This is a genomic window from Pseudomonas sp. D(2018) (assembly GCF_005502555.1).
In the GTDB taxonomy this organism is placed as follows: domain Bacteria; phylum Pseudomonadota; class Gammaproteobacteria; order Pseudomonadales; family Pseudomonadaceae; genus Metapseudomonas; species Metapseudomonas resinovorans.
The window spans coordinates 1-57,671 of sequence record NZ_SCOK01000010.1 but is presented as its reverse complement, the minus strand read 5'-3'; the positions used below and the strand labels follow the sequence as shown (position 1 = coordinate 57,671).

Below are 57,671 nucleotides of genomic sequence, written 5' to 3'. Positions count from 1 at the left end.
GCGCAGTGCTGGAAAACTGATCTCCCGACTACACGGGAAAAGAAGAGGGCGCCCGCGGGCGCCCTTTTTCTTGCTTCAGAGCGGCGCCGGCCGCTGTGCGCTGTGGGCCAGCAGTGCGCGGAACTCCGTAAGCGGTACGGGCTTGCTATACAGGTAGCCTTGGTAAAGGTGGCAGCCCTGCTGCTCGAGGAAGGCCAGTTGTTCGCTGCGCTCCACGCCCTCGGCAATTATCTCCAGGCCCAGGCTGCGGGCCATGGCGACGATGGCGCGAATGATCTCCGCGTCGTTCGGGTCCTGGGTGGCATCGCGGACGAAGGATTGGTCGATCTTCAGCGCATCCACCGGCAAGCGCTTGAGATAGGTCAGGGACGAATAGCCTGTACCGAAGTCATCCATGGCGAAACTCGTGCCCAGCTTCTTCAGGCGGCGCATCTTGCCGATGGTGTCCTCGATGTTCTGGATGACGATGCCCTCGGTGACCTCCAGTTTCAGCAACTGGGCGGGTAGCTGACTACGTTGCAGGCTGCGCTCGACCCGCTCGACGAAATCGCTTTGGCGAAACTGCCGGGGGCTGATGTTCACGCACAGGCTGAAGTCGCGGGGATCGACCAGCCGTTCGGCCACCAGCTGTTCGCAGGCGTTGCAGGCTTCGTCCAGCACCCAGGCGCCAACTTCCAGGATCAGGCCGCTTTCCTCCAGTACTTGGATGAATTGGCCGGGGGATTGCGGGCCTAGGGTCGGGTGTTGCCAGCGGAGCAGGGCTTCTGCCCCCACCACCCGATTGTTGCGCGCATCCACCTGGGGCTGGAAATGCAGCTCGAACTCGCCGCGGGCTAATGCCAGGCGCAGGTCGTTCTCCAGGCGCAGGCGCTCACTGGCCGCTGCCTGCATGGTGCTGCGGAAGATCTGGATGGCGTTGCGCCCGGAATCCTTGGCGCGGTAGAGGGCGATGTCGGCGCGCTTCAGCAGGTCCGCGGGGCTGGCGCCGTGATCCGGAATCAGGGCGATGCCAATGCTGGGGGTGACCTGCAGATGGTGCCCGTCGAGCAGCATGGGTTCAGCTAGCAATTTGCGGAGTTTGTCGGCGATCTCCCGTACTTGGCGAGTCACTTCCGAGCGCTTGCCTTCGAGACCGGTCAGCAGCACCACGAATTCGTCACCGCCAAGGCGCGCCACGGTGTCTTCCAGTCTCACGCTGGCTTCCAGGCGGGCGGTTACCATCTTCAAAACCGCATCGCCGAGGGGGTGACCGAGCGAGTCGTTGATGTGTTTGAAGTGGTCGAGGTCGAGGAAGAGCAGGGCGCCGCGCATGTCGTGGCGCTGCAGAAGGGCGATCTGCTGGGTCAGGCGATCGGTCAGCAATGCGCGGTTGGGCAGGTTTGTCAGCGGGTCGTGATAAGCCAGGTGCTGGATTTGCGCTTGGGCGTCCTTGAGCGCGCTGATGTCCCGCGCGGTAAGGAGCAGGCAGGGCGTGCCGTCAAGCTCGATCTGCTCCACCGAGACTTCCACTACCTTCTGGCTGCCGTCGCGGTGTTGGCCGAGCATCTCCAGATGGTGCACGCGGCCATTGCGCTTGAGCAGGTCGAGCATATGATCGCGTTCGGTGGGTCGCGCCCAGATATTCATCTCGCCGGCCGTGCGCCCCAGCACTTCGTCGGCGCGGTAGCCGGTCAGCCGACTGAAGCCTTCATTGACCTCGATGTAACGGCCGGTGTCGCGTTCGGTGATGGTGATCGCGTCGGGGCTGGAGTGGAACGCCTTGGCGAACTTTTCCTGACTGGCCTTGAGCGCCGCCTCGGCTTGCTGGCGCGCGGTGATGTCGCGGAAGGTGGTGGTGATGCAGAGCTGGCGTTCGACGCGAATGAAGCGGCTCGACACCACGCAGGTCAGCAGGCGGCCGTCGCGGGTCAGAAAGCGGGCTTCGACGTTGTCCAGGCCCTGGTCGCGCAGCAGTTCACTGAACAGTCTCGAGCGCTGTTCGGGATCGGCCCAGAACTGGATCGCTGGAGCACTGAGGCCGACGATCTGCTCGGGTTGCCAGCCGAACACATCGCTGAAGCTCGGGTTGATCTCGATGAACACGCCGTCGCGGATGCGCGAGACGCAGATAGGGTCGGGGCTGGCCTGGAACAGGGTGACGAACTTCTCCTCCGACGCCGCCAGACGCTGTTCGCGGCGAACCCGCTCGCTGATATCCATGAGGATGCCGGTCATGCGCAGGGGGCGGCCCAGGTCGTCGCGATAAAGCTTGGCGGTGCTTTCCAGGTAGTGCACTTCACCGTTGCTGAAGCGTGTGCGGTAGGTCACCTGGTACTCGTTGCTGCGACCCTCCAGCAGCTCCTGGTAAGCGCGCCGCATGCTTTGCTGGTCTTCATCCGGTACGCAGATGAAGAAGTCGCGAAACTCGCCTTCGAAGGGTTCCTTGGCCAGACCGTGCAAGGCCGAGGCGCGGGCAGATCCGTAGAGCGTGCCATGGGCGATGTGCCAGTCCCAGGTGCCGAGGTCGGCCGATTCCAGGGCCAGGTTCAAGCGCTCCTGGCTGTCCTTCAGGGCCTGTTCCTGGGCGCGTTGGCGGGTGACGTCGCGAACCGTCAGCACCAGGCAGGTGCGGCCGTCCAGCTCGATCTCCTCGCCGTAGAGCAGGCAGATGGCGCGGCTGCCATCGCGGCGCTTCAGGTTTACCTCGAGTTCGTCGAGGCGACCGTGGCGTTGCAGGGTGTCGAGCATCTCCTGGCGTTGCGCCGGGTCTTCCCAGATGCCCAGTTCCAGAGAGCTGTGACCGATGGTTTCGCCCTGGCTCCAACCGAATTGGCGTTCGAAGCCGGTATTGATCTCCAGGAAGCGGCCGCTGGTGCGATCGGTGATCACCACGGCTTCGGGCGTACTGCGGAAGGCCTTGGCGAACTTTTCCTCGCTGATGCGCAGGGCGTTTTCGGCACGTTTGCGCTCGGTGGTGTCGAGGAAGGTGCTGATCAGGTAGGGCTGGCCCTCCAGTTCGATGTACTGGCTGGAGAGCACACCGTCGAGGATGCCGCCGTGGCGGGCGCGCAGCCTGACTTCCTGGGAAATCGGCGCGTTGCTGGCGCGGGCATTGCGGTGCAGCCACTCGCGTTGGCTCAAGTCCTCCCAGAAACCCAGTTCCAGGGTGGTGCGACCGATGGTTTCGGCTGCCGGCCAGCCCAGCACAGCCTCGAAATGCTGGTTGGCTTCGACAATCAGGCTGTCGGTCAGTCGGACCAGTAGCACGACGTCCGGACTCAGGTGAAACAGGCTGGAGTAGCGCTGCTTGGAGTTGATCAGGTCCTGGGCGCGTTTCTGCTGCTGGGTGACGTCGCGGATCACGCCGATCATCCGCCGCTTGCCGTCAGTCAGGGGTTGCAGGCTGCCGCTGATCTCGAGCCAGTGCAGGCTGCCATCGGGCCAGCGGATACGGTGGCGCATGGCGCGTTCGGCCTGTCGGCCTTCGAGCACTTCCTGGAACAGGCGCAGCACCTCGCCGCGATCGTCTTCGGGGATCAACTGGACGTAATCCACCGGTTCGCTGAGCGGCCGATGCGGATCAAGGCCGAACAAGGCCTGGGCACCACGGGACCAACTGACCCGGCCGGAATCGATATCCCAGGACCAGGCGCCCAGTCGGGCGCCGTTCAGCGCGGCCAACAGGCTGGAGGCGTCTTGCCAGGATTGCTCGAAGGCCGCGGGGTCGAGGGCAGGGATATGGGGGAACGGGGGACTCGGGTCACTGGCTTTGCGCATGCGCGCCCCTTACCGACGATAGGGCAGATGTTCGGGGCGGTGAACGGCGAGTGGTTCCTCGTGCCTTCCCGACCCTGTTCTTATGGTGTGCGGCTCAACTTAGCCTTTGCCCTTACAGGTACGCAAGGTTGTCGCGCTGTGCGTCGAGCAGTGCCATGAAAGCTTTGGCGGCGTTGGAGAGGGTGCGCTCGGTGTGCAGGATGTAGCCCAGCTGGCGTGACAGCTGGATGTCCTGCAGGGGCAGGCGCACCACGGAGTCGTCAAGCATGGTACGCGGCAGCACGCTCCAGGCGATGCCGATGGAGACCATCATCTTGATGGTCTCCATGTAGTTGGTACTCATCGCGATGTTCGGCATCAGACCCTCCGCTTCGAACATGCGGCGGACGATGTGGTGGGTGAAGGTGTTGCCGCCGGGGAACACCGCCGGGTGCCGCGCCACATCGGGAAGGAATATGGTCTTGTCACGGGCCAGGGGGTGTTCCGGCGCGGCAACGAAGTCCAGCGGGTCGTTCCACACCGGCACCGCCTGGACCGGCAGCGCGGTTTCCGGTGCCAGGGTGATCACCGCCAGCTCCACGCGACCGTGGAGGATTTCCTCATAGGCCACTTCCGAGTCGAGGAACTGGATGTCCAGGGCAACCTGCGGATAAGCGCGGGTAAAGGCGCGCAGCAGCGGTGGCAGGCGATGCAGGCCGATGTGATGGCTGGTGGCCAGAGTCAGGCGGCCGCTGATGTCGCCGGAGAGGTTGCTCAGGGCGCGGCGGGTATCGTCCAGCACGTTGAGGATCTGGTAAGCGCGGGGGAGCAGGGCACGGCCGGCTTCGGTCAGGCTGACTTCGCGGCCGAGGCGGTCGAACAGGCGCACGCTGAGTTGCTGCTCCAGCGAGGCAATGCGCTTGCTCACCGCGGGTTGCGTCAGGTGCAGCCGCTCTCCTGCTTCGGAGAAGCTGCCGGTTTCGGCGATGGCGATGAAAGCATTGAGGCTGGCCAAATCCATATCTGGGCTCCGTGGGTTGCTGGCGCCGATAGTATCCGCATTCCTCGATGGAATGCTTTAAATAAAAAATATGAATTTGAGTTATTCGATGCAAGCCCCTACGATCGTCCCCACAAGCAAAAGGGGCTTACGACCCCTGCGCACAGAAGCAAGCTGATGAGGACCTGACGATGGCCGGCAAGACGCTCTACGACAAGCTCTGGGATGCTCACGAGGTGAAGCGCCGCGACGATGGTTCGTCGCTGATCTACATCGACCGTCACATCCTTCACGAAGTGACCTCGCCGCAGGCCTTCGAAGGGCTGCGTCTGGCGGGTCGCAAGCCGTGGCGCATCGATGCCAACATCGCCACCCCGGACCATAACGTGCCGACTACTCGCGCCGAGCGCCAGGGCGGCCTCGAAGCCATCGCCGACGAGGTTTCGCGCATCCAGGTCAAGACCCTGGACGAGAACTGTGATGACTTCGGCATCCTCGAGTTCAAGATGAACGATATACGCCAGGGTATCGTCCATGTGGTCGGTCCGGAGCAGGGCGCCACCCTCCCGGGCATGACCGTGGTCTGCGGCGACTCCCATACCTCCACCCACGGCGCTTTCGGCGCACTGGCCCACGGCATCGGCACCTCCGAGGTCGAGCACGTGCTGGCGACCCAGTGCCTGGTGGCGAAGAAAATGAAGAACATGCAAGTGCGCGTGGAGGGCAAACTGCCTTCTGGCGTCACCGCCAAGGACATCGTGCTCGCCGTGATCGGCAAGATCGGCACTGCCGGCGGCAACGGTCATGCCCTGGAGTTCGCCGGCAGCGCCATTCGCGATCTCTCCGTCGAAGGCCGCATGACCATTTGCAACATGTCCATCGAAGCGGGTGCCCGCGTCGGTCTGGTGGCTGTGGACGAAAAGACTATCGCCTACGTCGAAGGCCGCCCCTTCGCTCCCAAGGGCGCCGACTGGGACAAGGCCGTAGTCGCCTGGCGTGATCTGGTGTCCGATGCCGACGCGCATTTCGACACCGTTGTCGAACTGCGCGCCGAAGACATCAAGCCGCAGGTGAGCTGGGGCACGTCGCCCGAGATGGTGTTGCCGGTCGATCAGCGTGTGCCGGACCCGGCCGCAGAAGCTGATCCGGTCAAGCGTGGCTCCATCGAGCGCGCCCTGAAGTACATGGGGCTTGCCGCCAACCAGGCCATTACCGATATCCAGCTGGACCGCGTGTTCATTGGTTCCTGCACCAACTCGCGCATCGAAGACCTGCGTGCCGCCGCCGAAGTGGCCAAGGGGCGCAAGGTCGCCGCCACCGTCAAGCAGGCGCTGGTGGTGCCGGGCTCGGGCCTGGTCAAGCAGCAGGCTGAACAGGAAGGCCTGGACAGGATCTTCATTGAAGCGGGCTTCGAATGGCGTGAGCCGGGCTGCTCCATGTGCCTGGCCATGAACCCGGATCGCCTGGAGAGCGGCGAGCACTGCGCGTCCACCTCCAACCGCAACTTCGAAGGCCGTCAGGGCGCTGGTGGTCGTACCCACCTGGTCAGCCCGGCCATGGCCGCCGCCGCTGCGGTGACCGGTCGTTTCGTCGATGTTCGCGAGCTGCTCAAGTAAGGAAGGAGAGTCGAGATGAAAGCCTTTACCCAACACACCGGTCTCGTCGCTCCGCTGGATCGCGCCAACGTCGATACCGACCAGATCATTCCCAAGCAATTCCTCAAGTCGATCAAGCGTTCGGGCTTTGGCCCCAATCTGTTCGACGAGTGGCGCTACCTGGATGTCGGCCAGCCGAACCAGGACAACTCCGCGCGGCCGGTGAACAAGGATTTCGTGCTGAACTTCCCGCGCTACCAGGGCGCCAGCGTGCTCCTGGCCCGCGAGAACTTCGGCTGTGGCTCCTCCCGTGAGCACGCGCCCTGGGCGCTGGACGAGTACGGCTTCCGCGCCATCATCGCGCCGAGCTACGCCGACATCTTCTTCAACAACAGCTTCAAGAACGGCTTACTGCCGATCATCCTGAAAGATGAGGAAGTCGACGAACTCTTCCAGCAGTGCGAGTCCACCGAGGGCTATCAGCTGACGGTCGACCTGGCCGCGCAGACCGTGACCCGTCCGGACGGCAAGCAGTACAGCTTCGAAGTGGACGCGTTCCGCAAGCATTGCCTGCTCAATGGCCTGGACGATATCGGCCTGACCCTGCAGGACGCTGAAGCGATCAAGGTCTTCGAAGGCAAGCACCGCCAGGGCAATCCGTGGTTGTTCCGCGACGCCTGAACCGTACACTGGAGGATGACGTGAGCGACAAAGCCCATGAGCAGGTGGTCCAGCGCCAGTTCGGCGAACAGGCCAGCGCCTATCTGAGCAGTGCCGTGCATGCCCAGGGCACGGAATTTGCCCAACTGCAGGCCGAGGTAGCGGGGCGCGGCGATGCCCGCGTCCTCGATCTCGGCTGTGGCGCCGGACACGTGGCCTTCCAGGTTGCGCCGCTGGTGGGTGAAGTGGTGGCTTACGACCTGTCCGAGCAGATGCTCGATGTTGTCGCGAGCGCCGCCGCCCAGCGTGGGCACGGCAATGTAGTGACTCAACAGGGCGCGGCCGAGTCGCTGCCCTTTGCCGATGGCAGCTTCGACTTCGTCTTCAGTCGCTATTCGGCGCACCACTGGAGTGACCTTGGCCTGGCCCTGCGCGAAGTGCGTCGAGTCCTGAAGCCGGGTGGCGTGGCGGCCTTCATCGATGTCGCGTCACCAGGGAAAGCGCTGTTGGATACCCACCTGCAAGCGGTGGAAGTGCTGCGTGATACCAGCCATGTGCGCAATTACTCGCCTGCCGAGTGGCTGTGCCAGGTGGCCGAGGCGGGGTTGCGGCCCCGCAGTCATGCGCGCCAGCGGTTGCATCTGGAGTTCGCCTCGTGGATCGAGCGTATGCGGACGCCGGTGGTGTTCCGCGACGCGATCCTGGCGCTGCAGCAGGCCGTCGGAAACGAGGTTCGCGATTATTTCGAGATTGCCGCTGACGGCTCCTTCAGTACGGATGTCCTGGTGCTCTGGGCCGAACGCTAGAACGAATTGCATGGCGCGGAGAGCGCCCAACGAGAGGAAAGCATGAGCAAGCAGATTCTGATTCTCCCCGGTGACGGCATTGGCCCGGAGATCATGGCCGAGGCCGTCAAGGTGCTGGAGCTGGCCAATGACAAGTTCCAGCTCGGTTTCGAACTGACTGAGGATGTCATCGGTGGTGCCGCCATCGACAAGCACGGGGTGCCACTGGCCGACGAGACCCTGGAGCGTGCGCGCAAGGCCGATGCCGTGCTGCTGGGCGCCGTGGGCGGCCCGAAGTGGGACAAGATCGAGCGTGACATCCGTCCGGAGCGTGGTCTGCTGAAGATCCGTTCGCAGCTGGGGCTGTTCGCCAACTTGCGTCCGGCCATCCTCTATCCGCAACTGGCCGAGGCCTCCAGCCTCAAGCCGGAAGTGGTCGCGGGTCTGGATATCCTCATTGTTCGTGAGCTGACCGGCGGCATCTATTTCGGCCAGCCACGCGAGCAGCGCGTGCTGGAAAATGGCGAGCGTCAGGCCTACGACACCCTGCCGTACAGCGAAAGCGAGATTCGCCGCATCGCCCGTGTCGGCTTTGATATGGCGCGCGTGCGCAACAAGAAGCTGTGCTCGGTGGACAAGGCCAACGTCCTGGCGTCCAGCCAGCTGTGGCGCGAAGTCGTGGAAGAAGTGGCCAAGGATTATCCGGACGTCGAACTCAGTCACATGTACGTCGACAATGCCGCCATGCAGCTGGTACGGGCCCCCAAGCAATTCGACGTGATGGTTACCGACAACATGTTCGGCGACATCCTGTCGGATGAGGCTTCCATGCTCACCGGTTCCATCGGCATGCTGCCTTCTGCCTCGTTGGATTCGAACAACAAAGGCATGTACGAACCCTGCCATGGCTCGGCGCCGGACATCGCCGGCCAGGGCATCGCCAACCCGCTGGCGACCATACTCTCCGTATCGATGATGCTCCGCTACAGCTTCAACCAGACAGCTGCCGCCGACGCCATCGAGAAGGCCGTCAGCCTGGTGCTGGATCAGGGGCTGCGGACCGGCGATATCTTCTCCGCCGGTGCGACCAAGGTCGGTACTCGTGAGATGGGCGATGCAGTGGTAGCAGCACTGCGGAATCTGTAATCTGTCCGGCCCGCTGGCAGTCCAGCGGACCACTTTTTCAAGAAAGGTGTAGTTGTCATGAAGCGTGTAGGTCTGATCGGTTGGCGCGGCATGGTGGGTTCCGTGCTCATGCAGCGAATGCTGGAAGAGCGGGATTTCGACCTGATCGAGCCGGTGTTCTTCACCACTTCCAACGTCGGTGGCCAGGGTCCCGCGGTCGGCAAGGATATTGCCCCGCTGAAGGACGCCTATAGCATCGACGAGCTGAAGAGCCTCGATGTGATCCTGACCTGCCAAGGTGGCGACTACACCAATGAGGTGTTCCCCAAGCTGCGCGAAGCCGGTTGGCAAGGCTACTGGATCGATGCCGCGTCCAGCCTGCGCATGCAGGATGACGCGGTGATCGTTCTCGATCCGGTGAATCGCAAGGTTATCGACCAGCAGCTGGATGCCGGCACCAAGAACTACATCGGTGGCAACTGCACCGTCAGCCTGATGCTGATGGCGCTTGGCGGCCTGTTCGAAGCCGGTCTGGTCGAGTGGATGAGTGCCATGACCTACCAGGCGGCCTCCGGTGCCGGCGCGCAGAACATGCGCGAACTAATCAAGCAGATGGGCGCGATCAACGGTGCCGTTGCCGATGACCTGGCCAATCCGTCCAGCGCCATCCTCGATATCGACCGCAAGGTGGCTGAGGCCATGCGCGGCGAAGATTTCCCCGCCGAGAACTTCGGTGTCCCCCTGGCTGGTAGCCTGATCCCCTGGATCGACAAGGAACTGCCTAATGGCCAGAGCCGCGAAGAATGGAAAGGCCAGGCCGAGACCAACAAGATTCTCGGTCGCTTCAAGAGCCCGATCCCGGTCGATGGCATCTGCGTGCGCATCGGCGCCATGCGTTGCCACAGCCAGGCGCTGACCATCAAGCTGAACAAAGATGTGCCGATCGCGGACATCGAAGGCATGATCAGCCAGCACAACCCTTGGGTGAAGCTGGTGCCGAACCAGCGTGAAGTCAGCATGCGCGAGCTGACCCCGACTGCCGTGACCGGCACCCTCAGCGTTCCGGTCGGCCGTCTGCGCAAGCTCAATATGGGTTCGCAGTACCTCGGTGCCTTCACCGTCGGTGACCAGCTGCTCTGGGGTGCCGCCGAGCCGCTGCGCCGGATGCTGCGTATCCTGCTGGAGCGTTGATGGTCTCTTGGGGTGCCGATGAGGCTCGTCGGTAACCCCAGCCCCTCGATTGCTTGCATGCGGGGTGGCAGTTACAGTGCCGCTCCCCGCATCGCCATAAGTAGTTCCCCATGAGCCAGTCCCTCGACATCGCCATCATCGGCGCCACCGGCACCGTTGGTGAAACCCTCGTCCAGCTCCTTGAGGAGCGGGAATTCCCAGTCGGCAACCTTCATCTGCTTGCCAGTGGCGAATCCGCCGGTGCTTCTGTGCCATTCAAGGGACGCAATCTGCGAGTGCGCGACGTCGCCGATTTTGATTTTTCCCAGGTCCGTCTGGCGTTCTTTGCTGCTGGCGAGGTGGTGACCCGCAGTTTTGTTCCACGTGCGCGCGCCGTTGGCTGCTCGCTGATCGATCTGTCCGGCGCCCTTGACCCCCTGGAAGCCCCAAGCCTGGTACCGGAAGCCAATCCGGAACTGCTCGCCGGGCTGTCTGCGCCTTACCAGCTGACCAGTCCCAGCGCCTCAGCGGTTGCCCTTGCGTGCGTGCTGGCGCCGCTCAAGGACTTGCTAAAGCCGCAGCGTCTCAGCGTGATGGCAAGTCTTGCCGTTTCCAGTCGCGGTCGCGAAGGTGTCACCGAACTGGCTCGCCAGACTGCGGAGTTGCTGAATGCGCGTCCGCTGGAGCCGCGCTTCTTCGATCGCCAGATCGCCTTCAATATCCTGGCCCAAGCCGGTGCGCCGGATGCCCAGGGGCACATCGCCCTGGAGCGGCGCCTGGTGAGTGAGATCAAGCAGTTGCTCGGCGAGCCTGGCCTGCGTGTCGCCGCTACATGCGCATTGGCCCCGGTCTTCTTCGGTGACAGCCTGGCTGTCTCAGTGGTGGCCGAACAGCAACTGGATCTGACTGCTGTGCGTGAACGTCTGGGTCAGGCGCCGGGTGTCGAATTGGTGGAAGAAGAGGGCGACTATCCGACCGCTGTCGGCGACGCAGTAGGGCAGGATTCGGTATACGTAGGACGGGTTCGCGGCGGGGTGGATGACCCTTGCGAACTCAATTTGTGGATTGCTTCTGATAATGCAAGAAAAGGCGCTGCGCTCAATGCTGTGCAGTCGGCCGAGTTGTTGATAAAACACTATCTGTCAAAGATACTTACCTGAAAATTTGTAGAAATATTCTAGCTTGACAATACTGGCTTGGCCTTATCGTTGATGGGGAGCCGCCGTTCCGGCGTGCGCAGGCAGCGACTTAAGACCCTCCTCTCGCTCGGCGGGAAAAAAGATAAAACAAGGGAATCACTCTATGGTTCGGGTTCGCAAACTTGTGCTGGCAATCGCGGCTGCATCCGCGCTGACTTCGGGCGTCGCCAACGCTCTCGGGCTCGGGGAAGTCACCCTGCGTTCTTCCTTGAACCAGCCCCTGGATGCGGAGATCGAGCTGCTTGAGGTGCGTGACCTGGCCTCGGCCGAAGTCAAGCCGAATCTGGCGGCAGCCGAGGAGTTCTCCAAGGCAGGCGTCGATCGCCAGTATTTCCTGCAGGACCTCAAGTTCACACCGGTGATCAAGCCTAACGGCCGCAGCGTTATCCGGGTGACTTCCAGCAAGCCGGTCCGCGAACCCTATCTGAATTTCCTGGTCGAGGTGCTCTGGCCCAATGGCCGTCTGCTGCGTGAATACACGCTGCTCCTCGATCCGCCGCTTTATTCGCCCCAGGCCGCCGCCGCTGCTGCGCCGAAGATTCCCGTAGCCGCGCCGGCTCCGGCGCCGCGCCCTGTGGTCGCCCCGACACCTGCGCCGGTCCGTACCGCTCCGGCGGCTGCCGCTGCGCCGCGCCCAAGTGCACCGACCCCGACTCCGGCCCCGGCGCCCAAGGCACCAACTGACCAGTACCGCACCACGTCTAGTGACACGCTCTGGGAAATTGCCGAGCGCAGCCGCGCCAGTGGCTCGGTGCATCAGGCCATGCTGGCCATCCAGGACCTGAACCCGGATGCCTTCGTCGATGGCAACATCAATCGGCTGAAGAGTGGCCAGGTGCTGCGTTTGCCCGATGAGCAGCAGATCGCCAGTCGCACCCAGGCCGAGGCCATCGCCCAGGTCCAGGCGCAGAACACCGCCTGGCGTGAGGGCCGTAGCCTGGCAGGGGAGGGCAAGCGCCAGCTTGACGCCACCAAGCGCAGTAACGCCGGTGCCGCGCCCGAGAAGGTCGATACCCAGGACAATCTGCGACTGGTGTCGGCCGCCAGCGGCAAGGCTTCCAGCGGCAGCGACAAGGGCGCCAACGGTGAAAGCAAGGCGCTCAGCGACAAGCTGGCCGTGACTCAGGAAAGCCTGGACTCGACCCGTCGCGAGAACGAAGAACTCAAAGGGCGCATGACCGATCTGCAGAGCCAGATGGATAAGCTGCAGCGCCTGATCCAGCTCAAAGACGACCAGCTTGCCAAGCTGCAGGCTGATATGGCCGGCCAAGGCAAGCAGGCGCCAGCCGCTCCGGTAGCCGCTGCTCCCGTTCAGCCGGCCAAACCCGCAACTGCGCCTGCCCAGCCGGCTCCGGCTGCAGCTGCGCCTGCCCAACCGGCTGCACCTGCACCTGTCCCGGCTGCCGCAGCACCTGCTACTCCCGCGGCCCCTGGCGCTGCTGCGCCTGCTCCGGCCGCTGCTCAACCTGCCGCCCCGGTCCAGGCCCAGCCGGCTGCTCCCGCCCAGCCCGCGGCGCCGGTCGCCACGCAGCCCGCCAAGCCGGCAGAGCCAGCCAAACCCGCCGCTCCGGCCAAGCCGGTACAGACCGCTCCGGCCGCGCCGGTGGTCGAGCCGCCGCAGTCCAGCATCATTGATGACGTGCTGGCAAACCCAATGCTTCTCCTGCTGGCTGGCGGTAGCGCCCTCGTAGCCCTGCTGGTGCTGCTGATGGTGCTGTCGCGCCGCAACGCGCTGAAAGAGGCCGAGTTGCAGAACGGTCTCGCCGCACAGGACGATGAAAACAGCTTTGGCAGCGATCTCGATCTGAAGGATGACAGCTTCGCTGCCTTCGACAGCCCTGAGCTGGACTCCGCTGTTGCTGATGTGCCGGAAGCGGCTCCGGCCAAGGCGCAAGAGCGTGTCACCGCGCAGACCGGCGATGTGATCAGCGAAGCCGACATCTATATCGCCTACGGCCGCTTCAACCAGGCTGCTGAACTGCTGCAGAACGCCATCAACGACGAACCTCACCGCAGCGATCTCCGTCTGAAACTGATGGAGGTCTATGCCGAGCTGGGTGATCGTGAAGGCTTCGCGCGCCAGGAAGGTGAACTCCGCGAAATTGGCGGGGCGGCCGGCGAGATCGAGCAACTGAAAGGCAAGTACCCGGCTATGGCAGTCGCCGCGGTTGCCGCGACCGCAGCCGCGGGTCTGGCTGCTGCCGATGATCTCGACAGCTTCAGCCTTGATGACCTGACCCTGGATGACGACTCAGCGACTGCTCCGGCAAACGTTGGTGGCGATCTGGATGACGCATTCGACCTGAGCCTGGATGATCTGGGCTCCGATCTGGATTTCGACCTGGCGGACGAGAAGCCGGCCAGCATTCAGCCGGCCGCCGCTCCGACCAATGAGTTGAGTCTGGACGATCTGGAGTTCGACGCTCCTGCTACGCCGGCCAAGGTCGAGAGCGACCTGGATTTCGATCTGGATATCGGCGGCAGTGACGAGCTTCTGACCGGCGAGGAGAGCCTGGAGCTCAGCGACGACCTGGCTGATTTCAGCCTCGATCTGGAGCCCGCAGCTGAGCCGAAGAGCGCCGATGAGGATGAGTTCCTGCTTAGCCTGGACGGCGACCTCGATTCGCCCCTGGCAGCTGAAGAGCCTGTGTCGGCGGTGGAAGAAGCGAGCGCTGGCCTGCTTGACCTGCCGGCTGACTTCGACCTCTCCCTGCCTGAGGAACCGACTGCCGAACCGCTGGCGGATAACGACAGCTTCGCTGCCCAGCTGGACGAAGTGACTGCCGAGCTGGATCAGCTCTCCGACAGCCTGCAGCAGGCGCCAGAGCCCGAGCCGGTTGCTGTGCTGGAAGACGACGTATCGAACCTGGGTCTGGAAGAGGAAGACGATTTCGACTTCCTCTCCGGTACCGACGAAACTGCGACCAAACTGGATCTGGCTCGCGCCTATATCGACATGGGTGACACCGAAGGTGCTCGCGACATCCTCGACGAGGTAATGTCCGAGGGGAATGACACCCAGCAACAGGAAGCGCGCGAACTGATCGCACGTCTCAGCTGATAGATGACTCAAGCAGTACCCGCAGCGGCAGCCTCTTCGGCTGCCGCTGGCATTTACAGAATCGCCCTCGGTGTTGAGTACAAAGGCTCCCGCTACCGTGGCTTCCAGCGCCAGCGCGCTGGCGTGCCTTCGATCCAGGAGTCCCTCGAAACGGCACTGAGCCGGGTCGCAGGCGGAGCGCCCGTGACGCTGTCATGTGCCGGCCGAACCGATGCCATGGTGCATGCCAGCGGCCAGGTAGTGCACTTCGATACGCCGGTGGTGCGTTCGATGCATGCCTGGGTCATGGGCGCGAACATGAATTTGCCTGGCGATATCAGCGTCACCTGGGCCAAGGAAATGCCCAGGGCTTTCGATGCCCGCTTCAGTGCGATGGCTCGGCGTTATCGCTATGTGATCTACAACGACCCGATTCGTCCGGCTCACATGGCCGAGGAAGTGACCTGGAACCATCGGCCGCTGGATTTCGAGCGGATGCGCGAGGCGGCTCGTTGCCTGGTCGGGACTCATGATTTCAGTGCCTTCCGTGCCAGGCAGTGTCAGGCGAAGTCGCCCATCAAGACCGTGCATCACCTGGAACTGATCGAGCATGGCCGCCTGATCGTGCTCGATATCCGTGCCAGCGCATTCCTTCACCACATGGTGCGCAACATCTCCGGAGTGCTGATGACCATTGGTGCCGGGGAACGGCCTGTCGAGTGGGCCAGGCAGGTGCTGGAAGGCCGCATTCGCCGCGAGGGGGGTGTAACCGCGCATCCCTATGGGCTCTATCTGGTGCAGGTCGAATACCCGGAAGAGTTCGAGCTGCCTCAGCGTTACCTGGGCCCGCACTTTCTTTCCGGTCTGCCGGAAACGGTGTGCTGACGCTGCGTCTGGCCTTTGCTAACATCCTCGGTCTTTAGTCTTCAGGTGCCTGCATCTTGTCAGCCGTTCGCATCAAAATCTGCGGTATTACTCGAATCGATGACGCCCTGGCTGCCGTCGCTGCCGGGGCCGATGCCATAGGTTTTGTGTTCTACGCGAAGAGCCCGCGAGCGGTGACTCCGGCCCAGGCCAGAGCCATCGTCGCTGCGCTGCCGCCTTTCGTGACCACTGTCGGGCTCTTCGTCGACATGCCGCGGGCGGAGCTGACGCAGGTACTGGCCGAGGTCCCGCTGGATCTGCTGCAGTTCCATGGCGATGAAAGTCCCGAGGCCTGTGCCGGTTACGGCCGACCCTACATCAAGGCTCTACGAGTCAAGCCGGGTGACGACATCACCGCGGCTATCTCCTGCTATCCCGAGGCGTCCGGCATCCTTCTCGACACGTTTGTGCAAGGGACTCCCGGTGGCACCGGCGAAGCCTTCGACTGGAGCCTGGTGCCCCAGGATGCGGCAAAGCCTTTGATCCTGGCGGGTGGCTTGACCCCTGAGAACGTCGGTGAGGCGGTTCGTCAGGTGCGCCCCTATGCCGTTGATGTGAGTGGTGGCGTTGAGGCCGGCAAGGGCATCAAGGACGCTGCGAAGATTCAAGCCTTCATCCAGCAGGCACGAGCCTGAAATGCACATTGTGGATACTTTCGCGTACTCGTCCGCTGGCGCGTCTCCTGCATATGTGACGGACGGCGTTTCGCTGCCGTCCATAAGCGAGTTGCCCAGGCAGGAGAAGCCTGTCGGGTCGCGTGGCAAGGCTGCGTCGATCGGGCCTGTTTTTTACGAGAGCGGTGGCAAGGCCATCGCCAGGGTGATACCCGGGCACATCATGCGCGCCGGGGTCGCAACCATGAATTCGCTCAAGGGCATGCGCGGGGCTATGAACCGCTAGCGCGTGTTCGGGCCTGAAAGCTGTGGAGAACTAGAGCATGAGCAACTGGCTGGTAGACAAACTGATCCCTTCGATCATGCGTTCCGAGGTGAAGAAGAGCTCGGTCCCGGAAGGCCTCTGGCACAAGTGCCCGTCGTGCGACGCGGTGCTTTACAAGCCCGAACTGGAAAAGACGCTGGACGTCTGCCCGAAATGCAACCACCACATGCGTATTGGTGCGCGCGCGCGCCTGGATATCTTCCTTGATCCGGAAGGCCGTGAAGAAATCGGCGCCGATCTGGAGCCGGTGGACCGCCTCAAGTTCCGTGACAGCAAGAAGTACAAGGACCGCCTGGTAGCCGCACAGAAGGACACCGGTGAGAAGGATGCGCTCATCTCCATGCGCGGCACCCTGCACAAGATGCCGATCGTGGCCTGCGCCTTCGAGTTCTCTTTCATGGGCGGCTCCATGGGTGCCATCGTCGGCGAGCGCTTCGTACGCGCCGCAAACGTTGCCTTGGAGCAGCGCTGCCCGCTGGTCTGCTTCTCCGCCTCCGGCGGCGCCCGTATGCAGGAAGCCCTGATCTCCCTGATGCAAATGGCCAAAACCTCTGCGGCCCTGGCCCGTCTGCGCGAAGAGGGCATTCCCTTCATTTCCGTGCTGACCGACCCGGTCTACGGCGGTGTTTCCGCCAGCCTGGCAATGCTCGGCGATGTGATCGTCGGTGAGCCGCGTGCCCTGATCGGCTTCGCCGGTCCGCGTGTGATCGAGCAAACCGTGCGCGAGAAACTGCCGGAAGGCTTCCAGCGCAGCGAGTTCCTGCTGGAGCACGGCGCCATTGACATGATCATTCCCCGCGCGGAACTGCGAGAGCGCCTTGGTCGGCTGCTGGCGCAGATGCAGCGCCTACCTTCCCCGGCTATCGCATGACCCAGAGAACCCTTGCCGACTGGCTTTCGTACCTTGAGCAGCTTCACCCCACGGCAATTGACATGGGGTTGGAGCGCAGCCGTGAAGTTGCCAATCGGCTCGGTCTGAGCCAGTTGGCGCCCAAGGTGATTACGGTCACTGGCACCAACGGCAAGGGTTCCACCTGTGCATTCCTGGCCGCGCTGCTGCGCGCCCAGGGGCTGAGGGTCGGCGTATACAGTTCGCCGCACCTGCTGCGCTACAACGAGCGAGTGCTGCTGAACGGTCAGGAGGCTTCTGACCAGGCGCTCTGCGATGCCTTTGCCGCTGTCGACGCGGCGCGTGGCGATATTTCCCTCACCTATTTCGAGATGGGTACCCTGGCAGCTTTCTGGCTGTTCCAGCGTGCGGGTCTGGACGCCCTAGTGCTGGAGGTTGGCCTGGGCGGCCGCCTGGATGCCGTCAATCTGGTGGATGCTGACCTGGCGCTGGTAACCAGCATTGGCCTGGACCACGCCGATTGGCTCGGTGACACCCGGGAGAGCGTGGCCTTCGAGAAGGCGGGTATCTTCCGTGCCGGCAAACCAGCCCTCTGCGGCGACCTGAACCCACCGCAGCCGCTGCTGGAGCAGGCAAATGCGCTGCCAGCGCCGCTGTTCCTGCGGGGGCGTGACTTCGATCTGGCAATTGGCGATGGGGGCTGGCATTGGCGGGGCGCGTGCGCGTCTGGTCAGGTGCTGGAACTGCACGACCTTCCTTTGCTCGATCTGCCCATGGAGAACGCTGCCCTGGCGCTCCAGGCCTATGCACTGCTGGGTATGCCTTGGCAGCCGGAAGTCCTGGAAGCTGCGCTGTTGGGTACCAAGGTCTCTGGGCGCTTGGATCGCCGCTATGTCGACTGGGGCGGCAAGCGGGTTTCCCTGTTGCTCGATGTCGGCCACAACCCTCATGCGGCCGAGTACCTCTCTGCACGTTTGGCTGCGCGCCCCGTCGCCGGTCGTCGACTGGCGGTGTTCGGGCTCCTTGCTGACAAGGATCTCCCTGGCGTCATCGGCCCTCTGGCGGCGCGCTTGAGCCATTGGGCGGTGGCGCCGTTGCCGACACCGCGCAGTCGTCCAGCATCCGAACTGCAGGCGGCATTGACGAACCTTCACGCAAGCGTCAGTGTCCACGAAAATATCGCCGCAGCACTTGAATCGCAGTGTGAGCAGGCGACACCGGACGACGAGATTCTGGTGTTTGGATCGTTTTACAGCGTGGCTGAGGCTCTGAGCTGGCTGGAAAGCCTCGCAACGGGGGACTAGGGGAAATGGCTGTATTGGACAAGGGACTCAAGCAACGTATCGTCGGCGCATTGGTGCTGGTGGCGCTGGCGGTGATCTTCCTGCCCATGTTGTTCAGTCGCGAGGATGAGCTGCGTCAGGTCGTGGTCGAGGCGCCGCCCATGCCCAAGGCGCCGGACATGCCGCCGGTGGAGTTGGAACAGGTTCAGGTGCCTGAGCCCCAGGCTCTGCCCCAGGAGCCGGTCCCGCCGCTGGAGCCAACTGGTGATGCGCTCGCCTCGGATGTGTCAGCGGCTCAGGACGTTGCCCCGGTAGCGCCCGCCCCACCTGCTGTCCCTGCCGCGCCCGCGCAGCCACAAGTGCAGGCAAAGACGCCAGCACCAAGCCCGGCGCCGGCTGTGGCCCAGGTCAAGACCGAAGAGAAGCGTCTCGACGTCAATGGCCTGCCGGTAAGTTGGTCGATCCAACTCGCCAGCTTGTCGAGTCGAAGCAGTGCCGAGAATTTGCAGAAGAACCTGCGTACTCAGGGTTACAACGCCTATATCCGCAGCGTCGAAGGCATGAATCGGGTCTTCGTCGGGCCGGTGATCGAGCGTGCCGAGGCCAATCGCCTGCGTGACCAGCTCGCCCGTCAGCAGAAATTGAATGGATTCATCGTCCGTTTCCAGCCTGAAAAAGGCTGATAGAGCAGGATAATTAAGCCCTTTCTGATCCGCGGGTTACCGGAGCTGAAGGGCTCTGCTAAAATGCAGCGCCTTTTCAGTTTGTGGGCTGCACTGTGGCATTTACCTGGGTCGATTGGACGATCATCGCCATCATCGCCGTTTCCAGTCTGGTCAGTTTGAGTCGGGGCTTCGTCAAGGAGGCTCTCTCACTGCTCACATGGATTGTCGCAGGCGTAGTCGCCTGGACGTTCGGCGGCGCCCTGTCGCTGCACCTCACAGAATTCATCGAAATGCCATCGGCGCGCATCATCGCCGCATGCGCCATTCTCTTCGTCGCCACCTTGCTGGTGGGCGCCTTGATCAATTTCCTGATCGGCGAGTTGGTCAGGGTTACCGGTATGGACGGCACCGATCGCGTTCTGGGCATGGCCTTCGGCGCCGCTCGTGGCGCGTTGCTGGTGGTGCTACTGGTCGGCCTGCTCAGCCTGGCACCGGTGCAGCAGGATCCCTGGTGGCAGCAATCCACGCTGTTGCCGCATTTTCTAATGGTTGCCGATTGGTCGAAGAACCTCATTCTGGGCTTCACCAGTCAGTGGCTCGCGAGCGGAATCAGCTCACCCAGCTGATTCGTCGCACCCGGAAGCATGCCCGCCCGCGCCCAAACGGCCTGGACGGGCTATTGATTAGCCTGAACTACTAGCAGGGGTTGCGTCACATGTGTGGCATCGTCGGTATCGTCGGTAAGTCGAACGTCAATCAGGCGCTGTATGACGCGCTTACCGTGCTTCAGCATCGCGGCCAGGACGCTGCCGGTATTGTGACCAGCCATGACGGCCGGCTCTTCTTGCGCAAGGACAACGGCCTCGTCCGTGACGTCTTCCAGCAGCGCCATATGCAGCGCCTGGTTGGCAGCATGGGGATCGGCCACGTGCGCTATCCCACCGCTGGCTCTTCCAGCTCCGCCGAGGCACAGCCGTTCTACGTCAACTCGCCTTACGGCATTACCCTGGCGCATAACGGCAACCTGACCAACGTCGAGCAACTGGCCAAGGAAATCTACGAGTCCGATCTGCGTCACGTGAACACCAATTCCGACTCGGAAGTGCTGCTCAACGTGTTCGCCCACGAACTGGCCCACCGCGGCAAGCTGCAGCCCACCGAGGAAGACGTTTTCGCCGCGGTTTCCGGCGTGCACGCGCGCTGCAAGGGTGGTTACGCCGTGGTGGCCATGATCACCGGCTACGGCATCGTCGGCTTCCGTGATCCCCATGCCATCCGCCCGATCGTGTTCGGCCAGCGTCATACCGACGAAGGTGTCGAGTACATGATCGCCTCCGAGAGCGTTGCCCTGGACGTATTGGGTTTCACCCTGATTCGTGACCTGGCGCCGGGCGAAGCGGTGTACATCACCGAAGAAGGCAAGCTGTTCACCCGTCAGTGCGCTGCCGACCCGCAATACGCTCCCTGCATTTTCGAGCACGTTTACCTGGCGCGCCCGGACTCGATCATGGACGGTATCTCCGTCTACAAGGCACGACTGCGCATGGGGGAGAAGCTGGCCGAGAAGATCCAGCGCGAGCGCCCCGACCACGACATCGATGTGGTGATCCCGATCCCGGACACCAGCCGCACCGCGGCCCTGGAACTCGCCAACCACCTGGGCGTGAAGTTCCGTGAAGGCTTCGTGAAGAACCGCTACATCGGCCGTACCTTCATCATGCCGGGCCAGGCTGCGCGCAAGAAATCCGTGCGCCAGAAACTCAATGCCATCGAACTGGAATTTCGCGGCAAGAACGTGATGCTGGTGGACGACTCCATCGTGCGCGGCACCACCTGCAAGCAGATTATCCAGATGGCCCGCGAAGCCGGCGCCAAGAATGTCTATTTCTGCTCGGCGGCCCCGGCGGTGCGCTACCCGAACGTCTACGGCATCGACATGCCCAGCGCGCACGAGTTGATCGCCCACAATCGGTCCACCGAGGAAGTGGCTGAGCTGATCGGCGCCGATTGGCTGGTCTACCAGGACCTGCCGGACCTGATCGACGCTGTTGGTGGTGGCAAGGTGAAGATCGACCACTTCGACTGCGCGGTGTTCGACGGCAAGTACATCACGGGTGATGTCGACGAGCATTACCTGAACAAGATCGAGCAGGCGCGCAACGACGCGTCCAAGGCGAAGGCCCACGCGGTCAGCGCCATCATCGACCTGTACAACAACTGAGCCACGGATAGCGGCGAACTCGAGGTTGAGTGACATGACGCAAGAATGGGAAGCCGGAAGGCTGGACAGTGACCTGGAAGGCGCAGCCTTCGAAACCCTGGCCGTGCGTGCTGGCCAGCGCCGCACGCCGGAAGGTGAGCACGGCGAGGCCATGTTCCTGACTTCCAGCTACGTGTTCCGCACCGCCGCGGACGCCGCCGCGCGCTTCGCCGGCGAAGTGCCGGGCAACGTCTATTCGCGCTACACCAACCCGACCGTGCGGACCTTCGAGGAGCGCATCGCCGCCCTCGAAGGCGCCGAGCAGGCCGTGGCTACCGCCTCCGGCATGTCGGCGATCCTCGCCATCGCGATGAGCCTGTGCAGCAGTGGTGACCACGTGCTGGTTTCCCGTAGCGTGTTTGGCTCGACCATCAGCCTGTTCGAGAAATACCTGAAGCGTTTCGGCATCGAGGTCGACTATCCGGCGCTGTCCGACCTGGCTGGCTGGGAAGCTGCGATCAAGCCGAACACCAAACTGCTGTTCGTCGAGTCCCCGTCCAACCCCCTGGCCGAACTGGTGGACATCTCCGCGCTCGCCGAGATTGCCCACGCCAAGGGTGCGTTGCTGGTGGTCGACAACTGCTTCTGCACTCCGGCGCTGCAACAGCCGCTGAAGCTGGGCGCCGACATCGTCATGCATTCGGCCACCAAGTACATCGACGGCCAGGGCCGCACCATGGGGGGCGTGGTTGCCGGTCGTGCGGAGCACATGAAGGAAGTTGTGGGGTTCCTGCGCACTGCCGGTCCGACCCTCAGCCCGTTCAACGCCTGGGTGATGATCAAAGGCCTGGAGACCCTGCGCGTGCGCATGCAGGCCCATTGCGCCAGCGCCCTCGACATTGCCAAGTGGCTGGAACAACAGCCTGGTGTCGAGCATGTCTACTACGCGGGCCTGGAAAGCCATCCGCAGCATGAGCTGGCCAAACGCCAGCAAAAAGGCTTCGGTGCCGTGGTCAGCTTCGAGGTCAAGGGTGGAAAAGAGGCCGCCTGGCGCTTCATCGACGCCACCCGGATGATCTCCATCACCACCAACCTGGGTGACACCAAAACCACCATCGCCCATCCGGCCACGACCTCCCACGGCCGCCTGTCGCCGCAGGAGCGTGCCAACGCCGGCATCAGCGACAGCCTGGTGCGCCTCGCCATTGGCCTGGAAGATGTAACCGACCTCAAGACTGATCTGGAGCGCGGACTCGCCGCGCTGTGATCGACTGGCCCCTGTAGGCGACCGTCGCGAGCAACGGCAAGGTCGCCTTGGGTAAGGGGCATTGCGAAGGATCGGGCTTGGCTACTGTCGGACCTTGCAAGATGAACGACCTCGACTGAGCGCCAGTCGGGGAGGGCAGGGCGGCTGCACCGGAAGGAGGGCCGCCCTTTTCGTTGGGGCAAGAATCCCTGGCGGTGGGAGTGCCATCCCTGCCGAAATGACAGCGCAGGGGGCGAGCTTAGAGGGGGAAGGCCGTGTGACGGCCCTCCTGAAACTCAAGGCTTGCGCACGTCGATAGCAGGCACCTGTTGGCCGTCGAACAGATCCACCGGCTTGCGCGGCAGGATGGCCGGGCGGCCTTCCTTGTCGTGGTCGCCGACGATGCGGATGTCGTTGTATTTCTTCCCGGACAGCGCGGCGATGCCCGCGCGGTCGCGCACTACCGTGGGCCGCAGGAAAACCATCAGGTTGCGCTTCACATGGGTGTCGCGGGTGGAGCGGAACAGCCGGCCGAGAATGGGTATGTCGCCCAGCAGCGGGACCTTGGAGTCGGTTTGGGTGATGTCATCCTGGATCAGGCCGCCGAGCACGATCACCTGGCCGTCCTCGGCCAGGATGGTGCTCTTGATCGAGCGCTTGTTGGTAATCAGGTCCACCGCCTGGGCAGTCAGCGTCGCTGTTGGGGCGATGGAAGAGATCTCCTGCTCGATCTCCAGGCGCAGGGTGGCACCTTCGTTGATGTGCGGGGTCACCTTCAGGGTTACGCCGATATCCTGGCGTTCGATGGTGGTGAAGGGGTTGTTGGCGCCCGAGGCATCGGTGGTGAACGTGCCGGTCTGGAAGGGTACGTTCTGGCCCACCAGGATTTCGGCCTTCTGGTTGTCCAGGGTCAGCAGGCTGGGGGTGGACAGCAGATTGCTCTTGCTGTTGGCCGATAGCGCGGTGATCAGCGCGGCGAAATTGTCGGTGCCAATGCCGATGATGGCGCCGTCCGGGAGGACTTCTGGGATCTCCTCGTCCTGGATGGCGTTAAGCACGGTGCCCACCGAGAGCCCGGTATTGCCAAAATTCACGCCGCCCAGGCCGCCGGTGCTGCCGCGTGCATCCACGGCCCATTGCACGCCGAGGGCTTCAGTGATGTCGCCTGAGATTTCCACGATGGCCGCTTCTACCATCACCTGGGCGCGAGGTACGTCGAGTTGGCGGACGATATCTTCCATGGCGGTGACCACATCCGGCTCGGCCAGCATCACTAGGGCGTTCAGGCTCTCGTCGGCGCGGATCAGTATGCTTTGCGTCTTGCCGCCGGCTGCCGACGTCCCCTCGCCACCACCTTCGCCGTTCTTCAAACCTTCGGAAATCTCGCCAAGGGTCTCCGCCAGGCTCTTGGCATCGTTGTGACGCAGGCGAATTACCCGGGTGTTGGCCGAACGTGAAGTCGGGGTGTCGAGGGATTGCGCCAGGGCCGCCAGCTTCGCACGGGCGGACGGTGGGCCGAGGAGGATCAGGCGATTGGTGCGGGCATCGGCGATCACCTGAGTGCCCGAGCTGCCCTTGGATTGGCCGCGGTTGAGGGAGGCATTGAGCACCTCGGCGGCGTCCATGACCCAGGCGTGCTTGAGGTTGAGGACGGTGTAGTCGCGGTCGCCCTTCTGGTCGAGTTGGCGCATCAGGTCTTCGATACGGGCAATGTTGGCGGCGCGGTCGCTGATGATCAGGGCATTGGCCGAGGTCACGGCGGCGAGGTGGCCGTACTGGGGGACCAGCGGTCGAATCAGTGGGATGAGCTCCGTCACTGCCGTGTGCTGCACCTGGATCACGCGCGTTTCCAGGCGTTCCGCACCTGCACGGCTGCTGCCGGCTTCGGCCTTGGCTTCGGCGTTGGGGATGATGCGCGCCTGGTCGCCTTGGGTGACGACGGTGAAGCCGTGGGTGGCCATCACCGAGAGGAACAGCTGATAGACCTCGTTGAGCCCCAGCGGTGCTTTTGATACCACGCTGACCTGGCCCTTCACCCGCGGGTCGACGATGAAGGTCTCGCCGGTGATGTCGGCGATCTGATCGATGAACTCGCGAATATCCGCGTCCTTCAGGTTGATGGTCCAGCCATCCTGCTGCTGTTGCTGAGTGCTACCCGGTGCGGCAAGTGGCTGGGCGGCGAGCAAGGGCAGAGGCGCGGCCAGCAGGCCGGTGGCGATCAGGGCGAGCGTGAGGCGCGAGAAGGTCGGGGTCATCGTGTCATTCGCTTTCCTGGGTCTGTTCGGCGGAAGGCTCGGGCACGGTGTCCTCCGGGTCTTCCATCTGTTGGCGCAACTTTTCCATGCGCTCGCGCAACTCGGCGGCGTTGTCTTCCTGCAGGCCGCTGAGTTCGTCGATCACGGCAGCCGACGGCTCGTCGGCTGTGTCGCCAACGGGCGTGAAGCGTGAGCGCGGCTGCGGGAAGCTGAGACTTTCCAGTCGGCCGTTGCGTTCGATTTCGACTCTATTGCGATACACGGCATGCACCTTGACGCCGCTGGTGATCTCGTCGCCCGCAATGTAGCGGCGGGGCTTGCCGCCTTCGTACTGGATGATCGCAATAGACTTGTCCGGCCCTGCGTGGACAAAGCTGCCCAGCAGGGTGAGGCGCAGGTTGGTGGTGGGCGGCGGGCCGCTAGGCTGGAGTTTCGGCGCGGGGCCGAACAGCGGTTCGAGGTTCTGCAGGGGCTGGCTGGTCGCAAGAGGCGTTCCCTGCTGCTCGGGTGCTTCGGCAGGAGTGTCGACCAGGCGCAACCATTCCCGGGTCTGCCAAGCGAAACTGGCACCCATGACCAGAACCAGAAGCGCGCCGACAATGCTTGGCGCGTGGCGTTGCAGCCAATGTGCGGAATCCGAGGCTTGCAAGTGGGTCGAACTCCTAATGCGGTGTAATTCTTCTGTTTTTATGTTGGCAGAACTGCCTTGATCATAGCAGCGCCTTCGAGTGCCCGGGTCGGCCGTCTGGATGATGTTGATACGCGGACGCTGTGCTAAAGATATCTGTGAATTTTTACGGCTTTAGGTGGTTTTGTTCACACACATCATAAGAATCAGACAGCGGCTCTGCACAATCGTCAGATTGCGCTGCAATACTTCCTTCTGGACCCACCTGAAATAGGCGCCCACGGATGAATCCACCACTCGTTGAAGCCCCCCTGCGGCGTCTCCCTTTCGGTTTCGCCAAGCGCCACGGCGTCCTGTTGCTGGATGGCCTGGAGCCGTGCCTGGCTCACCGTCCCGGCGTCGAACTGGTGGCCCTGGCCGAGGCGCGTCGCTTCGCCGGCCGCAGCTTGCCGCTCAAGTCACTTAGCGGCGAGGCCTTCGAGCAGGCTCTGGCGCAGGCCTACCAGCATGATTCTTCCGCAGCCATGCAGTTGGCCGAGGACCTGGGCGGCAGCCTGGACCTGGCGGCCCTGGCCGAGCAAATCCCGGAAACCGAGGATCTGCTGGAGCAGGAGGACGACGCGCCGATCATCCGCCTGATCAACGCCATCCTCGGTGAGGCGATCAAGGAGAACGCCTCGGATATCCACCTGGAAACCTTCGAGAAGCGCCTGGTAGTGCGTTTCCGCGTCGACGGTATTCTCCGCGAAGTGCTGGAACCCAAGCGCGAGTTGGCGGCCTTGCTGGTGTCGCGGATCAAGGTCATGGCGCGTCTGGATATCGCCGAAAAACGCATCCCCCAGGATGGCCGCATATCCCTGCGGGTCGCCGGGCGCGAAGTGGACATTCGCGTTTCCACGTTGCCGTCGGCCAATGGCGAGCGCGTGGTGCTGCGTCTGCTGGACAAGCAGGCGGGGCGCCTGACCCTGCAGCACTTGGGCATGAGCGAGCGTGATCGGCACCTGCTGGAAGGTACCGTCCGCAGGCCCCACGGCATCCTGCTGGTCACCGGCCCCACCGGCTCGGGCAAGACCACCACGCTTTACGCCAGCCTGGTCACCCTCAACGACCGCACGCGCAACATCCTCACAGTCGAAGACCCGATCGAGTACCACATCGAGGGCATCGGCCAGACTCAGGTCAATCCCAAGGTGGACATGACGTTCGCCCGTGGCTTGCGCGCCATCCTGCGCCAGGACCCGGACGTGGTGATGGTGGGTGAGATTCGCGACCATGAAACCGCCGAAATCGCCGTGCAGGCATCCCTGACCGGCCACCTTGTGCTTTCCACCCTGCACACCAATAGCGCCATTGGTGCCATCACCCGCCTGGTGGACATGGGGGTCGAACCCTTCCTGCTGTCTTCATCCCTGCAGGGGGTGTTGGCCCAGCGCCTGGTTCGGGTGCTCTGCCCGCACTGCAAGGAGGCCTACCAGGCGGATGCGGCGGAGTGCGAGTTGCTGGGCGTCGCCGCCGACAGCGCTCCCATCCTGTATCGCGCCCGTGGTTGCGCGGAGTGCCACCAGCAGGGTTATCGCGGCCGGACCGGCATCTACGAGCTGGTGGTGTTCGACGACCACATGCGGAGTCTGATTCACAGCGTCGCGTCGGAGCAGGAAATGATCCGCCATGCGCGCCTGTCCGGTCCGGGCATTCGCGAGGATGGCCGGCGCAAGGTGCTGCTGGGCGTCACCACGGTGGAAGAAGTGCTGCGAGTTACCCAGGAAGAATGAGTAGAACCTGAACATGGCCGCATTCGAATACCTCGCTCTCGACACCAAGGGCCGCCAGCAGAAGGGCGTGCTTGAGGCGGACAGCGCCCGTCAGGTGCGCCAGCTGCTGCGTGAACGCCAGCTGGCTCCGCTGGAAGTACGCGCCACGCGTGTTCGTGAGCAGGCCGAGCGCGGTCGCTTCAGCCTTGTGCGGGGCTTGTCTGCCCGCGACTTGGCGCTGTTGACGCGCCAGCTGGCGACCCTGGTGCAGGCGGCACTGCCCATCGAGGAGGCCCTGCGGGCGGCGGCCGCGCAATCCAGCAGTTCGCGCATCCAGTCGATGCTGCTGGCGGTGCGCGCGCGCGTGCTGGAAGGGCACAGCCTGGCCAGCAGCCTGCGGGAATTCCCCGCGGCCTTCCCCGAGCTCTATCGCGCCACGGTGGCTGCCGGCGAGCATGCTGGCCATCTGGGGCCTGTGCTCGAGCAGTTGGCTGACTACACCGAACAGCGTCAGCAGTCACGGCAGAAGGTCCAGCTGGCGCTGCTGTATCCAGTGATCCTGATGTGCGCGTCGCTGGCGATCGTCGCCTTCCTGTTGGGCTTCGTCGTGCCGGACGTCGTCAAGGTGTTCATCGATTCCGGGCAAACCCTGCCATTGCTCACGCGTGGCCTGATTGCCCTGAGTGACCTGGTCAAGGACTGGGGCTGGCTGATGCTGCTGGTGCTGATCGCTGCGCTCTTCGGTGCGCGCTGGGCCTTGCGTGATCCGGACATCCGCCAGCGCTGGCACGGCGTGGTACTGCGTATACCGCTGGTAGGGCGGTTGGTGCGCGCCACTGACACCGCGCGCTTCGCCTCCACCCTGGCGATCCTCACCCGTAGCGGCGTACCGCTGGTGGAAGCCCTCGGCATCGGCGCCGAGGTCATAGCCAACCGGGTCATCCGTGCGCACGTGGTATCGGCGGCGCAGAAGGTCCGTGAAGGCGGCAGCCTGACCCGCGCCCTGGAGGGCAGCGGGCAGTTCCCGCCGATGATGTTGCACATGATTGCAAGCGGCGAACGTTCCGGTGAACTCGATCAGATGCTCGCCCGCACCGCGCGCAACCAGGAGAACGACCTGGCTGCGCAGATCGCCCTGCTGGTCGGCCTATTCGAGCCGTTCATGCTGGTGGTCATGGGGGCGGTGGTGCTGATGATCGTGCTCGCCATCCTGCTGCCTATTCTTTCTCTCAACCAACTCGTGGGGTAATCGCGTGAATCTGCGCCGTAGTCAGTCGGGCTTTACGCTCATCGAAATCATGGTGGTGGTGGTCATCCTCGGTATCCTGGCCGCGCTGGTGGTGCCGCAGGTGATGAACCGTCCCGACCAGGCCAAGGTCACGGTAGCCAAGGGCGATATCAAGGCCATCGGCGCTGCCCTGGACATGTACAAGCTGGACAACTTCACCTACCCAAACACCCAGCAGGGCCTGGAGGCGCTCGTGAGTCGACCCTCCGGCAATCCGCCAGCGAAGAACTGGAACAAGGATGGCTACCTGAAAAAACTGCCGGTGGACCCATGGGGCAACCCGTACCAGTACTTGTCTCCGGGTAGCAAAGGCACCTACGACCTCTATTCCCTGGGCGCCGATGGCAAGGAAGGCGGCAGCGAAAACGACGCCGACATCGCCAACTGGGACAACTGATGAGCGGCGGACGGCAGGGCGGCGCTGGCCGGAAGCCCGGTGCCTTGGTGTCCGCGGGGTTCACCTTGATCGAAGTGCTGGTGGTGATGGTCGTCATCGCCTGTCTCGCCGGCCTGGCGCTGATCAGCTCCGGCGTCGCCGGCCCCGCTCGGGAGCTCAGGAACGAAGCCGAACGCCTTGCCGGGCTTATCGGCGTGCTTGCCGATGAGGCCGTGCTGGACAACCGGGAATATGGCGTGCGCGTGGAACGCGACGGCTACCAGGTGTTTTTCTACGACGAATCCAGCAACCGTTGGCAGGCGTTGTCCGATGGGGCCCGACAATTGCCCGAGTGGGCTGAGCTGAGCATCGAGCTGGAGGGTGAACCTCTCACGCTGCCCACGTCGGGCAAGGAAGAAAAGAAGGCTGAGGAGACGCGGCCCGTGCCGCAACTGATCATTCTTTCCAGTGGCGAACTCAGTCCGTTTCGCCTGGAAATGGGCGAGCGGCGCAAGGATGGACTGCGCCTGCAGCTCTCCAGCGATGGCTTCCGTCTGCCGCGCGTGGAAAGCCTGAGTGGCAAGGGGCGCGCAGGATGAGAGCCAGTCGGGCCTTCACTCTGATCGAAGTGCTGGTGGCCCTGGCTATCTTCGCCGTGGTCGCCGCCAGCGTGCTCACCGCCAGTGCGCGCAGTCTGCAGATCGCCTCCCGCCTGGAAGACAAGACCCTGGCGATGTGGATCGCCGACAACCGCCTGACTGAGCTTCAGTTACGCCAGGCACCTCCCGGCAACGGCCGTGACCAGGGAGAGCTGGACTATGGTGGGCGACGCTGGCAGTGGCAAAGCCAGGTCGAGGGCACCAGCGACCCGGCGTTGCGGCGGGTCACGCTCTGGGTGGCGCCGCGCCCGACCCGTGGAGCCGGTGGCAAGCTGGAAGAGCGTGCGACGGTGCGTCTGGTGGGGTTCCTGGGGAGCGCACCATGAAGCGTGCGGCGGGTTTCACCCTGCTTGAACTGTTGATTGCTATCGCCATTTTTGCACTGCTGGCCATGGGCACCTGGCGCATGCTCGGGGCGGTCATCGACAGTGACGAGGCGACGCGCGTGCAGGAGCAGCAACTGCGGGAGCTGGTCCGCGCTATTTCGGCCTTCGAGCGCGACCTTCGCCAGGTGATTTCGCGACCGATACGCGATGCCTACGGCGAGCCTCGAGCCGCGCTGTTGGGCGAGCGCCAGGGCGACAACGACAGCCTAGAAATGACCCGCGCCGGCTGGCGCAACCCGACGGGCGGGCAGCGCTCCCGCCTGCAGCGGGTGAGCTGGCAGCTTTCCGGCGAGCGCCTGGAGCGGCGCTACTGGACGGTGCTGGACCAGGCCCAGGACAGCCTGCCGCAGGTGCAGAACGCCCTGGATGGCGTCACGGCCATGAAGCTGCGCTACATGGACGACAGCGGCGACTGGCAGGAAAGCTGGCCGCCAGCTGGCCTGTCGGAAGACGAGCGCCTGGATCGCCTGCCGCGCGCCTTGGAGTTGACCCTGCAGCACCGTCGCTATGGCCAGCTGCGTCGGGTCTTGCGCCTGGTGGAAACGCCGCCCCGGCAACAACCCCTGGCGGAAGAAAACCAGCCAGACGGGGAGCAACAGGCCCCGCAGGGTAATCAACAGGCCGACGGCGAGGAGCAGGCGCAATGAAGCGGCAGGCGGGCGTTGCGTTGCTGACCGTACTGCTGGTCGTGGCGGTGGCCACTGTGGTCTGCGCTGGACTGATCGCCCGGACGCAACTGTCCATCCGTTCCAGCGGCAATGAACTTCACAGTCGCCAGGTGGCCCAGTACGCGCTGGGCGGCGAGGCACTTGCCGAGGCGATCCTCGTGCGTGACCTGCGCCAGGGCGATCCGCGTACGCCGGTGGATCATCTGGGTGAAGCCTGGGCGCGTCCCTTGAGTACCTTCCAGCTGGACGATGGTGGGTCGCTCAGTGTGCGCATCGAGGACCCCAGTGGCCGATTCAATCTCAACAGCCTGGTACGAGATGGCCAATTGAGCGAACCGGGTATCCGTCAGTTCCGTCGACTGCTGCTGCGTCTGGGAATCGAGGCGCCGTACACCGAGCGCCTGGTGGACTGGCTCGACCCTGACCAGGAGCCCTATGGTCCCAACGGCGCGGAAGATAACCAGTACCTGCTGCTGCAGCCGCCATACCGTGCGGCCAACCACGCCATGAGCGATGTGTCCGAGTTGCGCCTAGTGTTAGGCATGACGGAGCTGGACTACCGCAAGTTGCTGCCCTTCATCACCGTGCTGCCGGAGGATGCCGCGCTCAACGTCAACACCGCCAGTGCCATGGTGCTGTCCACCCTGGCCGACAATCTGGACGCCGATGCGGGGGGGCTGCTGATGGCAGCACGGGGTGCCACCGGCTTTCGCAGCCTGGATGCTTTTCTCGGCCAGCCCGCCTTGGCGGGTATGGGGCTCGAGGCCCAGGGGTTGGCAGTCGGCAGCCAGTATTTCCAGGTGATCAGCGAGGTGCGTCTCGCCGGTCGCCGCCAGGTTCTAGTCAGTACCCTGCAGCGCGGTAGCGACGGCAGGGTACGCGTTCTCTCTCGTGATCTCGGGCAGGGCGGCTTGCCGCCGGCGCCCGTCAAGGAGCCGCATTCATGACACAGGCTTGCATCTTCCTCCCGGTGGCCGCTTGCAATCAGCTGGACGCCGAACTGGAGGTGCTGCTCTGGCAAGGAGGCACGGGCCGTCGCCTGCCATTCGCCAGGGCGTTGGAAGAGGTGTTGCCGCCCTGGCGGCTGATCTTGCCGGTGGAGGCGGTGACCTGCTGCGCGGTCCGCCTGCCCACCCAGAAGGGCCGCTGGTTGCGTCAGGCCTTGCCGTTCGCGGTGGAAGAACTGCTCGCCGAAGACGTGGAGAGCTTCCACCTCGCCCTCGGTGGTGCCTTGGCCGATGGCCGGCACCGGGTATTCGCAGTGCGCCGCAGCTGGCTGGCAGGCTGGCTGGAACTGGCCGGAAAGCTCGGCCCCAGGCCTGCGGCCATCCAGATCGACGCTGACCTGTTGCCCGAGCAGGGAACCCAGTTGCTCTGGCTGGAGCAGCGTTGGTTGCTGGGTGGTGAAGGCAGCGCCCGGCTCGGTTTCGATGAGCAGGATTGGACTTACCTGCGGGACGCCTGTCCGGCACCGCGCAGTGCTCGTGCGCCTGCGGAGCGCAATACGCTGGACGGCGTGGATGAATGGCATGAAACAAGCGACGCCTACGGTTGGTTGGCGGCGCAGAAGGGCAGCGACCTGGCCCAGGGTGAGTTCACCTTGAAGGAAGAGCGTCAGCGCTGGTCGCGCTGGAAACCGCTGCTGGGGTTGGTGGGCCTGTGGTTGTTGCTGCAGTGGAGCTTCAACCTGATTCAGACCTGGCAGCTGCAACGTCAGGGCGATACCTACGCAGCGGCCAATGAAGCGCTCTACCGCGAGTTGTTTCCCCAGGACAACAAGCTGGTGAACCTGCGGGCGCAGTTCGACCAGCACCTGGCGGAAGCCTCCTCTTCGGGGCAGGGGCGCTTGCTGGCCTTGCTCGGTCAAGCGGCCCAGGCACTGATCGCCGAGGGCGCGCAGGTGCGGGTGCAGCAGTTGGACTTCAGCGAAACGCGGGGTGATCTAGCGCTGCAGGTTCAGGCACCGGGCTTTGATGCCCTGGAGCGCTTGCGCGAGCGGCTGATCGGTAGCGGGCTATCCGTACAGATGGGGTCGGCCAGTCGCGACCAGAGCGGCGTCAGCGCGCGCCTGGTGATAGGGGGATGAAGATGCTCGACACGATCAAGGTACCGCTCCAGGCGCAATGGCAGACTTCCTCCCTGGGCGTACGTTGGCGCGCCATGCCGGCGAGGGACCGCATGGCCTTGCTGGGGCTCGGCATGTTCCTCGGCCTGGTCCTGCTCTACCTGCTGCTCTGGTTGCCGGCAGAGCGCCGTCTGGCCAGCGCCCGCGAGTATTTCGAGACTCAGCGCAGCTTGCATGCCTATCTGCAGCTGCATGCACCCAAAGCGCGATCGGTGCAGAGTCAGCCGCAGAGCCAGGTGGAGCCGGAGCGGCTGCAAGGGCTGGTCACCGCCACGGCTGCCCAGCAGGGGCTGGCCGTTGAACGTATCGATAGCGATGCGCCGGGCACGGTGCAGGTAAACCTGCAGCCGGCGGCTTTTCCCAGCCTGTTGAGTTGGTTCGGCGTACTGGAAGGGCAGGGGGTGCGAATCGACGAGGCTGGAATGGATCGCAACGAGGACGGTCGGGTGACGGCGCGGGTATCCCTGAAGGTTGGAAGCTGATCCAGCCCCAACCTGGTGCGTGCGCACTGAGCGGGTGCTCGCCGGAGGGGTGGCGGAAGTGGCCGAAAGGTCCGGCTGAAGAAAAATTCCATACAGGGTGTTGACTTAGCGGAGGCCTCTGCGTAAATTGCGCGCCTCGCAAGGCGATGGGTGATTAGCTCAGCCGGGAGAGCATCTGCCTTACAAGCAGAGGGTCGGCGGTTCGATCCCGTCATCACCCACCATTCCTTGTGAAATTTCGGACGAAAGTCCGGCCGACGCGCAGCGGTAGTTCAGTCGGTTAGAATACCGGCCTGTCACGCCGGGGGTCGCGGGTTCGAGTCCCGTCCGCTGCGCCATATTCCCCATGTTCGAGATGCTCGGGCATGAGGCGGCAAGGTCCACAGGGCCAAGTCGCCAGACGATGCAAAAGTTTCACCGGACGCAAGTCCAACCGACACGCAGCGGTAGTTCAGTCGGTTAGAATACCGGCCTGTCACGCCGGGGGTCGCGGGTTCGAGTCCCGTCCGCTGCGCCATATAGAGAAGCCCTCAGGTAGCAATACCTGAGGGCTTTTTCTTTGCCCCAAATTAATTTTTCGGTCACCTGGAATCGTTACATTCTTGGCATGTTCTTTGTTTCCAATACGCCTGTTGACGTCAGGAGGAACTAAAGATGGACGATTACCAGGAAGAAATTCTCGATTTCCACGCTACCGAGCAAGACCCGGTAGAGCCAGCCGAAGACGCCACCGAAATGTGATCAGCCCGCTTGGCGCTGGGCGCGGCGGAACTCGCCTGGCGTGCTGCCGCTCCAGCGCTTGAAGGCGCGTTGGAAGGCTTCTGCCGAGGCGAAGCCGAGCAGGTACGCGATTTCGCCGAAAGCCAGTTCGGTGTCGCGGATGTAGGCCATGGCCAGGTCGCGGCGGGTTTCATTGAGGATGGCGCGAAACTGGGTGCCTTCTTCGGCCAGCTTGCGGCGAAGGGTCCAGCTGGGCATCTGTAGGCGCGCTGCCACTTCTTCCAGGTCCGGCTCGCGCCCGTGCAGCAGCGGCCCCAGCAATTGGGTGATGCGCTCGCGCAGGCTGCGGGTGCGCGTCAGCTGCTGCAGCTCCCCTTCACAGATATCCAGCAATTGTCGCCAGGTACTCGGGCAGTGTTCTCGGCCACGTTGTGCCAGCGTGTCCTGGGAGAGGCGCAACTGGTTGGCGCCGGCCTCGAACTCCACCGGGCAGCCGAAATGTTCGGCGTAGCGCTCGGCGTAGTCCGGCGCGGGGAACTCGATTTCCACCTTCTCTATGCGAATGTCGGCGCCAACCAGTTGGCTCAGGTAGCTCTGCCAGCCCGCCAGTACCGAATCCACCACGAAGCGGTTGTAGGCGTTGTAGGGGCTGATGGAATAAAAGCGCAGCCAAGCGCCCTTGCTGTCCTCGTGGAAGCTCGACTGGCCACGGTAGTTGCTGGCGTAGAGCAGTTCGAAGCGGGTCAGGGCGCGAGCGGCCTCCCGCAGGTTCGGTGCCTGGCCGGCACAGACGCCGGCAAGTCCCAAGTGGGCGAGGCGGCTCAGTCGACCCATGTTCAGTCCCAGTGCGGGATTGCCGCTGAGCTGGATGGCGGCGTGACCGAGGCGCATGTAGCGCGGGATTGACAGGCGGCCGTGAGGTTCGGCGAATCGGGCGGCATCCAGGCCGAAGCGCTCCAGCAGTTCCGCAGGGGATTGGCCGCTCTGTTCCAGTGCTGCCGCCATGCCGTGGACGAAACTCACGGAGAGGTCGCCCAGCTTGACCCGCTGCGCTTTCATTTCTCCTCCAGCCAGGCATTCAGCAGGTGGCTGCCCGGCGCCTCGCTGGCTTGTCGTGTGTTGCTGGGCGTCAGCTCGCTGCCGGCGGGTGAGTTGTGCAGGGGCCAGAGGCGGCCGCGCAGGAACAGGACTTCGCTGGCGGTGGTCTGACCGTCGCTCAGGGTCACCCGGCTGTGCGGATAACCCTGGCTCCAGCTTCGAGTGATGGTTACCAGGCCGCTGCTGGTTTGCAGGCTTTGGCGCGATTCACCCCGGGCGCTCTGCGGCCAGGGCTGGCTGAACGGCTCGTCCAGCAGCAGGCCGTCCGGGGAGAAGGCCAGTGCCAGGTTGTAGAGGGCGCCATGGCCGCTGCGCAGCTTGCCTTCTTTGAGGTAGGGCGAGGGCAGGAGTATGGAGCCGGCCAGGATGGTCACCCGGTACTCACTGGCGAGGCGGCTGAACAGCTTCTGGTAATCCCGCGCCATGCGCCGGGCCTTGGCCCGCAACAGGGCTTCTTCCAGGTCCTGGCCTTGGAGGAACAGGCGGCCGAGCAGGGTTGGGTGGCTGAGCGTCAGCAATCGGCCACCCTCGGCAAAGGTGCGGGCCTGGTAGAGGTTGTGCTTCTCGTCCCGCAGCAGCAACCAGGTGCCGATATGGTCGGGCAGTGCGACAACGGTCTTGTCGTTGAGCAGGCCCTGGGCACGGGCCTGGTCGAGGGCTGCGACCAGCTTCATGCGCAGCAGGTCCGGGTCGCGGTAATCGCTTGGGTAGAGCGCCGGTCGAATCGCGAGCAGATTGCCCCGTGCGCTGGCGGTGCCCACGTCGCTGGCCAGGCTGGCGCGTAGATCGGACAGGTAGTGGGCGCGAGGCCGCTCACCGGTCCATACCGCGTAGGCGGTCAGGCAGCTCACCAGGATGGCGGCGATCAAGGGCGTCAACAGTTTGCGCATGGAATGTCCGGGGCGGAGGAATGCCGATCAGGGTAGGGGACAGGCTGCCGATTGCCAAGGGTGGCTGTCAGTTTGGATCAGTAACTTGTCAGTTCTGATCATTGAGTGGGCGGTGGCGGCTCTTTATCGTCTGCCCCACAACCGATCCCGACCCTCTGAGGTCAGGGGCATTCCGTGATTAGCACCGCCTGCTGTGGAGGAATCATGACCGCCGCCCGTTACCCGCATCTGCTCGCCCCCCTTGATCTGGGCTTCACCACCCTGCGCAACCGCACCCTGATGGGCTCCATGCACACCGGGCTGGAAGAGAAACCCAACGGCTTCGAGCGCATGGCCGCCTACTTCGCCGAGCGCGCCCGTGGTGGCGTGGGCCTGATGGTCACCGGCGGTATCGGTCCGAACGCCGAAGGTGGCGTTTATGCCGGCGCTGCCAAGCTGACGACCGTGGAAGAGGCTGAGAAGCACAGGATCGTCACCCGTGCCGTGCATGAGGCAGGTGGCAAGATCTGCATGCAGATTCTCCATGCCGGCCGTTACGCCTATAACCCCAAGCAGGTCGCGCCGTCGGCCATCCAGGCCCCGATCAACCCCTTCAAGCCCAACGAGCTGGATGAAGAGGGTATCGAGAAGCAGATCCAGGACTTCGTCACCTGCTCGACGCTGGCCCAGCAGGCCGAGTACGACGGCGTCGAGATCATGGGGTCCGAGGGGTACTTCATCAACCAGTTCCTCGCCGCCCACACCAACCAGCGTACCGACCGCTGGGGTGGCAGCTACGAGAACCGCATGCGCCTGGCGGTTGAGATCGTCCGCCGCGTTCGCGAGGCCGTAGGTCCGAACTTCATCATCATCTTCCGTCTGTCGATGCTCGACCTGGTGGAGGGCGGCAGCACCTGGGACGAGATCGTTACCCTGGCCAAGGCCATCGAGGCTGCTGGCGCCACCATCATCAACACTGGCATCGGCTGGCACGAGGCGCGCATTCCCACTATCGCCACCAAGGTGCCGCGTGCGGCCTTCACCAAGGTCACCGCCAAGTTGCGTGGCGAGGTGAAGATTCCGCTGATCACCACCAACCGCATCAATACGCCGGAAGTGGCCGAGCAGGTCCTGGCCGAGGGCGATGCCGACATGGTGTCCATGGCGCGTCCGTTCCTCGCCGACCCGGACTTCGTCAACAAGGCCGCCGAGGGTCGCGCCGACGAGATCAACACCTGCATCGGCTGCAACCAGGCCTGCCTGGACCATACCTTTGGCGGCAAGCTGACCAGTTGCCTGGTCAACCCGCGTGCCTGCCACGAGACCGAGCTGAACTACATCCCGGTTGCCCAGGCCAAGAAGATCGCCGTGGTGGGCGCCGGCCCGGCCGGCCTCTCCGCAGCCACCGTTGCCGCCGAGCGTGGCCACAGCGTGACCCTGTTCGACTCTGCAGCCGAAATCGGCGGCCAGTTCAACGTGGCCAAGCGCGTACCGGGCAAGGAGGAGTTCTTCGAAACCTTGCGCTACTTCAAGCGCAAGCTGGAAACCACCGGTGTCGACCTGCGTCTGAACACCCGCGTCTCGGCCGACGATCTGGCCAGCGGCGGCTTTGACGAGATCATCCTGGCCACTGGCATCAGCCCGCGCACGCCGGCAATCCCCGGTATCGACCACTCGAAGGTGATCAGCTATCTGGACGCCATCCTCGAGCGCAAGCCGGTGGGCCAGAAGGTGGCGGTGATCGGTGCCGGCGGTATCGGTTTCGACGTGTCCGAATTCGTCACGCATCAGGGAGAGGCCACCAGCCTCAGCCGCGAAGCCTTCTGGAAGGAGTGGGGCATTGACGGCGCGCTGAAGGCCCGTGGCGGCATCGCCGGGATCAAGGCCCAGCCGCATCCGGCGGCCCGCCAGGTGTTCCTGCTGCAGCGCAAGAAGTCCAAGGTGGGTGACGGTCTGGGCAAGACCACCGGCTGGATCCATCGCACCGGTCTGAAGAACAAGCAGGTGCAGATGCTCAACTCGGTGGAGTACCTCAAGGTCGACGACGCCGGCCTGCACATCCGTGTTGCCGAGGGCGAGCCCCAGGTGCTGCCGGTGGATACCGTGATCGTCTGTGCTGGCCAGGACCCGCTGCGCGAGCTGCATGACGGCCTGGTGGCTGCCGGCCAGAGCGTGCACTTGATCGGTGGCGCCGACGTGGCCGCTGAACTGGATGCCAAGCGCGCGATCAACCAGGGCTCGCGCCTGGCGGCCGAACTCTGACCCTCTCCACCGCCCGGTTCTGCACCGGGCGGTGCTCCCGCCCGCTCCAACCACGTCACACTTTTGCCTTGCCGTTGGTCCGACTGGCCGCGACGGCGGGGCACTGCCAACCCAGTCACATTGCTCGTCGGCTAATATCCCCTAGACTTTTCTAAAGTCCGGATCAGTGTGTGCGGACGGAAACCGTACGCCGCCAGGCCCCATCAATGCCCGCTGTGATTCACCGCGCAGAACCAGAGGTAGAGCGATGAGCATGCTGAAGAAGCCACAACAGGCGGAAGCCGTCGTGTTCTTCAACGACCGCGGCATCTGCAAGCAGATGCTCTACTCGGAGTTCGAAGCCATTCTCGACGGCGTGGTCGGCCTGCCTGAGTTCGCCGACTGCCAGATGCATCTGGCCTACGTGATGATCAATCCGCGCCTGCAGGTGCGTGCGGTGGTTTTCTTCTACCTCGACTTCGACGAAGACGGTCGTGCCGATACCGGCTGGAACCTGCCGCTGCGGCAATTGGCCGAGCGCTCCGGACGGGGTCCTGACCTGGGGGCCGGCCCCATTCGCCTTGCCTGCCGCAGCCAGTGCCCGGTCTCCTGGCAGCAAATGCACCTCTGGGACCCAAGCCTCAACGCCGATCGCAACGACCTGGCGCTGCTGCGCGATGCCATCAAGGGCAACAGTCTCGGTTTGCTGGTGGAGGAGGAGCTGCCCAAGGTGCTGGATGCCGAGCGGTTGCAGGTGGCGTCGGAAGATCGCTGGTACGCCCCGCCGGAGATCACCAAGGAGATGGCCGAGCAGCTCGCGGAAAAGATGGAAAAGGAGCACCGCCTGAAGACGGCCCAGTTGGTCCGCCAGCAGCGCCTGCGCCTGAGCTCCCTCAGCCAGCAGAACGAAGAAGCCATCGCACAGGTACGCCAGGCCGCTGACCAGAACAACTCGGCGCTGCAGGAGCAGATTCGCACCCTGCAACACGCGCTGCGTCAGCAGGAAGAAGCCAATGCCGGCTTGCAGGCTCAGCTCGATGGCGAGTTGGAGCGCTTCCAGGCCAGCCGCGAGGAAATGAACCTGCAATTGCGCGCCCTTGAGCGCCACGGGCGCACCGAGGCGGATATCCTTCGTGCCCAGTTCGAGAGCGAGCTCCAGGCACGGGTCACCTTGGCCGTGGCCGAGTACCGCGAGCAGCTCGCCATCCGGGATGTCGAGTTGGCCTATCGCGACCAGTTGGACGCCCAGTTACAGGCTGAGGTCAATCGCCTGCGCCAGGAGTGCGAGGCGCTGGAAGGCGAGTCGGGACAGCTGATACTGGAGCGCCTGGCCCAATTGGGTGTGGTGTTTGTGGTTTATCACCCGGGAGCCGGTCACCTGACCATTCCGCTGGCCGATATCTCCCGCTATCAGGGCAACCCCCTGGCTTACGCTGCGGCGAAGTGCTTCGTGTCCGAGAACCAGTACCGCCAGTGGCTGGCCCACTATCAGCAACCCACCTGCGAAGCCAGCTTGCCCAATGGTGATCGTTGCAGCATGCCCATCGATCGGGTCGAGGCGCCCAGTCGCTTCGTTGCCGGTGAATCCAACTGCTGCCCCCGGCATCGGGCGGGAGGGCGACTGCGCACTGCTGGCTGAGCGGACTCGCGTACGCGCCTGACTTATCCTTGCGCCCCCGAACGGACGCCAACGGACCCGACCTTGCCTCTGACCCTGCCTGACTGGAACCCCCGCGCTACCCTTGAACCGTTGCGCCTGCCATGGCTGGCCGCTGCCGGGCTTGAGTTGGCCGTACTGCGTCTGGATGCCCTGGACCCGCTGGTCTCCGGCAACAAGTGGTTCAAGCTGGCTCCCCATTTGGCGCAGGCCGCGCAAGCGGGCGCTGAGGGCGTGATCAGCCTGGGTGGCGCCCATTCCAACCATCTTCATGCCCTGGCCGCCGCCGGTGCCCGTTTCAATTTCCCAACGGTGGGCCTGCTGCGCGGCGAGTGCCAGGACACGCCGACGATTCGAGATCTCCAGCATTTCGGCATGACCCTGCACTGGCTGGGCTATGGCGGCTACCGCGCGCGCCACCAGCCGGGTTTCTGGGCAACCTGGCTGCAGCGCTACCCACGCTACCAGCCGGTGGCCGAGGGCGGTGGTGGTCTGACGGGCGCACAAGGCTGTGCCGGGTTGGTGGAGATGATCCGCGGACAGTTAGCGGCCATTGGTTGGGATGACTACCACAGCCTCTGGACAGCCGCCGGTACGGGCACCACCCTCGCCGGGCTGGTGCTCGGCGAGGCGGGTAGGCACCCGGTGATTGGAGCCCTCGCGGTGCCCTCGGACCACGGCGTCGCTGAGCAGGTGAGCGCTATCCTCGGTGAGGCCGGTTGCGCAGACCAGGGATACCGGCTGATCGATGCCAGCCGCGCTGGTTTCGCTCGACTGGATGCTGACCTCGCGCGCTTCATGCTGGACAGCGAAAGGGACGGAGGCCTTACCCTGGAGCCCCTTTACACCGCCAAGGCCCTACTGGCCATCCATGCGGAGGCACAAGGCGGTCGCATACCGCGCGGTAGTCGACTGGTGCTGCTCCATACCGGTGGCCTGCAGGGACGGCGGGCCCTGCAAACCGAACTGTTGCGGCTGGCCAACTACACTGCCCGGGCAGTGGATGCACAAGGATGACTCCATGAGCGAACCCCTGAATCCCCAGCAACTGCGCAGCCTGGTTCCGCTCAATGCGTTGGCCGATCCGCAGTGGCGTGAGCTGCGCTCGCAGTTGGTGCCTCAGCCTCTGCTGGCGGGGCAACTGCTTTTCCGGCGGGGCGACCAGGCGCGCCTCACCTGGTACCTGTTATCCGGCGCGCTGCTCCTGCGTGATGTCGAAGGGTTCGAGACGCGCCTGGAGGCGGGTAGCGAAGCCAGTTGCCACCCGGTTTCCCCGAGCCTGCCGCGCCTGCATGAAGCCTTGGCGTTGCGAGACTGCTCATTGCTGGTCATCGACAGCGCCACCCTGGCGCGTCAGTTGACCTGGAGTTCGGCCCACCAGGACCTGCTGCTGGAGAACAGCCTGGAGGGCGACAGCGAATGGCTTGGAGCACTGCTGGCCAGTCCATTGCTGGCCAAGGTGCCGCCGGCCAATGTGCGCAGCATGCTGGAACGCCTGCGGCGAGTGGAGCTGCCTGCGGGCAGCCAGGTGATGGGTGAAGGGGAGGAGGGCGATTGCTGCTACTTCCTGGAGTCCGGCCGGGCCGAGGTCATACGTGGCGCCGGCAGCGAGCAGCAACTGCTGGCCGAACTGGAGGTGGGGGCCTGCTTCGGCGAGGAAGCCCTGTTGGGGGATTGCCCGCGCAACGCCAGTGTCACCTTGCTGGAAGACAGCGTGCTGCAGCGGCTGGACCGGGTGGATTTCCTCGAACTGCTGAAAGCGCCGGTGGTGGATGAAGTCAGTCTGGGGGAGGCGGTGCGCCTGCTGGGCAATGGCGGCCAATGGCTGGATGTACGCCTGCAGGACGAGTATGAGCGCGCCCATGCGCCCCAGGCGCTGAACATGCCCCTGCACCTGTTGCGTCTGAAGGCACGGCTGCTGGACGGCGAAGGCACCTACCTCTGCTATTGCGACAGTGGCAAGCGCAGCGCCAGTGCGGTGTTCACACTCTCGCAGTTGGGCTTTCGCGCTTACGCCTTGCGCGACGGCCTGGATGCCTTGCCGGCGTTGCAGCGGGATGCGTTGATCAGCGAAACCGGTGCTGGCTACCTGGCCCGGTCCGGCGGCCGAATAGAGCGCAGTCGCTGATCCCTTCGTCGGCCTGGAAGGGTCGGGTCATGACCCCAAGTCCGGGGGTATCGAAGTTCCCCGACGCATGTATCCAGCGTCAACCCGAAGTTCACGAAAGTTATTGTCGGCCTCTATATCCGTACTTCCCTGAAGTTCGAGCGGAAGTTCGCGGAGAGTATTCGCCACCCACTTCCGGGTCACCAAAGTCGGTTTAACTTTCCGACTATCGACTTGATACTGTTGCGCGCCCCTGGCCCCTCAACAACGCTGAGGACGCGGATGCACCGTTCCCCCGGACGGGCCGCTTCCGTTGGTGCGGCGCCATCGTCCCAGGCGTTGCAGCGCGCTCCGGCTCAGGATCGGGCGCTGCAATTCAAGCTGTTGTCGCCGCGTTTCCCAGCTACTTCGTCCGCACTTGGGCAATTTCCCGAGGGGCTTCCTCGCGACTGCTGCCCAGGCATTTCTACCGCTGAAAACGCACCAGCATAGAAGGGCAATGTCATGCGCAAAACAGCCACAACAGTCGCAGTTTCACTGATCCTGGGCGTGGGTTTGCAGCCGGTCCGGGCAGCGCTCTACGCGGTGGACCAGGACGCCCCCACCCACGCCAACGGCTTCTTTGCCGCCTGGTACCAGGACACCCACGGTCGAGCACTGGACCTTTGCCTGTCGAAGGCGCAAAGCTCCCGTGCACCCGGCAACTACATGTGTACGCTGCTGCCCAGTCCCGGCGTATTCGATGACACACAGCCCATCAGTTTCCCCGGCAACTTCCCCGACGAAGCCTTCTGGTTCACCGGTGAAGCCAGCGTCACGGACGCCGCCAGCGGCATCGACCTGCTCTTTGTGTCGGCGCTGGAAGCCGCGTTCAATGGTGAGTTGCCCGCCGAGAACGACCAGGTCAGCTTCGCTCGTATTCGCATTCGCGTGACGGTGCCCACCGCCGGGACCTACACCGTGACCCATCCGTATGGTGTGGATGTGTTCCAGGTCGATACGCCCGGTACCCGTGCCATCAACATGACCCGCGATATCGGTATCGGTGCGCCGGGGGATTTCCGGGGTGCCCTCGCGGGCGATGTCGGCCCCTTTCTGCGCAGCGTCAACGGGCCCTACCAGGAATCCAACCCGGAGAGCGGCCTGGTGGAGAGCTTCGTCGGCGACCCCAACCTGACCGAGGAAGTTACCGGCAGCCCCTTCGGCACGAACTTCGTGCGCATCGAGGGGCCGAACGGACTGCGGGTTGAAACCCGGCTGTTCTCCGTCTCCGGCAAACTTTCCAGCGTTCAGTTGCCCACGCCCCTCCAGGTGGCCCGCAGCACCTTTTCCCGTGGCGAGAATGGTGCGGGACAGGCGCAGCAGGATGTCTTCGTCCTGGCGCCGCCGCCCGGGGCCAGCGCCAGCTTCACCGATGCCGGCGGCACGCCTACCGCCATGCAGGGCACCGTCCTGGGCGCCTGGTACGGCCAGTCCGTGCGGGACCCCGGCGGTGCCGGCAGCGTGAGCATCACCGCCGACAACTCCGCCGGGGTGCCAGGCAGCCTGCCCACCAGCAAGAGCAGCGCGCTGGTCGACGTGGTGCGCATCAGCCGCGCCGAGTACAGCCTGACCAGCAACACGCTGACTGTGGAGGCCGAGTCCAGCGACCGCACCGGCCAACCCGGCCTCGAAGTGGACGGTGTAGGGGCACTGGTGGGAGGTCGTTTGCAGCAAGTGGTCACGCCCATTCCCCCGGCACGGGTCACGGTGGTTTCCGCCAGCGGCGGCCGCGACACCGAAGACGTGCGAATCCTTCCCTGAGCGCCAATCCCTGATTGCTATGGAGACTGTCATGCACAAGTGGCCAGTAGTTCTTGCGATGGTTCTGGGGTTTGGCGCCATTAGCGCCCAGGCCCAGCTCGCTGCTGTCGACCCGGGACCCTACACCGCGGCAACCGGCGGCTTTCCCCTGTGGTACCAGGACCGGGCGGAGTCGGATGCGGCGAAGCTGAAACTGGAGCTGTGCCTGTCCAAGGCGCTGAGCTCCAGGGCGCCGGGCAGCTATATGTGTACCCTGTTGCCCAGCCCCGGCATCTTCGATGACACCAAGCCCATCGCCTTCCCCGGCAACTTCCCGGATGAAAGCTTCTGGATGCTCGCCGAAGCGGAAATCGACGACCCGGGCAACGGCATCGAGCTGGAAGCCTATGTCGCCGGCATCGAGGCGGCCTTCGCCAGCGAGGTGCCGCGGCAGGGCGACCAGCAGAGCTTCGCGCGCATCCGCATCCGGGTGAATGTGCCGGTGGCTGGTACTTACCGGGTCATCCACCCCTATGGCGTGGACACCTTCAATATCACCGCGCCGGGTCGCCGAGCCATCAACATGACCCGTGACATCGGCATCGGCGCGCCGGGTGACTTCCGAGGCGCCATGGCCGGCAACGTTGGCCCCTTCCTGGTGAGCCGCAACGGCCCCTATCGGGAAACCGACCCGCAGACCGGCCTGGTGGAAACCTTCATCGGCGACCCCAACCTGACCGAGCAGGTCATTGGCAGTCCCTTCGGGACCAACTTCGTGCGTATCGAAGGCCCCGGCGGCCGCGTTGCGCAGACCAACCTGTTCAGCTTGTCCGGCAAGGTCCTGAGCAGCCGCGCAGGCACTTCGCTGGAGGTTTCCCGGGCCAGCTACAGCCGCAGCGCCGAGCGCACCTGGATCTCCGTGTTCGGCAATTCCACTGCCGGCGCCAACCTGTGCTTTCGGGAGTCCATCGATCTGGTGGGCGATCCGCCGTCGCCTTGCCAGTTCCAGATGACCGGAAGCGGCAGCGGCACGTTCTTTGGCCTCGACAGCAGCCCGGCAAGCCTGCCGCCGCTGGTGGTGGTGACCGCCAGCGACAGTTCCGGCGTCACGGCTCCCACTACCCTCAGCCAACCGCTGACCGATCAGGTGGAAATCAGCTCGGCTCGCTACGTCGCGGCTGATCGCACCCTGACCATCGAGGCGCGCTCCAGCGATGAGGTGCTGGTGCCTGTGCTGGCCGCCGAAGGATTCGGGGCCCTGATCCGGGTTGCCGGGAGCCAGCAGCGGCTGGTGGCCGGTGAGGTGGCGCAGCCGCCGGCCTATGTGACGGTGAAATCCGCTGCGGGTGGCGTCGATACCGAGCCTGTGGTGGTGGTCGGTACCCCCAGTGGGTCGGCCAACCAGTCGCCCGTGGCCGTGGCGGATGCCGCCGGTACCGCATTCGGCGCGCCGGTGACCATCAATGTGCTGGCCAACGACAGCGACCCGGACGGCAACGTGCCGTTGTCCATTGCCAACCTGACCCAGCCGGCATCCGGTAGCGGCAGCGTGACCGCCAACGGCGCTTCGGTGACCTACACGCCGCCGGCCGGACTCAGTGGCCCGCTGACCGCCACCTTCAGCTACCAGGCGCGGGACAGCCTGGGCGCGCTCTCGGCGCCGGCATCGGTGACCGTGACAGTGGCCGGCAACCAGCCACCGACGGCGGGCAATGACTCGGCGAGTACCACGGCGCCGAATCCGGTGACCGTCAATGTGCTGGCCAATGACAGCGATCCGGAAGGCGGTGCGCTGACCGTCGCCAGCCTGACCCAGCCACCGGCCGGGCAGGGCAGTGTCGCCAGCAATGGCACCAGCGTCACCTACACGCCGCCGGCTACCCTGGCCAGCCCGCTGAACGCCAGCTTCAGCTATCGCGCCCAGGACGCTCAGGGCAACCTGTCCGCAGTGGCGACGGTCAGCGTGGCGGTGGCGCCTGCGCAGGTGCCGGCGGAAACCCTCGGCATCAGCTCGGCTACGGTGCGTGCCACGGGCGGTCTGGGCGGCCTGGTCTCGGGCATCCTGGGCATCCTGTCGCCGTCGGCGCGGCGTTATGACTGGGATATCAGCGGAACCAGTTCGCGGCCGGCCGGCAACAGCATCCGGGTGGAGGTGACCAGCAGCGCCGGCGTCACCCTGTTGGGTACTGTGACTCCGGCAGCCAATGGCACCTGGCGGGTGGCGGTGACCAACTCCAGCATTGCGCCGAGCAACAACCCCAGCGCCACGGCGCGCTCGGCCTTCGGGACCGTGCGGACCAGTCCGGTGGTTGTGCGGTAGGCGGGATTTGACGAACGCCCGCAGGCCGGCAGGGCTGCGGGTGTTTTGTTTTTCGGGCTCTGCGGGATCGCCTGGTCAAGGGGTCGTGGGGGCCGGCGCTTCAGCGTGCATGGCCGCCCTGCGGTCTACAGCGGCTCAAGCGGCCAGCGGTCGCTGACCACGAATGCACGCTCCACTTCCCTCCAGCGTCCATCCGCGTCCGGCGCCAGGCGCACCAGTAGGCGCGCCGGGCTGTCCGGCTGCAACTGCTGGCGCCATTGCCGGAAGCTTTCCTCTGTCCAGAGGTCGTCGGGATCACAGGCTGCCGGGGCGAGCCAGGATTGCCTTGCTAGCGGCTGCCAGTTGCCGTCCCTGGTCTGTCCCAGGAAGTCCTCCAGCTCGTTGTGGCGCAACCAGCGACCACGCAGGTGAGCAGGGTTGGCGCCGAGCGGTGCGGTGCAGTTGCCCGGCCAGGGATAGAACAAGTAGCCGCCGAGCCAGAGTTCGGCGCTGGCCGGCTGGGCATCCAGCTGGGCCAGGGCATGACGGCTTTCGGGGCTGGACGAGAGGGGGAGCTGGTGCAGGCTGAGGTGTTCCAGTTTGCGGTCGAGGCGGTCGTGGCTGCCCGGGCCGATCCACTCGGAGGATTTGCCGCCATCGCCATGGCGTGGGCCCAGATAGAGCTTGATTGCCAGCTCCAGGTGGTGAACGCCCTCCGCATCGCGCAAGAGCAAGTCGAGCTCGCCCAGGGTCTGGCCGGCGATGCGGATCGGCAGGTTGGCCGCCAGCAGTTCCACATCCGGCGCCTGGCCCAGAGCGAATTGCCAGAGGCGCTCGTAGTAGAGGCCGAGGCGACGGTTGGAGGCTTGCGCCAACCAGTGCTCCAGTGGCAAGGGGTGCTGATCCAGTCGATGCAACCAGTCGGCCAGGCGCTCGGGCCGGCTGGCCCATCCGCTGGCGCTGAGCGGATGGCGTTGGCGCCAGGGCGGCTGGCTGAGCAGCGGAGGCGAGAGCAGGACCCAGGCCAGATCGCGCACGCCGGGGTGGCGAAGCTGGCGGGGGAGCTCGGTCAGCGATTCGAAGGCTTGCATGCTGCGAGCATAGCCGACAGTGGTTTGCCGCTGTCCGTCTCTATCCCCCATACTTTCGCCATTCCTCACCCGCCAATGCCGCCCTGGAGCACCATGGAGCAATTCCGCAATATCGGCATAATCGGTCGCCTGGGCAGTTCCCATGTGCTCGACACCATTCGCCGGCTGAAAAAATTCCTGCTGGACCGTCACCTCCATGTGATTCTCGAAGACACCATCTCCGAAGTGCTGCCGGGCCATGGCCTGCAGACCTCGTCGCGCAAGATCCTCGGCGAAGTCTGTGACCTGGTGATCGTGGTCGGCGGCGACGGCAGTATGCTCGGCGCCGCCCGGGCCCTGGCGCGGCACAACGTGCCGGTGCTGGGAATCAACCGCGGCAGCCTGGGCTTTCTCACCGATATCCGTCCTGACGAGCTGGAAGTGAAGGTGGCCGAGGTGCTGGATGGTCGCTACAGCGTCGAGACGCGCTTCCTGCTGGAGGCGGAGGTGCGCCGCCATGGTGAGGCCATCGGTCAGGGGGATGCGCTGAATGACGTCGTGCTGCACCCTGGCAAATCGACGCGGATGATCGAGTTCGAGCTGCATATCGATGGCCAGTTCGTCTGCAGCCAGAAGGCCGACGGACTGATCATCGCCACGCCGACTGGCTCCACGGCCTACGCGCTGTCCGCCGGTGGTCCGATCATGCATCCCAAGCTCGATGCGATCGTCATCGTGCCCATGTATCCGCACACGTTGTCCAGCCGGCCCATTGTGGTGGACAGCACCAGCGAGCTGAAGATTGTGGTCTCGCCCAACCTGCAGATCTATCCGCTGGTGTCCTGCGATGGCCAGAACCACTTTACCTGCGCCCCCGGCGATACGATCACGGTGGCCAAGAAGCCGCAGAAACTGCGCCTGATCCACCCCCTGGACCACAACTACTACGAGGTCTGTCGGACCAAGCTGGGCTGGGGCAGCCGACTCGGCGGAGGCGACTGATGAGCCTCGATCCCGGCCGTGGCTACGACCTGATCGGCGACGTCCACGGCTGCGCCCATACCCTGGAGCGCCTGCTCGATCGCCTCGGCTATCGCAAGCACAATGGCACCTGGCAGCACCCGCAGCGCATGGCGCTGTTCCTGGGCGATATCATCGACCGTGGTCCGCGCATCCGCGAAGCGCTGCACCTGGTTCACGCCATGGTGGAAGCCGGGCAGGCCCTGTGCATCATGGGTAACCATGAGTACAACGCCCTTGGCTGGAGCACTCCGGCGCCACCCGGTAGCGGGCACCATTTTGTCCGTGAGCACACCCCGCGCCATGCCCGGCTGATCAAGGAAACCCTGGAGCAATTCGAAGGCCATCCGGCCGACTGGAGGGACTTCCTCGGCTGGTTCTACGAGCTGCCGCTTTTCCTCGATGGCGGCCATTTCCGCATGGTCCACGCCTGCTGGGATGGCCATATGATCGCTGCATTGCGCGACATGCACCCGGACGGGCGCATCAACGAAGCTTTCATCAAGGCTGCGGTCGATCCGTCCAGCTTCGCCACGCGAGTGTTCGACAGGCTGCTGCGTGGCACCGACCTGCCACTGCCCGGCGGCATGACCCTGACCGGCAGCGACGGCTTCACCCGCTCGGCGTTCCGCACCAAGTTCTGGGCCGAGGATCCGCAGACATACGGTGATGTGGTTTTCCAGCCCGACGCGTTGCCCGAGCAGGTGGCCAGCCAGCCGCTGTCCCAGGCACACAAGTCGCGCCTGCTCAGTTACGGCCCGCAAGAGCCCATGCTGTTCGTCGGCCACTACTGGCGGCGCGGCCGTCCGGCGCCGATTCGCGGCAACCTGGCCTGCCTGGACTACAGCGCAGTGATGTACGGCAAGCTGGTGGCCTACCGGCTTGACCAGGAAACCCGGCTGGACCCGGACAAGTTCGTCTGGGTCGAAGTGGAGCGCCCCGAGGAGCCCCGATGAGTGCGGTTGAAGTATTGCGTTTACCCCTGACCGTGGATCTTTCCGGTTTCGTGGCCCTGTTGCAGCGCCTGGAAGTGCCCTATCGGGTCAGCGAGGAATCCGGCGAGCAGGTGCTTTGGGTGCCGGGGCCGCAATTGGCGGAGACGGTGCGCGGACTCTACCAGCGTTTTCCTGATGGCGACCCGCATTTCCAGTTGCCCCATGAGGCGCCGACCGAAGCGCCGCGCCCTGGCATCCTCGCGCAGCTAAAGGCCAGTCCCATCACCAGCCTGGTGTTGCTGTTGACCCTGGCGGTGGCAGCGCTCACCGGTCTGGGAGAGAACTTTTCCACCATCCGCTGGCTGAGCTTCCAGGACTTCCAGGTCCAGGGTGACTACATCTACTTCTCGTCCCTGGAAGAGGGACTGGCAGCCGGGCAGTGGTGGCGGTTGGTGACGCCTATGCTGATCCACTTCGGCATCCTCCACCTTGCGATGAACGGAATGTGGTTCTGGGAACTCGGGCGGCGCATCGAGGCGCGGCAGGGAGGGGCGGTGCTGCTGGTACTGACCCTCGGCTTCAGCCTGGTGTCGGATTATGCCCAGTACTTCACCAGTGGCCCCACGTTGTTCGGCGGGCTTTCCGGCGTGCTCTACGGGCTGCTCGGCCACTGCTGGGTGTTCCAGCGCCTCGCACCGTGCCCGGCTTACCGTCTGCCGCCCGGGGTGATGGCGATGATGCTGATCTGGCTGCTGGTGTGCCTGTCCGGGCTGATCACCGCCCTGGGTTTCGGCGCCATCGCCAACGGTGCCCATGTGGGCGGATTGCTGGTCGGTTGCGCCACTGGCCTCCTTGGAGGTGCCTTGGCGCGCCTGGGTCGTTAGAATGCGCGGCCTGTCCCATTTTCCTGCGAGCGGCCCATGTCGTCTTTTGCCCATCTGATCAGCAACATCACCCAGGATGTCTACGAAAGCCTCAAGCTGGCCGTGGAAATCGGCAAGTGGCCGGATGGCCGCAAGCTGACCCAGGAGCAGAAGGAGCTGTCGCTGCAGGCGGTGATCGCCTGGGAGCTGAAGAACCTTCCAGAAGAAGAGCGCACCGGTTACATGGGGCCGCAGGAGTGCAGCTCCAAGTCCGATCCCATCCCTAACATCCTGTTCAAGTCGAATTCGGCCCACTGATGCTGGAACTAGGACGCGGTGCACTCAGCAAGATGTCGGTGCGCCTTGAAACGCCCGTGCAATACGGCTTTCGCCTCGGCGAAGCGGATATCGCGGCGAACCCACTGATCGGCAAGCAGCTTCGCCTGGAGTTCCTCGGGGCCATCCACTGCACCCATTGCGGGCGCAAGACGAAGAAGAGCTTCAGCCAGGGCTATTGCTACCCCTGTTTCACCAAGCTGGCCCAGTGCGACAGTTGTATCGTCAGCCCGGAGAAGTGCCACTTCGGTCAGGGCACGTGCCGCGAGCCGGAGTGGGGGGAGCGTTTCTGCATGACCGACCACGTGGTCTACCTGGCCAACTCCTCGGGTATCAAAGTAGGCATCACCCGTGCCAGCCAGGTGCCGACTCGCTGGATCGACCAGGGCGCCAGCCAAGCGCTGCCGATCATGCGTGTGGCCACCCGCCAGCAGTCCGGCTTCGTCGAAGACCTGCTGCGCAGCCGGGTAGCCGATCGCACCAACTGGCGTGCCATGCTCAAGGGCGAGGCGCCGTCGCTGGATCTGCCCAGCGTTCGCGACGAGCTGTTCGAGCATTGCGCCGAGGGTATCCGCGCGCTCCAGGACCGCTTTGGCCTGCAGGCGATCCAGCCGGTCAGCGATATCCAGACCGTCGAGATCAGCTACCCGGTGGATGCCTATCCGACCAAGGTCGTCAGCTTCGATCTGGACAAGACGCCGGTGGTGGAGGGTACGCTGCGGGGGATCAAGGGCCAGTACCTGATCCTCGATACCGGCGTGATCAACCTGCGCAAGTACACGGCCTACCAGTTGGCCATCAGCGCGGCATAGGTTCTGGCAGAAGGTCGGTAGGGGAATAGTCCATACTCCGACCTTGACCCATTCATCATGCGCGGCCCAGGGTTTCGGGGCCGCCCCGCAAGCGAAGAGACGACCATGCGCACCGAGCAACCGAAAGTCATCTACCTCAAGGACTATCAGGCCCCGGAATACCTGATTGACGAGACCAACCTGACCTTCGAGCTGTACGAGGACCACACCCTGGTCCACGCCCAGCTGGTGATGCGCCGCAATCCGGCGCGCGGCGAGGGCCTGCCGCCCCTGGTGCTGGACGGCCAGCAACTGGAGCTTTTGTCGTTGTCCATGGATGACCGCGAACTGGGCGCCGCCGACTACCAGCTGGATGACAGCCACCTGACTCTTCAGCCGGTTTCGAAGGCCTTCACCCTCGACAGTACGGTGCGCATCCATCCGGAAACCAACACCGCGCTGGAAGGGCTGTACAAGTCCGGCAAGATGTTCTGCACCCAGTGCGAGGCCGAAGGCTTCCGCAAGATCACCTACTACCTCGACCGCCCGGATGTGATGAGCACCTTCACCACCACCGTCAGCGCCGAGCAGCATCGCTACCCGGTGTTGCTGTCCAACGGTAACCCGGTGGCCAGCGGGGCAGAGGAGGGCGGTCGGCACTGGGCGACCTGGGAAGACCCCTTCAAGAAGCCGGCCTATCTGTTCGCCCTGGTGGCCGGTGACCTCTGGTGCGTGGAAGACAGTTTCACCACCATGACGCAGCGTGACGTGGCACTGCGTATCTATGTCGAGCCCGAGAACATCGACAAGGTCCAGCACGCCATGGACAGCCTGAAGAAGTCCATGCGCTGGGACGAAGAGGTCTACGGTCGCGAGTACGACCTGGACATCTTCATGATCGTTGCGGTGAACGACTTCAACATGGGCGCCATGGAGAACAAGGGGCTCAACATCTTCAACTCCAGCTGTGTGCTGGCCAAGGCCGAGACCGCCACCGACGCCGCGCACCAGCGGGTCGAGGCGGTGGTGGCACACGAGTACTTCCACAACTGGTCGGGCAACCGCGTGACCTGCCGCGACTGGTTCCAGCTGTCCTTGAAGGAAGGCTTCACCGTGTTCCGGGATGCCGAGTTCTCCGCTGACATGAACTCGCGCACCGTCAAGCGAATCGAGGACGTGGCCTTCCTGCGCACCAACCAGTTCGCCGAGGATGCCGGCCCCATGGCCCACCCCGTGCGTCCCGACTCCTTCATCGAGATCTCCAACTTCTACACCCTGACCGTCTACGAGAAGGGCTCGGAAGTGGTGCGCATGATCCACACCCTGCTGGGCGCCGAGGGCTTCCGCAAAGGCACCGATCTCTATTTCGAACGCCATGACGGCCAGGCGGTGACCTGCGATGACTTTATCAAGGCCATGGAAGACGCCAACGGCGTCGACCTCGGTCAGTTCAAACGCTGGTACAGCCAGTCCGGAACTCCGCGCCTGCAGGTGGAAGAGGCCTATGATGCGGCAGCGAAGACCTACAGCCTGACCTTCCGCCAGAGCTGCCCGGCGACCCCGGGGCAGAAGGACAAGCAACCCTTCGTCATTCCGGTGGAGCTGGGTCTGCTGGACAGCCAGGGCCGCGAGCTGCCGCTGCGTCTGCAAGGCGAAGACGCCGCGCAAGGCGGCAGTCGCGTACTGGCCTTGAGCGAGGCGGAGCAGTGCTTCACCTTCGTCGATGTCGCCGAAAGTCCGCTCCCTTCGCTGCTGCGTGGTTTTTCGGCACCGGTGAAGCTGAGCTTCCCCTACAGCCGCGATCAATTGATGTTCCTCATGCAGCACGATTCCGACGGCTTCAACCGCTGGGAAGCGGGTCAGCAACTGTCGGTACAGGTGCTGCAGGAGCTGATTGCACAGCATCAGCGTGGCGAGAAGCTGGTGCTGGACTCGCGCCTGATCACCGCCTTCCGCACTCTGCTGGAGGACGAGTCCCTCGATCAGGCCATGGTTGCCGAGATGCTCTCGTTGCCGAGCGAGGCCTACCTCACCGAAATCAGTGAAGTCGCGGATGTGGATGCCATCCATGCCGCCCGCGAATTCGCTCGTCAGTCCATCGGCGAAGCCCTGTTCCAGCCGCTGCTGGCCCGTTTCCAGGCGAACCGCGCGCTTTCCCGAGAAACCGGTTATGTGGCCGAAGCGGCGCATATCGCCCGCCGCACCCTGCAGAACATCGCCCTGTCGTACCTGATGCAGAGCGGCAAGGCCGAAGTGCTGGAGGCCTGCCTGGAGCAGTTCAACGATAGCGACAACATGACCGAGCGCCTGTCGTCCCTGGCTGTGCTGGTCAATTCTGGTTTCGAGCAAGAAAAGGCCGACGCCCTGTCGCGTTTCGCCGACTACTTTAAGGATGACCCGCTGGTGATGGACCAGTGGTTCAGCGTGCAGGCCGGCTGCGGCCTGCCGGGCGGCCTCGAGCGCGTCCAGGCATTGATGGAGCATCCGGCCTTCACCTTGAAGAACCCGAACAAGGTACGCGCGCTGATCGGCGCCTTCGCCAACCAGAACCTGGTGAACTTCCACCGGGCCGATGGTGCTGGCTACCGTTTCCTCGCCGATCACGTGATCACGCTGAACGCGTTCAACCCCCAGATCGCCTCCCGCCAACTGGCACCGCTGACGCGCTGGCGCAAGTACGACGCCAGTCGCCAGCAACTGATGAAGGTCGAGCTGGAGCGCATCCTCGCCTCTGGCGAGCTGTCCAGCGACGTCTTCGAAGTGGTCAGCAAGAGCCTCGCCTGACGCCCTCCAGCAGCCCGTGAAAGCGGGCTGTCATCCCTCCGAAATCTCTCCTTCAAAAAGTGTTACCGGTTAGCGATGGTAACACTTTTTTGTTACCCAAAGAAATGCATCAGACCGTTGTTATGCGCGAACAGTCTTAAAAGGCCAGAGAGGCCTTGACCAGACAGCTTTTGGTATGAGCGTACATGCCCTGCAAGTGTGATCTTGAGTGACAAATCGAGCCAGATCGTCAGACAAGATCGGACAGAAAAATTGAAATTGATCACTGGATGATCAGTCACTTGTTTGACTGAAAATTGTCGCGTGGCTTGTGGAATTTTTCTGACACTCATTTGCGACTTGGCACCATGGTTGCAGCGGCGCTGACGATTTGGCCCTGTTTCGGTGCATCGGGAACGGGGTGCGCTCTGCGCTGGGGATTTCCTGCCGAAGAACAAAGGCTGCCAAGAGCGGCCGGACAAACAAGCCTGCCCGACGGGCTGCCAATAACAAAGTGATCAGTCCACGGAGTAAGACTCGATGGAGCTCAAGTCTCATAAGCCCATGTTGCATTTCGCTCCGGCCAAGGCAGGTTTCGCCTTTGCCGGCATCCTGCCCCTTCTGGTGGCCGCCCAGTCCCAGGCGGTGGAGTTCAGCTTCGCCAACGACGAAATTTCCGGGTCCCTGGATACCACGGTCTCCTACGGCCAACTCTGGCGCGTACAGGGCCAGGACAAGACCAACAACGACATCAACACCAACGACGGTAACCGCAACTTCGATACCGGCCTGGTCTCCGAGGTTTACAAGATCACTTCCGACCTGGAAGCGACCTACAAGAATTACGGCATGTTCGTTCGTGGCACTGCGTTCTATGACACTCAGATCATGGACAAGCGCAATGACTACTACGACAACAACAACCCGGTGCAGCCGAGCCAGAACTTCCCGAAGGATGACAGCTTCACCTACGAAACCCGCCACAAGGCCGGCCGTGACGCGCAGATCCTCGACGCCTACCTCTACGGCAACTGGGACGTGGCCGACATGCCGGTCACCGGCCGTATCGGCAAGCAGGTGTTCAACTGGGGTGAGGGCATCTTCTACCGCGGTGGCGTAAACACCACCAACCCGGTGGACGCCGCCAAGTTCCGCCTGCCGGGCTCCGAGTTGAAGGAAGTGCTGGTGCCGGTGGAAGCCCTGAGCTTCAACCTCGGCCTGACCGAAAACCTGTCGATGGAAACCTTCTACCAGTGGAACTGGAAGGAGTCGGCCATCGACCCGGTGGGGACTTACTACTCCGAGACCGATTTGTTTGCCGATGGCGGCAATACTGCCTACACCACGGTCGGCGCACTGGCCAACCCGCTGTTCCAGACCCTTTATCCGCAACTGGCCGGGGCTAATTTCGGCGGCCTGCAGGGCACCAGCTACCTGGACTCCAATGGTGTGTTCAAGGTCGCCAATGTCGGCCAGGACATCAACGCCAAGAACGACGGCCAGTTCGGCGTGGCGTTCCGCTACATCGCCGAAGAGCTCAACTCCACTGAGTTCGGCTTCTACTTCGTGAACTACCACGCGAAGGAGCCGACCATTTATGCAGACCTCAATTCCAGTTATGCCGGCCTGGACATCGATCAGTTGGCCGGTCTCGGAGGCTTCGCGTCGTACAACGATCTGGTTGCAGCGGCGGCAGGCGGCAACGCGGCGGCCGGTCAGGTGCTTGGCCTGGTCAACGGCGCGGCGGCCGTGGACGTGGCTAACCAGGTCAACGCCCGTCGCGAATACGCCGAAGACATTCGCATGTACGGCCTGAGCTTCAACACGACCCTGGGCGAAGCCTCGGTCTTCGGTGAGCTGGCCTACCGTCCGAACCTGCCAATTGGCGTCGCTACCACCAACGACCTGCTCGGCGACCTGCTCGGCCAGGCCGCCCCGCTGGCCAGTGGGCAGACCGTCAACATCGGTGGCCGGCCGGTCCAGATCACCGATCAGATCCACAACTCCGAGCGCGTGGAGGCCTTCAACACCTCCCTGGGTACCATCTACAACTTCGGTCCGTCGCTGTCCTTCGACTCCCTGTTCGGCGTTGCCGAGCTGGCGTCCGAGCACCTGCGCGGCAGCAGTCTGCAGTACACCGCGTACAACGGCGAAACCCGCTACTACTCCGGCCGCGGAAACAGCTCCTACGTATCCGGTGGCGATCGCGACGACCAGGTCAACAAGAACGCCTATGGCTACACCCTGCTGATGTCCGGTACCTGGAACGACGTTTACGCTGGCGTCAACGTTTCGCCCTATGTCGTCTACAAGGACGACTTCGAAGGCAACTCCTACCAGACCGGCAACTTCATCGAAGGTCGCAAGGCCTACACCGTCGGCGTCAAGGCGAGCTACCTGAACAGCCTGGAAGCCGAGCTGCAGTACACCGAGTTCTACGGTGGCGGCCAGAACAACTCGGTTCGTGACCGCGACAACATCGGTGTCAACGTCAAGTACTCCTTCTAAGCCCAACAAGAACTACACGGGCGTCCCTAGGCGCCCGATACAGACTCATCACGGAGAAACCCCATGCTGAAAAAGCTTTCGCTGATTAGCGCCGCGGTTGCCCTGGCGCTGTCCGCCAGCAGTGCGCTGGCGTCGGTTTCGGCCCAGGATGTCGCCAAACTCGGCGCCAGCCTCACCCCCTTCGGCGCCGAGAAAGCCGGCAACGCCGCCGGCACCATCCCGGCCTGGACCGGTGGCATCACCCAGGCGCCGGCCGGCTACAAGTCCGGTCAGCACCATCCGGACCCGTTCCCGGAAGACAAGCCGCTGTTCACCATCACCAAGGCCAACCTGGACCAGTACAAGGCCAACCTGACGCCTGGTCAGATCGCCCTGTTCAACGCCTACCCGAGCAGCTTCCAGATGCCGGTCTACCAGACCCGCCGCTCCGGCTCCGCGCCGCAGTGGGTGTATGACAACGCCATCAAGAACGCCTCTGCCGCCAAGCTGCTGGACGGTGGCAACGGCTTTGCCGATGCCTACGGCAGCATCCCGTTCCCGATCCCGCAAAACGGCGTGGAAGCCCTGTGGAACCACATCACCCGCTACCGTGGCAGCTACATCGTGCGTCGCGCCTCGGAAGTGGCCGTGCAGCGCAATGGCGACTACTCCCTGGTGACTTCGCAGCAGGAAGCCCTGTTCAAGTACTACAACCCGAAAGGTTCGTACGCTGACCTGAACAACACCCTGTTCTACTACCTGTCCTTCACCAAGAGCCCGGCTCGTCTGGCCGGTGGCGCCACCCTGGTCCACGAGACCCTCGATCAGGTGCAGGAGCCGCGTCAGGCCTGGGGTTACAACGCCGGCCAGCGTCGCGTGCGCCGTGCGCCGAACCTCGCCTACGACACGCCGATCGCTGCCGCTGACGGCCTGCGTACCGCCGATGACACCGACATGTTCAACGGTGCTCCGGACCGCTACGACTGGAAGCTGGTGGGCAAGAAGGAAATCTACATTCCGTACAACAACTACAAGGTTTCCAGCCCGGAGGTTAAGTACAAGGACCTGCTGCAACCGGGCCACCTGAACCCGGCCGTCACCCGTAACGAACTGCACCGCGTGTGGGTCGTGGAAGGCACCCTGAAGCAGGGCGCCCGCCACATCTACTCCAAGCGCACCCTGTACCTCGATGAGGACAGCTGGCAAGCCGCTGTCGTCGACCAGTACGACGGTCGTGGCGAACTGTGGCGCGTATCGGTGGCCTACCTGAAGAACTACTACGACCTGCCGACCACTTGGTCCGCGCTGGATGTGTTCCACGACCTTCAGGCCCGCCGCTACCACGTGCAGAACCTGGACAACGAAGAGCCGACCACCATCGACTTCACCCAGGCCGTGCCGGACGATGGCTACTTCAAGCCGTCTGCCCTGCGTCGCCGCGGTACTCGTTGATTCCGCGACACCCCTTGGAAAAGGCCGCTCTTTACAGACTGTGTGAAAACCTAGCCGTCTGAGTCGAAGCTGAAGACAATGCCCGTATCGATCGATACGGGCATTGTCGTTTATGGGCTACATCCAGGGAGAGGCGCGCGGTCAGGA

General features: G+C 63.9%; 47 protein-coding genes and 3 tRNA genes (1 of these 50 running past the window's edge). 43 read left to right on the top strand and 7 right to left on the bottom strand.

Annotated elements, in window-relative coordinates:
• On the top strand, nucleotides 1–20 hold the final stretch of the coding sequence (locus FFS60_RS09325) for an Hsp20 family protein (protein ID WP_137821808.1). The gene continues 427 nt to the left of window position 1, outside the view; 20 of the gene's 447 nt are visible here — the last part of the coding sequence; the start codon falls outside the window, past its left edge; its stop codon occupies nucleotides 18–20.
• A gap of 55 nt (nucleotides 21–75) precedes the next feature.
• On the opposite strand, the gene FFS60_RS09320 is transcribed toward FFS60_RS09325, so the two are convergent.
• Together FFS60_RS09320 and FFS60_RS09315 are read right to left on the bottom strand one after the other, a co-directional pair.
• A complete protein-coding gene (locus tag FFS60_RS09320) occupies nucleotides 76–3,756 on the bottom strand; it encodes a PAS domain S-box protein (RefSeq protein ID WP_137821807.1) in 3,681 nt (1,226 codons plus the stop codon).
• A 112-nt stretch (nucleotides 3,757–3,868) separates the two neighbouring features.
• The gene (locus FFS60_RS09315; protein ID WP_028631318.1) at nucleotides 3,869–4,756 is read right to left on the bottom strand and encodes a LysR family transcriptional regulator; all 888 of its coding nucleotides are present in this window, start codon (nucleotides 4,754–4,756) and stop codon (nucleotides 3,869–3,871) included.
• Between the two features lie 170 nt (nucleotides 4,757–4,926).
• Here FFS60_RS09315 and leuC point away from each other — a divergent pair, with 170 nt between their 5' ends.
• From leuC to FFS60_RS09235, 16 genes are all read left to right on the top strand, one after another.
• Nucleotides 4,927–6,351 carry a 3-isopropylmalate dehydratase large subunit gene (gene leuC, locus FFS60_RS09310; RefSeq protein ID WP_137821806.1) on the top strand — a complete coding sequence of 475 codons (1,425 nt, stop codon included), beginning with the start codon at nucleotides 4,927–4,929 and terminating at the stop codon, nucleotides 6,349–6,351.
• Between the two features lie 15 nt (nucleotides 6,352–6,366).
• On the top strand, nucleotides 6,367–7,011 hold the full coding sequence (gene leuD, locus FFS60_RS09305) for a 3-isopropylmalate dehydratase small subunit (RefSeq protein ID WP_137821805.1): 645 nt from the start codon (nucleotides 6,367–6,369) through the stop codon (nucleotides 7,009–7,011).
• A gap of 20 nt (nucleotides 7,012–7,031) precedes the next feature.
• On the top strand, nucleotides 7,032–7,796 hold the full coding sequence (locus tag FFS60_RS09300) for a class I SAM-dependent methyltransferase (RefSeq protein ID WP_028631321.1): 765 nt from the start codon (nucleotides 7,032–7,034) through the stop codon (nucleotides 7,794–7,796).
• Between the two features lie 42 nt (nucleotides 7,797–7,838).
• Nucleotides 7,839–8,921 (top strand): 3-isopropylmalate dehydrogenase, encoded by a 1,083-nt coding sequence (gene leuB / locus FFS60_RS09295; RefSeq protein ID WP_028631322.1) that lies wholly within the window; start codon nucleotides 7,839–7,841, stop codon nucleotides 8,919–8,921.
• Between the two features lie 57 nt (nucleotides 8,922–8,978).
• A complete protein-coding gene (asd, locus tag FFS60_RS09290; RefSeq protein WP_028631323.1) occupies nucleotides 8,979–10,091 on the top strand; it encodes an aspartate-semialdehyde dehydrogenase in 1,113 nt (370 codons plus the stop codon).
• Nucleotides 10,092–10,201: 110 nt separating this feature from the next.
• A complete protein-coding gene (locus FFS60_RS09285) occupies nucleotides 10,202–11,230 on the top strand; it encodes an aspartate-semialdehyde dehydrogenase (RefSeq protein WP_028631324.1) in 1,029 nt (342 codons plus the stop codon).
• Between the two features lie 142 nt (nucleotides 11,231–11,372).
• On the top strand, nucleotides 11,373–14,330 hold the full coding sequence (locus FFS60_RS09280; RefSeq protein WP_137821804.1) for a FimV/HubP family polar landmark protein: 2,958 nt from the start codon (nucleotides 11,373–11,375) through the stop codon (nucleotides 14,328–14,330).
• 3 nt (nucleotides 14,331–14,333) lie between these two features.
• The gene (gene truA, locus FFS60_RS09275) at nucleotides 14,334–15,194 is read left to right on the top strand and encodes a tRNA pseudouridine(38-40) synthase TruA (protein ID WP_028631326.1); all 861 of its coding nucleotides are present in this window, start codon (nucleotides 14,334–14,336) and stop codon (nucleotides 15,192–15,194) included.
• 56 nt (nucleotides 15,195–15,250) lie between these two features.
• A complete protein-coding gene (locus tag FFS60_RS09270; protein ID WP_028631327.1) occupies nucleotides 15,251–15,868 on the top strand; it encodes a phosphoribosylanthranilate isomerase in 618 nt (205 codons plus the stop codon).
• A gap of 1 nt (nucleotide 15,869) precedes the next feature.
• On the top strand, nucleotides 15,870–16,133 hold the full coding sequence (locus FFS60_RS09265; protein ID WP_028631328.1) for a hypothetical protein: 264 nt from the start codon (nucleotides 15,870–15,872) through the stop codon (nucleotides 16,131–16,133).
• Nucleotides 16,134–16,170: 37 nt separating this feature from the next.
• A complete protein-coding gene (gene accD / locus FFS60_RS09260; RefSeq protein ID WP_028631329.1) occupies nucleotides 16,171–17,043 on the top strand; it encodes an acetyl-CoA carboxylase, carboxyltransferase subunit beta in 873 nt (290 codons plus the stop codon).
• Nucleotides 17,040–18,326, top strand: a complete 1,287-nt coding sequence (gene folC / locus FFS60_RS09255) for a bifunctional tetrahydrofolate synthase/dihydrofolate synthase (protein WP_137821803.1) — start codon at nucleotides 17,040–17,042, stop codon at nucleotides 18,324–18,326. The genes accD and folC overlap by 4 nt, the downstream gene beginning before the upstream one ends.
• A gap of 5 nt (nucleotides 18,327–18,331) precedes the next feature.
• A complete protein-coding gene (locus FFS60_RS09250) occupies nucleotides 18,332–18,988 on the top strand; it encodes an SPOR domain-containing protein (RefSeq protein ID WP_137821802.1) in 657 nt (218 codons plus the stop codon).
• Between the two features lie 95 nt (nucleotides 18,989–19,083).
• The gene (locus FFS60_RS09245) at nucleotides 19,084–19,596 is read left to right on the top strand and encodes a CvpA family protein (RefSeq protein ID WP_028631332.1); all 513 of its coding nucleotides are present in this window, start codon (nucleotides 19,084–19,086) and stop codon (nucleotides 19,594–19,596) included.
• 89 nt (nucleotides 19,597–19,685) lie between these two features.
• Nucleotides 19,686–21,191 (top strand): amidophosphoribosyltransferase, encoded by a 1,506-nt coding sequence (gene purF / locus FFS60_RS09240; protein WP_028631333.1) that lies wholly within the window; start codon nucleotides 19,686–19,688, stop codon nucleotides 21,189–21,191.
• A gap of 34 nt (nucleotides 21,192–21,225) precedes the next feature.
• A complete protein-coding gene (locus FFS60_RS09235; protein WP_137821801.1) occupies nucleotides 21,226–22,437 on the top strand; it encodes an O-succinylhomoserine sulfhydrylase in 1,212 nt (403 codons plus the stop codon).
• A 275-nt stretch (nucleotides 22,438–22,712) separates the two neighbouring features.
• Here FFS60_RS09235 and gspD read toward each other — a convergent pair whose 3' ends face one another.
• Nucleotides 22,713–24,671, bottom strand: coding sequence for a type II secretion system secretin GspD (gspD, locus tag FFS60_RS09230; RefSeq protein ID WP_137821800.1), 1,959 nt, complete (start codon nucleotides 24,669–24,671; stop codon nucleotides 22,713–22,715).
• Nucleotides 24,672–24,675: 4 nt separating this feature from the next.
• Nucleotides 24,676–25,245, bottom strand: a complete 570-nt coding sequence (locus FFS60_RS09225) for a type II secretion system protein N (protein WP_256658058.1) — start codon at nucleotides 25,243–25,245, stop codon at nucleotides 24,676–24,678.
• Nucleotides 25,246–25,583: 338 nt separating this feature from the next.
• Between FFS60_RS09225 and gspE the strand changes: the two genes are divergently transcribed.
• The 12 genes from gspE (at nucleotide 25,584) to FFS60_RS09165 (ending at nucleotide 33,551) form a co-directional block, all read left to right on the top strand.
• On the top strand, nucleotides 25,584–27,071 hold the full coding sequence (gene gspE / locus FFS60_RS09220; RefSeq protein ID WP_028631337.1) for a type II secretion system ATPase GspE: 1,488 nt from the start codon (nucleotides 25,584–25,586) through the stop codon (nucleotides 27,069–27,071).
• A gap of 13 nt (nucleotides 27,072–27,084) precedes the next feature.
• Nucleotides 27,085–28,299 carry a GspF family T2SS innner membrane protein variant XcpS gene (xcpS, locus tag FFS60_RS09215; RefSeq protein ID WP_028631338.1) on the top strand — a complete coding sequence of 405 codons (1,215 nt, stop codon included), beginning with the start codon at nucleotides 27,085–27,087 and terminating at the stop codon, nucleotides 28,297–28,299.
• 49 nt (nucleotides 28,300–28,348) lie between these two features.
• Nucleotides 28,349–28,735, top strand: a complete 387-nt coding sequence (gene gspG / locus FFS60_RS09210) for a type II secretion system major pseudopilin GspG (protein ID WP_245586558.1) — start codon at nucleotides 28,349–28,351, stop codon at nucleotides 28,733–28,735.
• Complete coding sequence (gene gspH / locus FFS60_RS09205; protein WP_137821798.1) at nucleotides 28,735–29,313, top strand: type II secretion system minor pseudopilin GspH; 579 nt, start codon at nucleotides 28,735–28,737, stop codon at nucleotides 29,311–29,313. Before gspG ends, gspH begins: the two co-directional genes overlap by 1 nt.
• Entirely contained in the window at nucleotides 29,310–29,699 is a 390-nt protein-coding gene (gene gspI, locus FFS60_RS09200) for a type II secretion system minor pseudopilin GspI (RefSeq protein WP_028631341.1), read from the top strand. The genes gspH and gspI overlap by 4 nt, the downstream gene beginning before the upstream one ends.
• Nucleotides 29,696–30,406 (top strand): type II secretion system minor pseudopilin GspJ, encoded by a 711-nt coding sequence (gene gspJ, locus FFS60_RS09195; protein ID WP_028631342.1) that lies wholly within the window; start codon nucleotides 29,696–29,698, stop codon nucleotides 30,404–30,406. Before gspI ends, gspJ begins: the two co-directional genes overlap by 4 nt.
• Nucleotides 30,403–31,374, top strand: coding sequence for a type II secretion system minor pseudopilin GspK (gene gspK / locus FFS60_RS09190; RefSeq protein WP_028631343.1), 972 nt, complete (start codon nucleotides 30,403–30,405; stop codon nucleotides 31,372–31,374). Before gspJ ends, gspK begins: the two co-directional genes overlap by 4 nt.
• A complete protein-coding gene (gene gspL / locus FFS60_RS09185) occupies nucleotides 31,371–32,513 on the top strand; it encodes a type II secretion system protein GspL (RefSeq protein ID WP_028631344.1) in 1,143 nt (380 codons plus the stop codon). Before gspK ends, gspL begins: the two co-directional genes overlap by 4 nt.
• 2 nt (nucleotides 32,514–32,515) lie before the next feature.
• A complete protein-coding gene (locus tag FFS60_RS09180; RefSeq protein ID WP_137821797.1) occupies nucleotides 32,516–33,034 on the top strand; it encodes a type II secretion system protein M in 519 nt (172 codons plus the stop codon).
• A gap of 148 nt (nucleotides 33,035–33,182) precedes the next feature.
• Nucleotides 33,183–33,258: transfer RNA gene (locus FFS60_RS09175), tRNA-Val, on the top strand.
• Between the two features lie 37 nt (nucleotides 33,259–33,295).
• A tRNA-Asp gene (locus FFS60_RS09170) sits at nucleotides 33,296–33,372 on the top strand.
• Between the two features lie 102 nt (nucleotides 33,373–33,474).
• A tRNA-Asp gene (locus FFS60_RS09165) sits at nucleotides 33,475–33,551 on the top strand.
• A 224-nt stretch (nucleotides 33,552–33,775) separates the two neighbouring features.
• Here the strand turns inward: FFS60_RS09165 and FFS60_RS09160 are convergent.
• On the bottom strand, nucleotides 33,776–34,813 hold the full coding sequence (locus FFS60_RS09160; RefSeq protein ID WP_028631346.1) for an AraC family transcriptional regulator: 1,038 nt from the start codon (nucleotides 34,811–34,813) through the stop codon (nucleotides 33,776–33,778).
• A complete protein-coding gene (locus FFS60_RS09155; protein WP_137821796.1) occupies nucleotides 34,810–35,742 on the bottom strand; it encodes a hydrolase in 933 nt (310 codons plus the stop codon). Before FFS60_RS09155 ends, FFS60_RS09160 begins: the two co-directional genes overlap by 4 nt.
• 204 nt (nucleotides 35,743–35,946) lie before the next feature.
• On the opposite strand from FFS60_RS09155, the gene FFS60_RS09150 reads away from it, so the two are divergent.
• The 6 genes from FFS60_RS09150 (at nucleotide 35,947) to FFS60_RS09125 (ending at nucleotide 45,828) form a co-directional block, all read left to right on the top strand.
• A complete protein-coding gene (locus FFS60_RS09150) occupies nucleotides 35,947–37,983 on the top strand; it encodes an NADPH-dependent 2,4-dienoyl-CoA reductase (RefSeq protein WP_137821795.1) in 2,037 nt (678 codons plus the stop codon).
• Between the two features lie 247 nt (nucleotides 37,984–38,230).
• Nucleotides 38,231–39,601 (top strand): chromosome partitioning protein ParA, encoded by a 1,371-nt coding sequence (locus FFS60_RS09145; protein ID WP_137821794.1) that lies wholly within the window; start codon nucleotides 38,231–38,233, stop codon nucleotides 39,599–39,601.
• Nucleotides 39,602–39,670: 69 nt separating this feature from the next.
• On the top strand, nucleotides 39,671–40,636 hold the full coding sequence (locus tag FFS60_RS09140) for a 1-aminocyclopropane-1-carboxylate deaminase/D-cysteine desulfhydrase (RefSeq protein ID WP_171016509.1): 966 nt from the start codon (nucleotides 39,671–39,673) through the stop codon (nucleotides 40,634–40,636).
• Nucleotides 40,637–40,640: 4 nt separating this feature from the next.
• Nucleotides 40,641–41,747, top strand: coding sequence for a cyclic nucleotide-binding domain-containing protein (locus FFS60_RS09135; RefSeq protein WP_137821792.1), 1,107 nt, complete (start codon nucleotides 40,641–40,643; stop codon nucleotides 41,745–41,747).
• Between the two features lie 483 nt (nucleotides 41,748–42,230).
• Nucleotides 42,231–43,529 carry a hypothetical protein gene (locus tag FFS60_RS09130; protein WP_137821791.1) on the top strand — a complete coding sequence of 433 codons (1,299 nt, stop codon included), beginning with the start codon at nucleotides 42,231–42,233 and terminating at the stop codon, nucleotides 43,527–43,529.
• Between the two features lie 31 nt (nucleotides 43,530–43,560).
• Nucleotides 43,561–45,828 (top strand): Ig-like domain-containing protein, encoded by a 2,268-nt coding sequence (locus FFS60_RS09125; protein ID WP_137821790.1) that lies wholly within the window; start codon nucleotides 43,561–43,563, stop codon nucleotides 45,826–45,828.
• A gap of 125 nt (nucleotides 45,829–45,953) precedes the next feature.
• On the opposite strand, the gene FFS60_RS09120 is transcribed toward FFS60_RS09125, so the two are convergent.
• Complete coding sequence (locus FFS60_RS09120; protein ID WP_137821789.1) at nucleotides 45,954–46,898, bottom strand: DUF1853 family protein; 945 nt, start codon at nucleotides 46,896–46,898, stop codon at nucleotides 45,954–45,956.
• A gap of 93 nt (nucleotides 46,899–46,991) precedes the next feature.
• Between FFS60_RS09120 and FFS60_RS09115 the strand changes: the two genes are divergently transcribed.
• From FFS60_RS09115 to FFS60_RS09080, 8 genes are all read left to right on the top strand, one after another.
• A complete protein-coding gene (locus FFS60_RS09115; RefSeq protein ID WP_028631352.1) occupies nucleotides 46,992–47,879 on the top strand; it encodes an NAD(+) kinase in 888 nt (295 codons plus the stop codon).
• Nucleotides 47,879–48,853 carry a metallophosphoesterase gene (locus FFS60_RS09110; RefSeq protein WP_137821788.1) on the top strand — a complete coding sequence of 325 codons (975 nt, stop codon included), beginning with the start codon at nucleotides 47,879–47,881 and terminating at the stop codon, nucleotides 48,851–48,853. The genes FFS60_RS09115 and FFS60_RS09110 overlap by 1 nt, the downstream gene beginning before the upstream one ends.
• The gene (locus FFS60_RS09105; protein WP_137821787.1) at nucleotides 48,850–49,716 is read left to right on the top strand and encodes a rhomboid family intramembrane serine protease; all 867 of its coding nucleotides are present in this window, start codon (nucleotides 48,850–48,852) and stop codon (nucleotides 49,714–49,716) included. Before FFS60_RS09110 ends, FFS60_RS09105 begins: the two co-directional genes overlap by 4 nt.
• Before the next feature lie 36 nt (nucleotides 49,717–49,752).
• Nucleotides 49,753–50,013, top strand: coding sequence for a YeaC family protein (locus FFS60_RS09100; protein WP_137821786.1), 261 nt, complete (start codon nucleotides 49,753–49,755; stop codon nucleotides 50,011–50,013).
• Nucleotides 50,013–50,843 (top strand): DUF2797 domain-containing protein, encoded by an 831-nt coding sequence (locus tag FFS60_RS09095; RefSeq protein ID WP_137821785.1) that lies wholly within the window; start codon nucleotides 50,013–50,015, stop codon nucleotides 50,841–50,843. Before FFS60_RS09100 ends, FFS60_RS09095 begins: the two co-directional genes overlap by 1 nt.
• Nucleotides 50,844–50,948: 105 nt before the next feature.
• Nucleotides 50,949–53,606 (top strand): aminopeptidase N, encoded by a 2,658-nt coding sequence (pepN, locus tag FFS60_RS09090; RefSeq protein WP_137821784.1) that lies wholly within the window; start codon nucleotides 50,949–50,951, stop codon nucleotides 53,604–53,606.
• Nucleotides 53,607–54,125: 519 nt separating this feature from the next.
• Complete coding sequence (locus tag FFS60_RS09085; RefSeq protein WP_137821783.1) at nucleotides 54,126–56,093, top strand: DUF1302 domain-containing protein; 1,968 nt, start codon at nucleotides 54,126–54,128, stop codon at nucleotides 56,091–56,093.
• A gap of 63 nt (nucleotides 56,094–56,156) precedes the next feature.
• Complete coding sequence (locus FFS60_RS09080; protein ID WP_028631359.1) at nucleotides 56,157–57,524, top strand: DUF1329 domain-containing protein; 1,368 nt, start codon at nucleotides 56,157–56,159, stop codon at nucleotides 57,522–57,524.
• Nucleotides 57,525–57,671: the final 147 nt, after the last annotated feature.

Bases quoted from the DNA above. Each gene is read 5' to 3' on its own strand.
- FFS60_RS09225 (WP_256658058.1), bottom strand. From the start codon at position 25,245: ATGGGTGCCAGTTTCGCTTGGCAGACCCGGGAATGGTTGCGCCTGGTC.
- FFS60_RS09155 (WP_137821796.1), bottom strand. From the start codon at position 35,742: ATGCGCAAACTGTTGACGCCCTTGATCGCCGCCATCCTGGTGAGCTGC.
- xcpS (WP_028631338.1), top strand. From the start codon at position 27,085: ATGGCCGCATTCGAATACCTCGCTCTCGACACCAAGGGCCGCCAGCAG.
- leuD (WP_137821805.1), top strand. From the start codon at position 6,367: ATGAAAGCCTTTACCCAACACACCGGTCTCGTCGCTCCGCTGGATCGC.
- FFS60_RS09145 (WP_137821794.1), top strand. From the start codon at position 38,231: ATGAGCATGCTGAAGAAGCCACAACAGGCGGAAGCCGTCGTGTTCTTC.
- asd (WP_028631323.1), top strand. From the start codon at position 8,979: ATGAAGCGTGTAGGTCTGATCGGTTGGCGCGGCATGGTGGGTTCCGTG.
- gspE (WP_028631337.1), top strand. From the start codon at position 25,584: ATGAATCCACCACTCGTTGAAGCCCCCCTGCGGCGTCTCCCTTTCGGT.
- FFS60_RS09100 (WP_137821786.1), top strand. From the start codon at position 49,753: ATGTCGTCTTTTGCCCATCTGATCAGCAACATCACCCAGGATGTCTAC.
- FFS60_RS09120 (WP_137821789.1), bottom strand. From the start codon at position 46,898: ATGCAAGCCTTCGAATCGCTGACCGAGCTCCCCCGCCAGCTTCGCCAC.
- gspH (WP_137821798.1), top strand. From the start codon at position 28,735: ATGAGCGGCGGACGGCAGGGCGGCGCTGGCCGGAAGCCCGGTGCCTTG.
- gspI (WP_028631341.1), top strand. From the start codon at position 29,310: ATGAGAGCCAGTCGGGCCTTCACTCTGATCGAAGTGCTGGTGGCCCTG.
- FFS60_RS09095 (WP_137821785.1), top strand. From the start codon at position 50,013: ATGCTGGAACTAGGACGCGGTGCACTCAGCAAGATGTCGGTGCGCCTT.
- FFS60_RS09150 (WP_137821795.1), top strand. From the start codon at position 35,947: ATGACCGCCGCCCGTTACCCGCATCTGCTCGCCCCCCTTGATCTGGGC.
- leuC (WP_137821806.1), top strand. From the start codon at position 4,927: ATGGCCGGCAAGACGCTCTACGACAAGCTCTGGGATGCTCACGAGGTG.
- pepN (WP_137821784.1), top strand. From the start codon at position 50,949: ATGCGCACCGAGCAACCGAAAGTCATCTACCTCAAGGACTATCAGGCC.
- FFS60_RS09235 (WP_137821801.1), top strand. From the start codon at position 21,226: ATGACGCAAGAATGGGAAGCCGGAAGGCTGGACAGTGACCTGGAAGGC.
- FFS60_RS09285 (WP_028631324.1), top strand. From the start codon at position 10,202: ATGAGCCAGTCCCTCGACATCGCCATCATCGGCGCCACCGGCACCGTT.
- gspD (WP_137821800.1), bottom strand. From the start codon at position 24,671: ATGACCCCGACCTTCTCGCGCCTCACGCTCGCCCTGATCGCCACCGGC.
- FFS60_RS09115 (WP_028631352.1), top strand. From the start codon at position 46,992: ATGGAGCAATTCCGCAATATCGGCATAATCGGTCGCCTGGGCAGTTCC.
- FFS60_RS09110 (WP_137821788.1), top strand. From the start codon at position 47,879: ATGAGCCTCGATCCCGGCCGTGGCTACGACCTGATCGGCGACGTCCAC.
- accD (WP_028631329.1), top strand. From the start codon at position 16,171: ATGAGCAACTGGCTGGTAGACAAACTGATCCCTTCGATCATGCGTTCC.
- FFS60_RS09280 (WP_137821804.1), top strand. From the start codon at position 11,373: ATGGTTCGGGTTCGCAAACTTGTGCTGGCAATCGCGGCTGCATCCGCG.
- FFS60_RS09250 (WP_137821802.1), top strand. From the start codon at position 18,332: ATGGCTGTATTGGACAAGGGACTCAAGCAACGTATCGTCGGCGCATTG.
- FFS60_RS09080 (WP_028631359.1), top strand. From the start codon at position 56,157: ATGCTGAAAAAGCTTTCGCTGATTAGCGCCGCGGTTGCCCTGGCGCTG.
- truA (WP_028631326.1), top strand. From the start codon at position 14,334: ATGACTCAAGCAGTACCCGCAGCGGCAGCCTCTTCGGCTGCCGCTGGC.
- FFS60_RS09130 (WP_137821791.1), top strand. From the start codon at position 42,231: ATGCGCAAAACAGCCACAACAGTCGCAGTTTCACTGATCCTGGGCGTG.
- gspG (WP_245586558.1), top strand. From the start codon at position 28,349: ATGGTGGTGGTGGTCATCCTCGGTATCCTGGCCGCGCTGGTGGTGCCG.
- gspL (WP_028631344.1), top strand. From the start codon at position 31,371: ATGACACAGGCTTGCATCTTCCTCCCGGTGGCCGCTTGCAATCAGCTG.
- FFS60_RS09320 (WP_137821807.1), bottom strand. From the start codon at position 3,756: ATGCGCAAAGCCAGTGACCCGAGTCCCCCGTTCCCCCATATCCCTGCC.
- gspK (WP_028631343.1), top strand. From the start codon at position 30,403: ATGAAGCGGCAGGCGGGCGTTGCGTTGCTGACCGTACTGCTGGTCGTG.
- FFS60_RS09180 (WP_137821797.1), top strand. From the start codon at position 32,516: ATGCTCGACACGATCAAGGTACCGCTCCAGGCGCAATGGCAGACTTCC.
- FFS60_RS09105 (WP_137821787.1), top strand. From the start codon at position 48,850: ATGAGTGCGGTTGAAGTATTGCGTTTACCCCTGACCGTGGATCTTTCC.
- FFS60_RS09160 (WP_028631346.1), bottom strand. From the start codon at position 34,813: ATGAAAGCGCAGCGGGTCAAGCTGGGCGACCTCTCCGTGAGTTTCGTC.
- FFS60_RS09125 (WP_137821790.1), top strand. From the start codon at position 43,561: ATGCACAAGTGGCCAGTAGTTCTTGCGATGGTTCTGGGGTTTGGCGCC.
- leuB (WP_028631322.1), top strand. From the start codon at position 7,839: ATGAGCAAGCAGATTCTGATTCTCCCCGGTGACGGCATTGGCCCGGAG.
- folC (WP_137821803.1), top strand. From the start codon at position 17,040: ATGACCCAGAGAACCCTTGCCGACTGGCTTTCGTACCTTGAGCAGCTT.
- purF (WP_028631333.1), top strand. From the start codon at position 19,686: ATGTGTGGCATCGTCGGTATCGTCGGTAAGTCGAACGTCAATCAGGCG.
- gspJ (WP_028631342.1), top strand. From the start codon at position 29,696: ATGAAGCGTGCGGCGGGTTTCACCCTGCTTGAACTGTTGATTGCTATC.
- FFS60_RS09315 (WP_028631318.1), bottom strand. From the start codon at position 4,756: ATGGATTTGGCCAGCCTCAATGCTTTCATCGCCATCGCCGAAACCGGC.
- FFS60_RS09265 (WP_028631328.1), top strand. From the start codon at position 15,870: ATGCACATTGTGGATACTTTCGCGTACTCGTCCGCTGGCGCGTCTCCT.
- FFS60_RS09135 (WP_137821792.1), top strand. From the start codon at position 40,641: ATGAGCGAACCCCTGAATCCCCAGCAACTGCGCAGCCTGGTTCCGCTC.
- FFS60_RS09085 (WP_137821783.1), top strand. From the start codon at position 54,126: ATGGAGCTCAAGTCTCATAAGCCCATGTTGCATTTCGCTCCGGCCAAG.